Consider the following 50,931-nt stretch of genomic DNA (forward strand, 5'->3'; position numbering starts at 1 on the left):
GCTACCTGATGTCCGGGATCTGTTGAGGCTGCTACACCTTAGATTGCGAAGAGCCTGTAAAGCGGCAACGCTCGCAACTGGACTGCGGCGAGGCGGTGCGGAACCATCAGGTTCCGCACCGCCTCGCCATTTAACGCCGCGCGGGCCTACCAGGCCTTGCGGGGCACGTCGACCCCGGCCTCGCTCTGCACCTCGAGGACCTTGTCCAGGCTCGGGCGGCCTTCGCGCACCGGCCCCTGATCGGCCAGCTCGACCACGACGCGGCCGCCCGGAACCAGGTCCACCTGCTCCCCGCGCACCCAGATCGGGCGCGAGTGCGCGCCCTCAAGGGTGAAGGCGATGCTGGTTCGTTCCAGGCGCACCGCAATGCGCATGCCATGCCAGGCCAGGCTGAAGCTGATCGAGCGCCAGGCTTCGGGCAGGCGCGGATCAAAGCAGAGCCGGTCATCGTCATCACGCAAGCCGGCAAAGCCATAGATCAGCCCGGACCAGACGCCACCGGTGGAAGCCACGTGCACGCCGTCCCCGGTATTGCCATGCAGATTCTGGAGATCCACATTCAGCGCGTGCTCGAAGTACTCCCAGGACAGCTCTCGGTACCCGACCTCGGCAGCCAAAATGGACTGCACGGTCGCCGACAGTGTGGAGTCGCCGGTGGTCAGCGGGTCATAGTAGTTGAAATCGGCAAGCTTCTGCTCGGCGCTGAAGTCGCTGGAGCGCAGCCACAGGGCGAGCACCGCATCGGCCTGCTTGATGACCTGGAAGCGATAGATCACCAGCGGGTGGTAATGCAGCAGCAAGGGGCGCTTGTCCGGGCCGGTATTGGCCAGGTCCCACACCTCGCGGTTCAGGAAGTGCTCATCCTGCGGGTGGATTCCCACGGATTCCGAATACGGAATATGCATGCAGTCAGCGGCCTTGAGCCACAGGGCGATTTCGCCGTCGCTCAAATCCAGCTTGCTGGCCAGCTTGGCGTACTCCTCGGGCCGCTGCTGCGCGAGCTCGAGCAGCAGCTGGGCGCTGCGGCGCAAATTAAAGCGGGCCATGACATTGGTGTACAAGTTGTCATTGACCACCGCGGTGTACTCGTCCGGGCCGGTGACCCCGTGGATGTGGAAGCGCTCATTGCCTTCTTGGCCGCGCCAGAAGCCCAGCGACGCCCACATGCGGGCGGTTCCCGCCAGGATTTCGGCGCCGCCAGCAAGCAGGAACTCGTCGTCCTCCATCACGCTCAGATAGCGGTTGAGCGAATATACGACGTCGGCGTTGATGTGATACTGCGCGGTGCCCGCAGGATAGTAGGCACTGGCTTCCTCGCCGTTGATGGTGCGCCACGGGAAGAGCAGCCCGGCCTCGTTCATGATGCTGGCCCGCCGCGTGGCCGCCGGGATCATCGCAACCCTGGCGCGCAGCGTATTGCGCGCCCACTGCTGGTTGGTATAGGTCAAGAACGGCATCACATAGATTTCGGTATCCCAGAAGTAGTGTCCCGAATAGCCATTGCCGCTCACACCCTTGGCGCTGATGCCAAGGCCATCGGCCCGGCCCGCGGCCTGGGCCAGCTGGAACAGGTTCCAGCGGATCTTGCGCTGCAGTCCGGCATCGTCGCAGTCCACCACGACATCGCTGCGCTTCCAGAAGTCGGCCATGAAGTCCCGCTGGGCGCGGAAGTGCCCGTCCATGCCCTGTTCGGCCAGATGATCCAGCGCGCGATCCGAGCGCTGCAGCATTTCCTGGGCCGGGTGGCGACGCGAGCAGTTGTAGACCGCGTACTTCGACACGCGGATGCCCTGCCCGGCTTCCAGCCGGGTGCTGATGATCTCATCGGCACGCTCATCGGCGGTCTTGCGGTCAATGCGCAGCGGCTGATCGGCTCCGCCGGTGGTGCTCACCTGGTGCTCCACCATTGCGGCCACGGACATGCCGGACCCGGGAACCTCATATGAGATGCCCAAGCGGGATCCGCTCACCGTGTGCCCGGCGGGCCGCAAGGGATTTTCGCTGGCTTCCTCGCTCTTGCGCGGATCGGCGACGCCCCCAGCAGAGGCGTCGGTCTCCTCGGGCGAGGCCACGGTGCGCTGCGAGCGGTAGCCCACCACCGATGATTGCACGAGCACCCTGGCCGGAGCGTCCAGCAGCCGAACGTGGACATCCTGCAAGGCCAAGTGGCGGTCGGTGAAGGAGATCATGGTGCGGGCCATGACGGCCACACGGTGCCCTTCGGCGGTGCGCCACAGGGTTCGCGCGCACAGGGTCCCGTCGCGGAAGTCCAGGCGCAGTTCATCGCGCAGCATCTCGGTGCGGCCAACTTCCAGGGCTTCATCGTTGATGAAAACGCGCAGCGTCCTGAAATCCGGGGCGCTGATCATGGTCTGGCCGGTTTCGGCCAGGCCGAAGGCGCTTTCCGCGTGCCGTATCTGCCAGGCCTCGTGCAGGCCATTGATGAACGTTCCACCGCTTTGATCGCCTAGCCCCAACTGCGCCGCCCGGGCGCCAAGGAAGCCGTTGCCCAGGGAGAAAACGGTATCCTGGGCGCCATCGGCGTCCCGGTGCTCGTCACGCAACAGGGACCAGGAATCGTCCTCCCAGCTCTGCGCGGATTCATCGGAAACCAGTTCGGAAAGATCCTCAATGACAAAATGTGCGCCGGCTTCCAGCAGTTCGGCGGCATTCCCTTCCCGTGCCACACCGACCACGCCAAAGCCCCCGGCCCGTGCGGCGGCCACGCCGCTGGTGGCATCTTCGAAAACCACGCACTCTTCGGGACGCCAGCCCAAGTCGGCGGCGGCAGCCAAAAAGGTATCCGGGGCAGGCTTGCCGGCCAGTTTTCGGGCGGCGGCTTCCTGGCCGCCCATCACCAGCGGGAAGTGCTCTTCCAGGCCTGCGGCCGAAAGCACCATGCGCGCGTTGCGCGAGGACGACACCACCGCGACGTCGAGCCCGGCATCAAGAACCTGGCGCAGGTAGGCCAGGGAACCCGCGTAGGGCTCGATCCCATCGCGCAGCAGCACCTCGGTGAATTTGTCGTTTTTCATATTGCCCAGTGCACAGATGGTGTCCTGGCCTGCGGGATCCTGGACGTTTCCCCATGGCAATTCGAGACCGCGCGAGGCGAGCATGGCTTGCACCGCGTCATAGCGCGGACGCCCGTCGAGCAGGTTGAAATAGTCCTGCTCGGTGTAACTGGCCACGCCCGGGATTTGCTCGAAATAGGAAGTGAAAAGTTCTTGCCAGGCTCTGCGATGCAGCAGCGCCGTTGGTGTAATCACACCATCCAGATCAAAGAGGACGGCTTTGTAATCACGATGTCGGTACTCAGGTCGATAAGCGTTCACGATCGAAATCCTTCGAAAGGGGAGCAAATTACTAGCCGTAGTCCATACGGTAGCAACTGAACGCGTTTGCATCGACATACTACGATAAGAACGTGGCACAGTGGATAGATTTGTTCAACAGCGATAACTGGCGTGAGTCGACCGCCGAATGGATCGATGCGGCCTGCGAGGCCTACGGCATCCAGCGCACCTCGGGTCCTGACTTCTGGCCTGCCCAATTGCACCAGATCCAGGCATCGGTGCAAACCGACGCAGCGGACCTGATCTTCAGCGCCAACGCCCCGGGGCTGGCTGCTGAAGCTGCCACCACCGTGGTGGCCGGACAGCTTTTGCCTGATCGCGTGGTGATGCCGCTGGCGGTGGATCGCCGCGCTGGCTACATGCTGAGCCCGGACTTCGGGCATACCATGGCGGATCTCGGGGATTCCGTGGAAAACTGGGAGCTGGCACTGGCCTCGCTCGGGTCCTTGCAAGTGGCGCTGATGGGTAGTGAAGACCAGTTCTTTGATGCCGGCGTCACCGTCGTTGACCCCCAGTTCCTGCCCGAACAGTTCGAGCAGGCGTTGATGATGCACGTTTCCCTGCCAGCAGAACACCCATTGCACATCGACGGGGCGCAGGCAGATCATCTGGCCGCGCATATCGACGAGCTGACCCAGGCCAGCGCTGCCCTGCACCAGGGCGCAGTCCCGCTGAGCCTGGAACACGGAAATTTTGATCTTTCCCAGGTTGTTGTACCGGCAGAAGCTGGCATCCACGGGCGTATCCTGAATCTTTCCTCAGCTCACTGGGCGCACCCCTTCTCATCGCTGAATACCGCCTTGGCGGCCATGACCGAAGCGTGGAACTGCGAGACCAGCGACGAGCGGGTCATGCAGGTGCTTTTCGCCTATCTGGATCAATTTGCCGCGTACGGCTCGCCGGATGAACTCTACGACCTGATCAATCCAGCCTGCCTGGTGGCTCCGCTGTCCCAGCACGAGACGTGGCTGCGCTTGCTCTTGGATGCCGACGATGAGCATTTGCGCGAGAACGCTCCCAGCGTATTGAGCACGCTGGACCTTCAATAGCTTTAACGACGCATGGGCCCCGAGGGGGCCCATGCGTTCTTGCTACTGGGATACTGCGGCTTCGATTTCCTTGAACGCATTCTGCGCGGCATCGCCCACGCTCTGGCGGTCAAAGAAGACTTCCATTTCGTAGCGATACAGGATGTCCTGCACGGCACTGAATCCCATTGGAGGAATTGGTTCTGTTCCTTGCAGCTCCGGCTCCAAGCTGGTCACGAACTGCGCAGAAGCGGTTTCGATGGAATCCAGATCCGCAACTACCTTTTTGCGGACATCGAGGTTTGCCGGCAATCCCCGGTCCATCTTGTTCAGTTCACCGGCTTCTTGCGAATTGACCATGAAGTCAATGAACTTCTTGACCTCGTCCGGGTGCTTGGTTCGGCCGTAGCCGGACATCATCATCGAGGATTTGTACCATAGGCCGTTGTCTTCGGCTTTGCCGGTATTGCTTGGCAAACGCAATGGAACAAGATCGGAGCCAACCGCTGCCGACAAGCCGCCCAGCTGGTTGCTCCACCACATGCCAAAGGCTGCAGTTCCGGTGCCTGTCATCGAGCGGTCCGGCCCGGCATTCTGGTTTTCTGCCAGCACCGAAGCCTTCGGGTACGAGCCGCCGCTGAGCAGGTCCCGGTGGTGCTGGAAGTAGCCAGTGAGATCTTCGGCAGTGAATCCAAGAGCTCCATCGCTTCCGGTCAGGTGCTTCCCGTCCTGGCGCAACCACGTCTGAAGTCCCGCAGGTTCGTTAGGAGCCTCGGCACCGTATTTTCCATCGAGCTTTTCGCTGACGGTTTCGGTCATCTTCCGGTAGTCATCCCAGGTCCAGGTCTTGTCATCCGGCACCTCGAGTCCGGCTTCTTTCAGGATTTTGGGGTTGGCAGTCAGGGTGAAGGAGTTGATGCCCGTGGTGATGCCGACGAGGCCGTCATCGGTCGTACCATTCTGGATGGACACTTCTTCAAATTTGGACACGTCCACGCCGGTCAGGTCGAGCAATGCACCGCGGTCCGCATATTCACGAAGATACTTGTCGTCCATCTGGATGATGTCCGGAGCGTCGTTGGAGGCAACCTGGGTAGCCAGCTTGTCCCAGTAGCCGCTCCAATCCGAGTATTCGCCCTGGACGTCAATATCGGGATTCTCGGCCTCGAAGGCTTCGATGATCTTATTGGTGGCTTGGGCTCGTGAATCAGAACCCCACCAGGAGAATCGAAGCACCGTCTTGCCGTCGGCACTCTCGGAGCCGCCACTGCCACCGCACCCGGTCAACGCCAGAGCAGCAACCGCGGCCACCGCTACGGACTTGCTCAGACGTGCACCGAACTTCCGTCGACTTTTTCTTGAGTTGTCCTGCTGGTCCATGGGGTCTCCTCCTTGAGTGGGCCGGTAAGTGCGAGGTTTCAACAATTGACCGTCATTTTCAGTCTTTTGGAAAGCGCTTCCCAAACAATCTATGTGTGACCCCAGTCACGAGTCAAGAGGGTAAGGCAAATCCATCAATTACTTTTGAACATGGCATGATGCACGTTCGGTATCACCGATTCTCCGTGCGCAATTCCGAGGATTCGCGCAATACGGGAGTTCCCGTGACCACCGTTTTGCGCGCGTCCCCATGGCTTAGCACCATCTCACCAGCCCATCGGCCGATTTCTTCCAGCGGCAGGCGGGCAGTGCTAATTGCGGGAGTGACGTCCTCAAGGGTCGGGATATCGTCAAACCCCACTACGGCAATGTCTTCGGGCACGCGCAGCCCGCTCTCCCGGATCGCGCGAATTGCGCCCAGGGCCATGACGTCAGAAACACAAAAAACGCACACTTGCTGGCCTGATTCCTCGGGCGCGCGCTCCCTGAGGTAGTCGCTCATGGCCATATAGGCGCCCTCGCGGGAAAACGCCCCATGGACAACCTCCATGGCAGCCAATCCAGTTCGCTTGAGCTTCGCAAGGAACCCTTGGGCGCGATGGCGGGAGGTCAGCAGGTTTTCGTCGCCAGCAAGAACAACAAACCTGCGGTGACCTGCTCTGATCAGCTCCTCTGCGAGATTTTCAGCGGTGGCCTGGTTGTCCACCTGGATACCACCGGTGCTCGCCAGGGGCTGGCCTATGACAACAACCTGGCCACCGTTCTCCTGGTAGTTCCCAATAAGCCGAAGCAGGCCCTCGTCTTCGGAATGGCCGCGGGATCCGGAAAGGATGATGGCATCAGTCCGCTGCGACATGAATGCCTTGACTGCCTCGATTTCCCTCTCGGGTTCAGAATCGGTACTGGCCAAGAGCAGCTGGGTGCCGCTATCCCCCAAGCCGCGCTGGACACCACGAGCAATCGTCGAGAAGTACGGATCCGCGATATCGCGGACCACCAGGCCAACGAGCTTTGTTGAAGCGCGGGCAAGCGCTTGCGCTTGGGCGTTGGGAAAGTAGCCCAGTTTTTCCGCCGCGGCGCGGACCTTATCCGAGATTTCGGCAGCGGGCTTACGAGCAGAACCGTTGAGCACACGTGAAGCTGTCGCCAATGAAACTCCGGCTTCATTAGCGACATCAGTTAGTCGAATAGCCATCTGAAATCCTTTTCGTCCACTACAAGCTGGGACAAGCTTATCTTTCAATTCCCGTGATGGTTGACACTCTAATTCTGCATCACTATCGTGGAAAGCGCATTCCCAAATTTATTTCCCTCTCTCACTTCAGCCGAGGAGTATCTCGTGACAACTACCAAAGTTCTCCGAATTGCCATGAACGGCATTACCGGCCGCATGGGCTACCGCCAGCACTTGCTGCGTTCGATCCTGCCCATCCGCGACCAGGGCGGCATTACGCTCGCCGACGGAACCAAGCTCACCGTGGAGCCAATTCTCGTTGGCCGCAATGAAGACAAGCTGCGCGAACTCGCGCAGGAACACCAGGTGGAGCACTACAGCACGGACCTCGACTCGCTCATCGAAGACCCAAGCATCGACATCATCTTCGATGCCTCGATGACCTCGCTCAGGTACAACACCCTGTCCAAGGCCATCGCTGCAGGCAAACACATCTTCACTGAAAAACCCACCGCAGAAACTCTTAGCGATGCCATCGACCTGGCCCGGCAGGCCAAGGCCAAGGGAATTACCGCCGGCGTAGTCCACGACAAGCTCTACCTCCCAGGCCTGGTCAAGCTGCGACGCCTGGTCGATGAAGGCTTCTTCGGGCGAATCCTCTCCCTGCGCGGCGAGTTCGGCTACTGGGTCTTCGAAGGCGATATCCAGGAAGCCCAGCGCCCATCGTGGAACTACCGCCTGGCTGACGGGGGCTCCATGACCACCGACATGTACTGCCACTGGAACTATGTGCTGGAAGGAATCATCGGCCAAGTCAAGACCGTGACATCCACAACCGCCACCCACATCCCTACCCGCTGGGATGAGCAGGGCGAGCCCTACCCGGCCACCGCAGACGATGCAGCCTACGGAATTTTTGAACTCGAAACCCCCGGCGGCGATCCGGTCATCGCACAAATCAACTCCTCCTGGGCGGTCCGCGTATACCGTGACGAGCTGGTTGAATTCCAGATTGACGGGACCCACGGTTCGGCTGTGGCAGGCCTGAACAAGTGCGTTGCCCAGCAACGCGCCCACACGCCCAAGCCGGTATGGAACCCTGACCTTCCGGTCACCGAGTCCTTCCGCGACCAGTGGCTGGAAGTTCCAGCCAATGCAGATCTGGACAACGGCTTCAAGCTGCAGTGGGAAGACTTCCTCGCGGACGTCGCTGCCGGACGGGAACACAAATTCGGCCTGCTCTCGGCAGCCCGCGGCGTGCAATTGGCCACCCTGGGCCTGCAGTCCGCTGCCGAACGCCGGACCCTTGACATTCCGGAGATCACGCTATGAGCGAGAACAACTACCCGGCGCTAGCCCTCATCGACGAGCACGGACAGTCCTTCACCTACAAGATGCAAGGCCCCGGGGACTTCCAGCGCCCGAGCTCTCCCTTTTCTTCGCGCAAGGTCTACGCGGCAGCCCACGTGATACCCCAAATGGGAGCCGACAACACTCCGGGGTCGCCAGCGGTGATCGACTGGGAGACTACCCTGGCCTACCGCCACGAGCTCTGGTCCTACGGGCTCGGCGTCGCGGACGCGATGGATACCGCGCAGCGCGGCATGGGGCTGGACTATGCCGCCACCTGTGAACTCATTGATCGATCAGCCCAAGAAGCCGCGGCGGTCATCGCGGAGAACCGCTATCCCGCCCTCACCGGGCTGACGGTCCGCGACATTCTCGCCTGCGGGGTGGGAACCGATCAGCTCGCCGTCGAGTCAGTTGAGCCAGGCCAGTTGCAGGAAGTCACCGGCGCCTACCTGGAAATGCTGCGCCTCGTAGAGGGTTCCGGAGCTAAATCCATCTTGATGTGCTCGCGGGCCTTGGCCAAGGCCGCCCGCAATCCCGAGGATTATGTCCAGGTTTACGGCACCTTATTGGAAGCGGCGCAGGAACCAGTGATCCTGCACTGGCTGGGCGAAATGTTCGACCCGCAACTTACCGGCTACTGGGGAACTTCCGACCTTGGAGAGGCAACCGCGGTATTCCAGTCCATCTTGGAGAAGTATTCGGACAAGATCGACGGCGTGAAGGTTTCCTTGCTCGATGCAGAGCATGAAAAACAACTGCGCGCTGCCCTTCCTTCCGGGATCAGGCTCTATACCGGAGACGACTTCAACTATCCAGAACTCATCGATGGCGATGGCGAGCTTCATTCAGATGCCTTGCTCGGAATATTTGCTGCCATCTATCCGGCGGCTTCGGCTGCATTACAAGCATTTGATGCTGCAGATTCCGCGCGGGGACGCGCCATCCTGGACTCGACCCGGGAACTGGGGCTGCATATTTTCAGCGCCCCCACCATCTACTACAAGACTGGAATTGCCTTCCTCTCCTGGCTCAACGGCCATCAGAGCGGCTTCCAGATGGTAGGCGGATTGCACGCCGGGCGTTCACTGCCCCACCTGGTCCGCACCTTCGTGCTGGCCGATACCGCAGGCCTGCTGCTGAAACCAGAAATGGCTGCCGAACGCATGGAACAGCTGCTTGCTGTATACGGCGTCAAGGAATCAACTCGATCACTGTCAGGAGTGTCATGAGCTTCGAACTATCGCTGAACACCGGCACCACCCCCAACCTCAATCTGCAGCAGGCGGTCGAAGCCGCAGCCCAAGCCGGGTTGACCCATATCGGCCCTTGGCGCCATTTGCTGGAGGAAGCCGGCGGTGCTCAACGTGCCGCAGCCATCATCAAGGAAGGAGGGCTGCAGGCCAGCACCCTCTGCCGCGGCGGATTCCTCACGGCAACTTCCGAGCAGGCACAACAAGAAGCCTTCGAATCCAATCGGAAAGCCATCGAAGAAGCGGCCACCATCGGAGCACCCAACCTGATCATGGTGGTAGGCGGCTTGCCTTCGGCCGCGCACATTCTCGGAGGCACAGGAGATCCCGGCGACAAGGACATCGTCGCCGCCCGTGATCGAGTCGCCCGAGCCCTGGATCAGCTGGTTCCCCTGGCGATGGACCACGGAGTCTGCCTGGTCCTTGAAGCACTGCACCCGATGTATGCCGTTGACCGAGCCGTGCTATCGACCTTGGGCCAGGCATTGGATTTGGCCACTGCACATCCGGCCGAAGCCGTAGGTGTTGTAGTTGATACCTTCCACGTCTTCTGGGATCCACAGCTGCAGCAGCAGATCCAGCGGGCAGGCCATGAGCGCCGTCTGGTCAGCTATCAAATCTGCGACTTCAACCTGCCCATTGCCGGCAATGCCCTGCAATCGCGCGGAATGATGGGCGATGGCCATGTTGATTTCTCATCCATCTCCCGCTGGGTGGCCAAGGCCGGCTATCGCGGGCCAGTGGAAGTTGAAATTTTTAATGACGAGATCAATTCCCAAGACGCGGGCCTGACGCTTGCTACGATGTCTGACCGTTATAAGTCGCTAGTTTTACCGCATCTTGAACAAGCTGCAGGCATCCAGCCGGCAAGCGCCATAAACTGATCTGACTTCGACGATTTCAAGAAGGACACCATGAACCAGCAAACCACCGCGACAGCTGCCAAGGACGAAAGTTCCGCTTCGCCGCCAACAGCGCCAGCGGTGGTGCTGGTTGGCCTTAATGGTTTCGGACGCCAGCATCTGGCGAATATCGAACGTTTAGCCGGCGAAGAAAAGATTCGCTTCCTGGCTGGAATCGACCCCAAGGATCCGGGCAGCCAGGTTCGCGGGGAAAACACGCGAATCTTCAACACCTTCGAAGCGTTTCTTGAGTCGGGGCTGAAGCCAGACATCATCATTATTTCGACTCCAATAAGCACCCATGCGGATTTGGCCATGAAGGCCTTGGCAACCGGAGCCGACCTGTATCTGGAAAAGCCGCCGACGGCCACATTGGGGCAGTACGAGACGCTGCTCGATGCCGCGCAAGCAGCCGGAGTCAATGTCCAGGTAGGGTTCCAGGCTTTGGGTTCTTTGGCTCTCCAGGCGGTGTCGGAGCTCTTTGGCGCCGGGGCAGAAAATTCTCCCATTGGCGCCCTGCGGGCGGTGGGCGCCAGCGGAAATTGGCTGCGCACCACGGGCTATTACAATCGTTCGCCCTGGGCCGGGCACCGCCAACTCAACGGAGTTGAAATCGCAGACGGCGTGGTCACGAACCCGCTGGCCCATGCCGTGGCCAGCGCACTCCGGATTGCCGGGGCACAGCGCTCTGGCGACGTGGTCTCAGTAACCACGGATTTGTACCATGCCCACCAAATCCAAGCGGACGATACGTCAGTGGTGAAGGTGCAAACGAACACCGGCATTCCGCTCACCGCCGCTTTGACTGTTTGCGCGAAGGAACAGCAGGACCCCTGGATCACCATCTATGGAACCGAAGGCTCAGCCATCCTGTACTACACCCGCGATGAGCTGGTCATTCGCCCCAATCCTGACTTCGGCCGCCCCGAGACATCCCAGACTTTCAGCCGCGTGAACCTGCTGGAAAATCTTGTGGATGTCCGCCGTGGAACCGCGCCCCAGCTGCTCAGCTCGCTGGAATCTGCCGGAGCCTTCATGCGGGTTCTCGAGGAAATTCGCACCGGTTCCGAACCAGCTGTAATCCAGGAAGAACAGGTGATCCCGGCCGGTGAAGGCGAGGAATTCCACCCTGTCATCCCGAATATCGAGCAATTCATCGATCGTTCCGTGGCCGCGCAGTCTGACTTCTCCTCACTCGGCGCCCCATGGGCGGCCGAACCGGAGTCCAGCGGAAAATTCACACTGGAGAATCCATCCACCAAGCAGAACCAAACCGTTGCGAGGCTCCGCACCGGCAAGGATATTTCCGTCACCAACTCGCCGCGGCCATTCCTCGATGAGCTCAAGACGATGGGTGGAGTGCACATCAGCGATCAGCAGCCACTGGACCACACCTGGCATCTGGGGGTCGGAGTGGCGCTGCAAGACGTCAATGGAAATAACTTCTGGGGCGGACGAACCTATACGCGTGCCGACTCACGATACGTGTGGCGCCAAGACCATGGGCACATCCGTACTGTCGCGAATTCGTTTGCCCCCAGCGGAAGTTCACTCAGCTCCCAGCTGGAGTGGGTAAGCCATCAGCAACACGTCTTGCTGGACGAACAACGCATAGTAGATTTCCGTGCTTTCAACCACCAATCCACTGGGGCAACCGGTTGGATCATGGATTTCACCTTCAGCCTGTCTGCACGCGAGGAATCAGTTTCCATCGGCTCACCAGGATCTAATGGACGGCTCAATGGCGGATATGGCGGTTTTTTCTGGAGACTGCCCAAGGCCAATAACCCGGATATCTTCACCGAGACGGCATCAGGAGAGGAACAGGTCCACGGCTCGCGCAGTCCTTGGCTAGCGTTCGCCGCGGAATTTTCCTCGGATGCTGTCGGCCTGGCTCAACGCGGTACAGGACACGGCGCGGCCACGCTCATCTTCTGCAGCGACGACGGCGACCCGTGGTTTGTCCGCAGCTCTGGCTATCCAGGTGTGGGAAGCTCGTTGGCATGGGATGCTCCACTCATATTGGAGCCCGGAGCTTCGATGGCTCGCCACCTGCGCGTTCTGGTGGCTGATGGCCGCTGGAGCGGGCCAGCAGCCTCGTCGATTGCCCAGGAATTCGGTTCAGATAGTCAGGAAGACGGAACATGCCCACAGCGGTAACAAGCGAGTACACGAAAAAGCATACTCAGCTCATGGCAATCATCCGGGCGCGGGGCGCGCAAGCAGTGTTGCTCTCCACCCCCGCCTCGCTCGCGTGGCTCCTCGACGGCGCGCGCACGCATGTTTCACTTGCTGCGCCTCCCGTCGCCCGGGTTCTGGTACACGCTGAAGGCTGCGAGCTAGCTACGTCAATCAGCGAAGCGCAGCGGCTGCAGGACGAAGAACTCAATGACCAGAGTCCGGTGAATCTCCACGTCACCAAATGGTACGAATCGCTGGATGAGGTCAGTGCCTGGTTCCCCGAAGCCGCAGACTGGGAGATTCTCGCAGAGTCCGAGATCGACCCGGAGCTCCGTGCCATGCGCACGGCATTAACTGCGGCAGAAGTGGACCGCTACCGCCAGCTGTGCCAGGACACGGCTTCGGTGATGACCGAGGTTTTGTCCGCCACATCCAGCGATGACACCGAATTTGAGGTCGCGGCCAAGCTTGCCGCTGGTGCCATGGCGCTGGGCGGAGAAGTGCTGGTGGCTCTGGTTAGCGGGTCCACCCGTGGTGAATATCGGCATCCGCTACCGACGAAGGCACCGCTGGGCCGCAGGGCCATGGCGGTGTTATGCGTAAGGCGGCACGGGCTGATTGCCAATCTCACGCGCTGGGTTCGCTTCGAGCCGCCCACCGAGCAAGAAATTGCCGGGGAAAATGACATTCTTGGCGTCGAGGCAGACATCATTTCCGGCATCGCGGAAGACAGGGCCCTCGGTGAGCTGCTGCCCATCATCCAGCAAGCCTATCCAGCGCACGGCTTTGACGAGCTGGAGTGGACGCGACACCATCAGGGCGGAATTGCCGGCTTCAACGGCCGGGATCCACGCCTGGCTCCCGGAGCTACAGACCGGTTCCAGGCAAACCAGGCCTTCGCTTTCAACCCGAGCGCACAACGCAATGGGCAGACTTTTAAAGTCGAAGACACCATGCTGTTGACTGAATCCGGTGCCATCGAAGTTCTTAGCGTGGACCCTCATTGGCCAACGACTGTGGTCAACGGATTGCCCAGGCCCCAAGTGCTGCAACGATAAGCAGGCATGGAAAAACTGGTGGGTGAGGGGAATCGGATTCCCCTCACCCACCAGTTTTCTCTGTGCATAGGCTCTAGACCTTGGCTTTGAGCTCGGATCTCCAGCTTCTCTTCGGTTCCCAACCGATCACTTCGCGTGCTTTATCAATACTGAAGGCGGGGCTATCTCCGGTCAGGCCTGTTGTCAGCGACGCGAGCTCCGGGTAGATCTCAGGAATGATCTCCGAGAGTGGTCGAGTAGCCATGGCATCCTTGGCTCCCACGAAGAACACTGCACCATTGTCCACGCGGTCAAATCGCTCGAGCAGCAACAGCAGGAAGTCCGCAACGTCGCGGGCATCTACATAATTGAATAACGCCGGGGCTGATAGCTTCGGATCCTGCAAACGCTCAGCCACCGTGTGACCCTGCTGGGTCGGTGCTCCATCCCATTCTTCTTCTGCAATCACAAAGCAGGGACGGAAAGAAGCAAATTTGACCGGGCTCTGCGGCCCCATCTTGGCGGCGAACATGGCCGCGATCTGTTCAGCGACATACTTGGACAATCCATAGGCGTGCCACGGCCGCGGTGTTTCGTTTTCGTCCAGCGGGAGCTTTTCCGGAACCCAGCCACCGGGTGATCCGTAGCCCATGATCGATGGGCTGGAGGCCAGGACCACACGCGTCGCGCCCGACTCCACAGCGGCCGAGGTGACATTGTGCGCGATGGTCGCGTTGGTCTGGAGCAGGACTTCTTCCGGAGCCATAAATGGTACGGCCATGGCCGCTAGGGAGACGACGGCCTGAGGAGAAATTTCCTTGAATGCTGTGTGCGTGGCTTCGGCATTCATCAGGTCAATGCTGCGGTAGTCAACTCCGGCCACTGGTTCTTCGGGTAGCCCGCGGTCCAGTGAAACCACAGCGTGTCCTGCAGCCGCAAAACCTTCGACTACCGCCCGTCCCAACCGGCCAGAACCTCCGGTAATAATAACTTTCTCACTCATGAATTCAATTACACCTGAACCTGTTCAACTGACGACAAATTAACACCAAGCCCGGCGTGTGCTACATCCACTAGCTCGCCGGTTTCCAAAGATTTGTTCCCGCAGATTCCCACGGCGATAGCACGCACTCCGTCCAAGAATCCGGCCTGCCGCGAATAGCCATCAACTTGGCGCCCTTCGAAAAGTTCTTGAAGCAGCAGCTTGTCACCACCACCATGCGATCCTTCCGAATTGATAATCGGAATTTCTTGCGCTTCCTGCCAGTGTCGCTGCACCACAAGGCGCTCTCCTTTGGAGCGCACTTTGCTGCTCTGGCCATCGTCGCTATAGGAGGGGTCGACGGGACTCCCACCTGACGCCGGCAGGACTGCTGCCCGTTCAACAACATCCAGTTCAAGCCGGCCTTCGGTTCCGTTAATAGCCACTCGGTATCCTTCCCAAGGGCTGTGCGCATTGAGCGAATAGGAGAGAATTGGCCCCTTCTCGTACTGAACGGTCAGGCTCAGATTGTCCTCAATGGATATTTGCCCATTAAAAACGCCTTGATCTCTCCGGTAGCCATCAAAATGCTCATTGGCCAAATACAGTTTTTCCAACCGCTCATCGCTGCGCAGATCAAGGTCAAAAGGCTCTTGGTCGCTCCGATCATGGGTACCGCGTTCGTGCGTTTCAAAGCCCCTGGCCGCAGCATTTTTTGGCCCGTAGAATTTCAGCCCGCCAGCGGCGAAGACGCTGTGCGGCGAGTCCTCGAGCCACCAGTTAACGAGGTCGAAGTGATGACTTGATTTATGGATCAGCAGCCCGCCGGAATTCTCTTTGAGGCGGTGCCAGCGGCGGAAGTAGTCCGCGCCGTGAACGGTATCGAGCATCCAGCTGAAGTCGATGGATGTCACCCGGCCAATTAATCCGTCATCTATGGCTTTTTTCAAGGCCGTGTTTCTCGGTGAATACCGATAGTTAAAGGCCACAATCACTTCGCGGCCAGTGTCGGCCACGGCCTGTGCGATGCGGGCGGTGCTCTCAGCATCGATGGTCAACGGCTTTTCCACGATGACGTCGGCTCCGGCATACATGGAGGTGCAAATCAGTGACGCATGGGTATAGTCGGGCGTCGTGATGATGACCCGGTCGATGGAGTTCTCCTGGATGAAGGACTCCAGGTCTTCGGGGTCGAAGGAGCCTAGGCGTTCTCCAAAGGTCTGCTCGACAACATCTTGGTAGTACTCGATGCGGCCCGGGTTCGTGTCCGCCAAGGCGACCAATTCAGCGACGCCGTTGTGATCTCCGAGCATGGAAGTGATGTACATTTCGCATCTGTTCCCGGCACCGATCAGCACGTAGCGCGTGCGCGTTGTTGTTCCCATGTGTTTTCTCCTTAGCTATGGACCGCAATGATTGCGTAAGTATCAAACATGCGAATGGCCCAGATTCTGAAGCTCCGGGCCAGTCGCACATGCTTATTTGATGCCAGTCGTGGCGATTCCCTTGACCAAATACTTCTGGCCGAAGAGGAAGGCGAGGAAGACCGGGATGAGGGTAACAATCGACATGGCGAACAATGCGCCCCAGTTCGATTCACCCGTGGAGTCGATGAACGCGTTGAGCGCCACCTGCACGGTGTAATTGCTCGGATTGGTCAGGTAAATCAGCGAGGTGAAGAAGTCACTCCAAGTCCAGATGAAGGTGAAGATCGCTGTCGTGGCCAATGCCGGAACCATGAGCGGCAAGATCACCTGCAGGAAGATCCGGGGGTGCCCGGCACCATCGATGCGGGCAGCTTCGTCCATGTCCTTGGGAATGCCGCGGATGAACTGGATCATGAGGAAAATGAAGAACCCGTCGGTTGCCAACAACTTCGGGACAATGATTGGCCAGAAGGTATTGACCCACCCGATCTGCGAGAACATCACGTACTGGGGCACGATGATTACGTGGATCGGAAGCATGATCGTCATGAGCATGAGCACGAACATGATTTTCTTGAACTTGAACTCAAGCCGGGCGAATGCGTACGCCGCCATGGAACACGAGACCAGATTGCCGATAATGCAACCAAGGACCAGAATGGCCGAGTTCAACAGGTACTTGCTGAATGGCTCGGACAGGGCATCCCATCCGTTGGGGTAGTTGTTCCAATCCACCTGCGAAATGACAAGGCCCGCTTCACGGAAAATCAGATCATTGGGCCGGAAGGAGCTGGCGACCATCCACAGAAGCGGATAGATCATCACGCCCGCTGCCACGATCAGCAACGCGTGTTTCACGATGGAACGAAACGGCGTCCGCACCTTTGGCCGGTGGCCCTTGACTCTGCGTCCCCTGGCGTCGGTTCCACCAGCCGGCAGTTTACCTTCCAGCATCTTCTCTTCGTCGAGAACATGGCCCTGCCCTGCTTGGCCAAGATCTTCAGACTGCGGTAGTGAAGTTTGATTAGTCATCGTAGAACACCCAATACTTTGAAACGAAGAAGTTCACGGCAGTGAAAGCACCGACTATGAGGACCAGAAGCCAAGCCATGGCCGAGGCGTATCCCATATCGAATTGCTTGAAGCCTTGCTGATACAGATACAGAGTGAAGAACATCGTGGAGTCAGCCGGTCCACCCGAGCCATTGGAAACGATGAAGGCCTGGGTGAAGTTCTGGAATGCTCCGATAATCTGCAAAACGAGGTTGAAGAAGATAATCGGGCTAATCATCGGAAGCGTAATGCTGCGGAACTGACGCCATTTGGTTGCACCATCAATAGATGCGGCTTCGTAGTACATGGCGGGCACTTGGCGCAGGCCGGCCAAGAAGATCACCATCGGCGACCCGAAGGTCCACACGTTGAGCAAGATCAGGCTTCCAAGGGAAGTATTCGGATCTGAAATCCAGCCAATGCCCTGAATGCCTACAAGATCGAGCATCTGGTTGACCAGACCGGTGGTTCCAAAGATCTGCTTCCACAGCACTGCGATGGCCACGGACGAACCGAGCATTGAAGGCAGATAAAAAACTGATCGGTAGAACGACAGTCCGCGCATGCCCCGGTCCAGCAGGATGGCCACGCCGAGTGCAACGGCCAGCTGCAGCGGGACGCCGACCAGGACGTAAATGAAGGTCACTCGCAGCGAATTGTGCAGCCGCTGGTCTTCGAGCATTCGCTGGATGTTGTCAAAGCCGGTGAATTCCGGTGATTGCAACAGGTTGTAATCAGTGAAGGCGAGGTACAGCGACATCGCCATCGGCCCCAGGGTGACCAGGAAAAGCCCTATCGTCCACGGTATGAGGAAGATATGAGCGGCTTTATTGTCTTTTGCAGGAGCCTTTCGGCCCTTGGCCTTGCTCAGGTTTTGCAATTCGGCAATGGCACTCACTGGCCATCACCTCCTTTCATCAGAACGCTAAGGTGCCCCTTATGAATCGGGACCGACATGACTGACTCCTTGCTTCAAAAATGCTTCGCCAACATGCTTTGGAATGCGCTTTCCAATCTCTATTCCACAACGCTAAACTAAAGAGCAACGTGAGGTCAACCACATTGGCGAGATGACTGGCCACAGGGGCATTGTCATCTTTAATGCCGATTGGCAATCCAAGTGGGTACTCTTGGAAAGCACCCGAGATTCAAATAAGGATTCATAAATTGTCACAAGTCAGAGCTGGATTTAAAGATACGATTGAGTCCATAGAACTCTATCTAGTTTCGCTGCCATTTGACGCGGCGCGTCGCGAAACCGAAGATTCCAATGCGGAATCAATCGATACTTTCAATGCATCATCGAGGACCTTCACCCAGATGGAATCCTTGATCGTAAAAATAACCACGGCCCAGGGACTTGTTGGCTGGGGGGAAGGGTTCGGGCACAAGGCCAATCCAGCCACGTGGGCAGCGCTTGAGCATATCGTCGCTCCTTTCTTCTTAGGTCGAACCACCGAGTTGGACCAATGCCTGCCCGCTGCGGAATACGCCTTTCATGCATTCGGACGCACCGGGCCAATCCACTACGCACTATCCGCTATTGATATCGCCCTATGGGATATCGCGTCGAAGCAAGCCGGCAAGTCCCTCCGCGAATTCATTGATGCCGATGCCCGCCATGAGATCAACGCCTACGCATCGCTGGTTCATTATGCGGAGGACCCGGCAGAAGTTTCCTTCCATCTCTCGCGCGCCATGTCCCGGGGGTTCAAGGCGTTCAAGTTGCACGAATCGTTGAAACCAGCCATTCAGGCAGCGCGGCAAACCGTCGGGGATTACCCGTTGATGGTCGACGTGAACTGCAAATGGCAATTGCCGGAAGCCCGTTCGGCTTTTGAACAGCTTTCTGACATGAATCTTCTATGGATCGAAGAGCCCGTATTTCCTCCAGATGATTCGCAGTCCCTGCGCGTGCTGAATTCCGAATTCAGCAATGTTTCAGGCGGGGAGAACCACTCGGGAGTCCACGGTCTGATCAATGACATGGAACGCGGAGCAATCGAGTTCGCACAACCGAGCATTGGCAAAATCGGCGGCGTCAGCGCAATGCTGCAAGTGCGAGAGGCCGGCAAGAGACTTGACGCCCACGTCATTCCCCATTGTTTCTATTACGGTCCAGCTCTTCTGGCCAGTGCCCAGATCATTGCCCTGGATCCTGCGGTGCGCCTGCAAGACGGCCAAGCACGTCCAGAGCTGGAAGTCCCCTTCTTGAACTGGGAAAAGCAACTGCACCCTTGGCATGCACCGCATCAAGGCCTTCTTAACGCCGACGGCACCTTGCCCCTGCCAACGGCTCCAGGAATCGGCTTCGAGCCTGATACCGAAGTAATGAGCCAGCACACGATCAAGTACTGCTCCCTCGGCACGACCGAATAGGCCCTCGAACAGAACTAGCTGGGCAAGCTTTCCCGAGAAAGCTTGCCCAGCACGATCAGTTACCTGCTGAAGTCGTCGCTGCTGGCTCCCGCAGCCAGCTCCCGATCCCTGGTTTCTTCGGTAATGGCCTTCATCCGCCGGTCGGTAAGCGGGTACAAGAAGTACAGCACTGCCGCGGCAACAAGCAACGCCAGGCATGGGTATAGGGTCTGCAAGACTTTCATTCCAGACAGCGCAGCTTCGCTCTGAGCGGCATTCGGGACATACCCGATAGCGCTTAATCCGAATCCAGCCAAACCACCCGCAACCGACTGGGCAATCTTTCTCGAGAAGTTGAACATCGAATAGGTGATGCCTTCTCGACGGGCCCCATTCTTCCAATGCCCAAAATCAATGACGTCGCAAACCATGGCCCAGGTGATCCCGTTAGGCAACGCAACTCCGATGAACGACAAGCTGAAAAGGATCGTGAACAGAATCGGGGTGGTTGGCAAGATGAAATTCAATGCATCTGCGACGATCGCCAGGCCGAATCCAAGCAAGGCAGTGTTCTTCTTCCCAATGAACCTAGTCAATACGGGAATCAAGAGAATGCCTATAATCGATGAGCCGATGCTGATGACGTTGACGAAGGGAAGCAAAGTGACATCGCCAAGGTAGTACTGCGTGAAGTACACGATCATCGATGTCTTCACGTTGTAAGCGGAAATCGAGAATATGGTCATCAGAATAATCGTCAGCAACGGCCGATTTCCAACGATGGCACCGGCAAATCCCTTGAGCGTGAGCTTTTCAGCGGATCGCACCACGGGAACATTTTCATTCGTGCCGCGGAACGTGGCGAAGAAGCAAAGAACACCGGTGACAGCCATAGCCCCGGCGGCGAAGGCGTAGCCAACTCGTTCGGAGTCAAAGGCCAGCACAATTGGCATGAAAGCCACACCTGTAATCAGCAGCGCCGACACCGATCCCGCCTGGCGGAACGAGGCTAGCTTGGCTCGTTCGACAGGTTCCTGCGTCATGACCGAAGCCAGGGATCCATAGGGGATATTCGTGAAGGAATACAGCACGCCCCACGCCATGTAGGACGCGTAGGCGTAAACGAGGTTGATGCCCTCGGACATGCCTGGCGTCAAGAACGTGAAGATGGTCAGGACCGCCAGGGCAATGGAGGAATAGAACATCACTCCCCTGAATCGTCCAGAACGCCCGACTTTGCGCCGGCCATCGATGGCCGTGCCAGCCAACGGGTCCATGAACGCATCAAAAAGCTTGGTGACGACGAAGACCGTTGCCGCCGCTGCCGCGGGCAGTCCAGCGACATCGGTGTAGAACTTCAGAAGATAGGCCTGGCCCAGGTCAAACATGAAACCGTTGCCGAGGTCTCCCATTCCATAGGAGATCTTCTCCTTGAGCGAGAGCCGTCCCTCTTTGAGGTCGGCTCCCCGTTGAGTCGCGGTGAGGTAGCCTGCCATTCAAGTAATCCTTTTTCTACGCGCAATGCGGGTTCTGTCAAAAACGCCTGCCTGAATTAGCGACGTTGCTGATTTCATATCGGCAAGCGTCACCCTGCGGGAGGTGAAATCGGTGCCTGAATGCGTAGAACCACCCATGCAGGGCAATTTTGCATTCATGATGAAAACGTTCACATTAATGTAACCCGCATTACAGCGTGAGACCAAGCCCACACCGAATAAACAAGGGAGAAAACGTAATCTTCGCTAAACAGCTAGACTTTCAACCAAAGGGTTGGGAGGACACATCGATGTCAAAATCAATGACCATTAGGGACGTTGCCAAGGCTGCCGGAGTATCGCCGGCAACGGTGTCCCGGACTTTTGTGCACCCGGAAAAGGTCGAATCGGTCACCCGCGACAGGATCTTGGCACTCGCCAAGGAGATGAATTATCGGCCTAATGCGGCCGCGCGTTCGCTGATCACAGGGCTCACTGGAAATATCGGCATCGTAGTACCCGACCTGACGAACCCGTTCTTCCCGACAATCGTGAGATCGGTTCAGCGCAAGGCAGAGCAGCTTGGCTATTCCGCCCTGCTCGTGGATACAGGCGAAGACGTGCAGCATGAACCTGAACTGACGGAAAATCTGGCCCGCCAGGTTGATGGCCTCGTCCTATGCTCGCCACGGATGTCCGATGGAAAGCTCATTGAAATCTCCAGTCGATACCCCCTGGTGATGATCAACCGCGAAATCCCCGAAGTTCCGGCAGTTACCATCGACAACCGCAGTGGAATTGCCCAGGAGGTCGCGCACCTCAAGGCGCTGGGGCACCACCGCATTGGCTACGTTGCAGGCCCGGAAACCAGCTATTCCTGCCTGATTCGACAGCAGGCCGCTTCCGAGCTATTGGCTGAAGCTGGGCTGGAAGAAGTATCTATCGGCAGGTTTGAACCCACTTTTGATGGGGGACGCAGTGCTGCCCAGCAGGTCCTCTTGTCCTCTGTTACCGCCGTCATGGTCTACAACGATGTCATGGCTTTAGGGCTCATCAACCAGCTGACCCAGTTCGGGGTCAACGTGCCGGAGAATTTGACGGTTGTCGGCTACGACGACATCGAGTTTTCTTCGATGTCTTCTCCCGCGCTTTCCACCGTGCACGTTCCGCGCAATGATTCCGGGGTCTTGGCCATGGACTACCTGGATGCCCTGCTGCGCCATGGAGCTAACGCACCACAAGTGCCTGCGCGGCTGCCAACCCAGTTCATCTTCCGCGAGACTTCGCGGCGCCTGGGCTCGCCGCTCGTCGCGCAGTAGATCGAACCCAGCCGCTCAATTTTCGCGAAACGCATGAAACCGTTTTCATCCGCTGCGTCAGGATCCAAGCACCTTCATTAGCAGCTGCGCGTCATCGCTCATGATGGCATCGACATTCTGGTCAACGAGCAGCTTCATGGTTGGCTCATCGTTAATCACCCAAACGTGCACCTGCGCACCAGCGCGCTGCACGGCTTTGGTGAAGCGACGCGTAGCCACGGGCAGCCAAGCCTGCTTAAACGGCACCTGCACCGCCCAGAAGCCTTTAACCAGCCTCTGGGGAACCCAGCCGAAAAGGTGGGCGCAGAGCCAAATCAGGATGATTTCACGTTGCCCCGGCGAGCGCCGGATGGGGGCCGAGAGCAGGTGGGACACCGCGTGGCTGCGCGCGCTGGAGAATGAGGCCAGAGCGATTTGCTGATGTGCTCCGCGCCGTTCAATCAACTCGGCCAGCGGGCCAATGACTTGCTCGTCTTTGACATCGAGGTTCACGATCCGCGCTTGCGGAACAGCATCCAGCAGTTCATCCAGCGTGCACAGCGGTTCTCCCCCGGCGGTGATCTGCGCGAGCTCTTCATCGGTGCGCTCGCCAAATTTGCCGGTGGCATCGGTAATCCGATCCAGCGTCTCATCGTGGAACAGGTAGACGGTGCCATCGGCCGAGGCATGCACATCGGATTCCAAATGGGTCACTCCCAGTTCCACTGCGCGCTGGAAGGCAAGGAGCGTATTCTCTTCATCGGACCGGCGCACCCCGCGGTGCGTGAATGCGTAGGTCATTTCAATAAGTCCTCGATGACTTGGGCGACACCGTCTTCAGCCAATGGCGGTGCGCAATAGCGGGCGGTTGCCAGCGTCGTGGGATGCCCCGAGGCCATGGCGTAGCCGTGGCCGGCAAATTCGAGCATTTGGATGTCGTTGGGCATATCCCCGAAAGCCATGACTTCAGACGGGTCGATGTCCAGGCGCTGGCAGTATTCGTTCAGGGTTCTGGCCTTGTGGATGTCCACGTGGGCCATCTCCAGCAGGGACACGTCAAAGGCGGAGTGGGTGATGGAAACCAGGTGGCTGAGCTGGGGCCTCACTGCGGCATAGAAGTCGTCAATGGGCAGGTGCTGGGAGCGGGCAAGGAATTTAACGATGCCTTCTTGGTCAATGGCATCCGAAGACAGGTCCAGCACGTCCTGCACACCAAAATTATGATGGCGATCGGCAAAGCCCTCACCAAGATGCAGGCCCTTGGTGGTTTCAGCGGCAAAGGCCGCCTCGGGTTCGATCTGCGAAATAATCGCGGCCGCTTCCCGGGCCTTGGCTGCGCTCAGCGTCCGGGACCAGATCACCTCGTCATGTTCCAGGTCGTAGAGCACCGCGCCGTTGGAACAGATCACGGTCCCCAGACCGCCAAATGATTCGATGATCGGTGTCAGCCAGCGAAAGGGCCTGCCGGTCACGAAAACGATCTGGATCCCGGCCTTCCGGGCATCCAAGAAGGCCTGCCGGGTGCGTGGAGAAATCTTGCCGTCGGGGGCGACGATGGTCCCGTCCAGGTCTGAGGCGATCAGCTTGATCACCCTAGAGCTCCTCGCGCCGCGGCGGGTTGGCGCCGGCCCGCTGAACGGTCACGGCAGCCGCTTTGGCCGCAAATTCAAGGGCTTGGGAAAGTTCGCTGATCTGCAGCTGGCCAAGCTTTTTGCGGTGGGCAGCACCAATCATGCCGTGCTCGGCAAGCCAGCACAGCAGGGCCGCGGTAAAGGTGTCACCGGCGCCCACCGTGTCGGTGACTTCTACGGAGGGCGCAATGAACTCGGCATCCCCGGCGCGCACCACGCCCCAGGAACCACGCGATCCGGCGGTGGAGACGACAATGGCCGGCCCCATATCCAGCCAGGCACGGGCCGACTCCTGGACCGAGCGCATCGGGTACATCCACTTCAGGTCGATGCCCGAAACCCGTACGACATCGGCCTGGCCGACGAAGCGTTCCACCTCGGCCACGGTCTGGGCATGATTGGTCACCAGGGACGGGCGCAGGTTCGGGTCATAGCTGATGGTTGCGTGGGTGCGGGCTGCAGACAGCAGCGGCAGCAGCTCCTCGGGACTGAACAAGGTGGCGATAGAGCCGGTATGCACCAGCTCGACATCCTGCGGCAGTTCCGGTCCGATGGTCGGCATCTGCCAGTAGGCGTTGAAGGCGAAGGCCGCGCCGCCGGCGGGATCAAGGATGCCGTGGGCGATGACCGTCGCCTCTTCGTCGGCCCCGCCGAGGTATTTGACGTTGTTGCTCTTGAGGTATTCCTCGATTTTCCGGCCCTTGTCATCGGCGCCCCACCGTGAGATCAAGGTTCCGGGGTAGCCCAGGCGGGCCAGTGATACCGCGACGTTCAGCGGGCTGCCGCCAACAAATTCCTGGGCCGGGGCGATGCCCGAGGCCAGGACGTCAACGAGGGCTTCACCGATCACGGTCGGGTTCATGCTGCTCCTTATTAATAGTGCAGGGGTGACAGGGCGCGCACGCAGGCGGCCCATTGGCTGCTGCGCGGGTCAATCCAAGTGTAATGATCGCCCTGGAACATCGCGAAGCGGTAGTCCTGTCCGAGTGCCGCCGCCTTCTGGACTGCGCGCCGGGCAATTCTCGAAGGAACGTCGGCATCGTCCCGACCATGAAAGATTACGACACGGGCGGGCATCGGCCATAATTCCACCGGGTTGTAGGTGGCCAGCGGTGCGCCATCCAGCAGCAGGTCCACCGCCGAGTCGCTGAGCGCCAGCTTGCGAGCATAGTCCAGATCCAGCAACCCGGCCTGGCTGATGACCTGGGTGACGCGCGAATCATTGGCAGCCAGCACGCAGGCCAGCTGGGCCCCGGCCGAGTGGCCGATCAGCGTAATCGGCCCTTCCTCCTTGACCAGCCCCAAGGCCAGGCGGGCATCGGCGAGCATCGCCGCCGCGCGGCCGGGCCCCCGCCGGTATTCCAGGTTGTAGGCCGGTATCCCCCGGGCGGCCAGGTCCTGGGCCAGCGGAACTCCCAGTTCCGCCGTGTATTTCTCGCGCCAGTACCCGCCATGGATGATCATCACCGCACCGGCAGCCGTGCTCTGCCCGGGGTCGAAAAACTGCAGGTGCTGGTCAGGGTGCGCCCCGTAGTGCATCACTAGTTGCCAGGGAAGTTCGGTGATCGCTTTTCAACGAAGGCGGCCCGGCCCTCCAACGAATCATTGGTGGTGAAGGCCCGCTGGAAGGAGTCCGCTTCAACCAGCAGGGCATCGTGGGTGTTCAGTGCATCCATCGCCACCAGCGCGGATTTGGCGTTGGCCACCGCGGTGGGCGAAACAGCGGCGATCTCTTCAATGGCGGCCACGGCCTGGTCGATCAGTTCGCCGGCCGGCACCACCCGGTTGGCCAGGCCGATGCGCAGTGCTTCGGCGGACTTGATCCGGCGCCCGGTGAAGATCAGCTCGCGGGCCATGGCATTGCCGACCCGGCGCGGAAGACGCACGGATCCGCCAAAGCCGGGCACCAGGCCCAGGTTGACTTCCGGCTGGCCAAAGCTGGCGTTCTCCGAGGCGTAGATGAAGTCGCACGCCAGAGCGATTTCGCAGCCGCCGCCGAGGGCAAAGCCGTTGACTGCGGCGATCACCGGAACCTGCAGGGATTCCAGGCGCTCGGTCACCGAATGCATTTGGCGCCCGTAGGCCAGGGCCTGTTGTGCGTCCATGGCGTTCATCTGCACGATATTCGCCCCGGCTACAAAGGACTTCTCCCCGGCACCGGTGATGATCACGCCGCGGTACTCGAATCCGGTGGTTTCGAACCAGTCGACAAAGGCTTCCAGGTCGTTGACGACCTCCTGGGCCAAGGCATTGAGCGACTTCGGCTGGTTGATGGTCAGGATCAAGGCTGGGCCACGTGAGGACAGTGCGAGCGTATCGAATTGCTTCATGGCTTCACTCTACCCATGCCCGCGGGCCGGTTCTAGCGTTTCTTTCGCCCCTTGGATCCGCCGGGTTTGCCTGGTTTGCCGCCGTTGCTGCGCGCCTGCTTCTTGGCCAGCTCCTTTTGCCGCTTGGCGGCCGCTAGGGATTTGGCCTTGGCTTCGAACTTCGCCTTGTCGTTGACGCGCTTGGCCTTCTGCTCGTGGTTGCGCACCGAAGCCTGGCGGGAGGAGTTGGCGCTGCGCCCGCGCACGATCCCGATGAATTCCTCGAGCAGCGCAGTGTCTTCCATGGCTGCAGGCCACGCGATGCCCACCTGCGTTGGAGTGCCGCCCTCTACAAAGCGGGAAATGACATCCTTGCGGGCAAAAAGGCGGGCAATGCTCTGTGGCACGCGCAGGACCTGGGCGCCGGAGGCCACCACTTCCATGGCAACGCCGATGCCGCCCACCTCTTCGGGATAGTCGGCGAGGTCCAGCTGCGCGAAGCCCGCGACCACCTCGGCGGGGATGGATTCGTCGTAGTATTCGGCCTCGTGGTCCTTGGCCGCGCAGACCACCTCGAGTTCCTCGTAGAGCGGGATCACGTGGCGGGTTTGGTCCTTGGGTGATTCCCCGCGGTAGCGCACGAACACGGCGTCGGCCCGATCCTCGGCCAGCAGATCAAGAATCTCGCCGTCATCTTGGCGCCAAGCTTGCAGCTCGACCTTCGGATAGCGCTCCTTGAAGCGATCCATCCATTTGCCGGGGGTGACGCCGGTGGCGTAGGCGATTCGAAGAGTTTGCACGGGTTAAGCCTACGCTGTGCGGGGTTAAATGCTGCAGGCGGGCACCGATGAACGGTACCCGCCGTGTCAGCGCAAGCGCTTTGGCTTACTTGTCGGTCTTCACAACCAGTACGTCGCATGGTGCCGAGTGGGCTACCGAGGAAGCTACGGAACCGAGCACGCGGCCCAGGCCCTTCATGCCAACGTTACCGACGACAATCATCGAGGCCTTGCGGTCCTCGGCGTCGGAGATCAGCACGTCGCCTGGCTTTCCGTGGCCTGCAGCGGCGGTGATCTTCACGCCTGGGACGCTGTTCTTCACGTCATTGGCAACACGCTGGGCCAGCTTGCGAGCCTGCTCTGCGTCGTCCAGGATCCAGGTGTCGGAACCGATGGAAACGACTTCGGTGTTGTCCGAGGCGTGAGCGGTGACGACCACCAATTCAGCGTCGATCTTCAGTGCCAGTTCCGCGGCACGGCGAGCTGCGCGCTGTGCGGTTTCCGAACCGTCGACACCTACGATGATGGTTTCTGACATATTGCTCTCCTTATTTAGTAAGTGATGCTATTAAGTGATGTATAACACTTTATGGCCTTGAGGCCACTTTATCCTGTAAAAAGCCGACGGCGCGTTCCCAAGCGATAACTGCCTGCTCAGGGTCGTAATTTCCGGCGGTATTTTCGTCATTGTGGAAGGCATGCTTGGCGTCGTAGAAGTAGTACTTCACGTTGGCGCCGGATTGCTTGCGGATTTGCTCCTCCTGGGCGCGGGCCTGCTCAGGCGGGTACATTTCATCAAAGTTGGCGTAGTGGCCCTGGATATCGGCACGGATTCCGGAGAAATCATTGGGCACGCCTTGGCCGACACCGTAGAACGGAACGGCCGCCGCGATTTTTTCGCCCTGCTGCGCGGCAAGCTGCAAGACGAATCCGCCACCCATGCAGAATCCGATCACGCCGAGCTTCTCGCTGGTGACATGCTCGTTGGCCAGCAGGTAATCCACGGCTCCAGCCAGGAGCTGGGCACCCTTCGCTTCGGGAAGATCGGCCATCATCTGCCCTGCTTCTTCACCGTCGTGGGTGATGGATCCGCCGTAAAGATCCGGCGCGAGGGCTAAAAAGCCGAGAGCCGCGAGGCGGTCGGCGATATCCCGGATGTGGTCGGTCAGGCCCCACCATTCCTGGATCACGATGACCCCGGGGCCTTTTCCGGAGTCAGGCACCGCCAGGTAGCCGTGTGCTTGCGCACCCGAGGATGGGAACGTCACGTTCTGGTGCGGGGTTTTTCCTGCCATTACGCCTCCTGATCTTCGTGTGATCCCAGTTTATGCAGGTCTGGGCCTAATTGGCATTGATGTGCCCCACATTAGCCAGAAGTTGTTCTACTTCCCGGGTGTGACTTCGCCGATGCGCTGCAGCGCGTCGGTCACAAGACCCCAGAACCCGTCGTGGTCCAGGTCCACGGCCACCGAGGTGTTGCACTGTTCACCGGCTGGAGCGCGGAAGTCGGTGACCGTCATTCCCAGGGTCAGATCCCCGCGGAGTTCCACGTTGACTGGCGCCTTCACGGTGCGCACGATCTGCGGGTCGATCACGTAGGCCACCGCGCAGGGATCGTGGACCGGCGGGGCGTCAAAGCCCTGGTGGTCGCGGTAGGCCCGGGCGAAGAAGTCCATCAGCTCGCGCACGAATTTCGCCGGGCCGGTACCGATCTTCTCGATGCTCTGCACGACCTCGGCGGTGGCCAGCGCCTGGTGGGTCAGATCCAGTCCAACCATGACCACCGGCCAGTCTTCGTTGAAGACGATATGCGCGGCTTCCGGATCCACCTTGATATTGAATTCGGCCACGGCGCTCCAATTGCCGGTGTGGTAGCCGCCGCCCATCAGCACCACTTCGCGCACGCGGGAGACGATCCGCGGTTCCTTGCGCACGGCGAGCGCAATGTTGGTCAGCGCCCCGGTGGGAACCAGGGTGATCTCTCCTGGTTCGTGGCTCATGACCAGATCGATGATGACGTCCACCGCGTGGCGGGAGTCCAGTTCAATGGTGGATTCCGGTTGCTCCGGTCCGTCCATGCCGGAGTCGCCATGGACCGCGGCGGCGGTTTCCACCTCGCGCACCAGCGGCCGGGCACAGCCGGCGGCAAAAGGGATCCCGCTAATGCCGGCGATGGTTCCCACGGCGAGCGCGTTGGCGGTGACCTTCTCCAGGGTTTGGTTTCCTGCGACGGTGGTGACGGCCAGCAAGTCAATGGCGGGGCTTCCATGGGCCAGGATCATGGCAACCGCATCATCATGCCCTGGATCGCAGTCCAGAATGATCTTGCGGGGCGTTGGACTGTCCTGGGCCATGGTGCCCTCCTTGTTTTCCGCCGGCGGGCGGCCGGTCATTGATCACGATGCGAAGTACTTCATCCTAGGCAATTCTTTCCTGTTCTCCGAGTTGCGTCAAGCGCTTAACTTGTGAGTTGGCCCGGCGGATGTGCGACTACGATGGAGCCATGACGATTGCTGAGAAGACCGGAAATCACCGCGAACCACGCCGGGTCACCGCAGCCATGGTGGCAGCGCATGCAGGTGTGTCCACGGCAACGGTCTCCCTGGTCGCCAACGGAAAATCCTCCGGACGAGTCTCCGCCAAGAATGAGCAGCGCGTGCGCGAGGCCATCCGCGAACTCGGCTACGTTGTCGACAGCATTGGCAGTTCACTGGCCAAGGGCGTCAGCTCCCTGGTTGTCTTGGTGGCCCCGGATATTTCCAACCCGTTCTTCGCCAAGGTCATTGCCGGTGTTCGCTCCGTGCTGGCCAGCGACTACCAGCTGATGCTCTCGGTCACCGATGCCGGCGTCTCCCCCAGCGCCAGCGAAACCCGCAAGATACTGGGCCTGCGTCCGGCCGGTTTGCTGGTGCACGCGCCGAGCCAGGAATTCCTTGAGGAAATTGGCGGGAACCTGCCCATGGTAGTCCTTGATGCCCCCGGCATCAGCGCGAAATTCCCGGCCGTCAATATGGATGTGGCCCAAGGAGCCCGCGATGTGGTGGCGCATTTTGCTGCGCAGGGGCACACCCGGGCCGCGTACTTGGATGCAATCACCGGAACGGAGACGCTCGCGGTGCGCCGGGAAGCATTCCTCCAGGCAGCTGGCGACTTCGGCATCGAGGTCCTGCCCAGCTCGGTCGCCAGCTCCATGATCGATGTCACCGCCGCATCCGCCGCTTTCAGCGAGCACTGGCCATCATGGAAAAAAGCTGGGGTCACCGCGCTGGGTTGCGCCACCGACAACCACGCCTTCGGCGTGCTCCACGCTGCCCGCACGCTTCAGATTCGCATCCCGCAGCAGCTGGCCGTGGCAGGCTTTGACGACCTGCCCTACTCGGCCACGTCCAACCCCGCCATTACCTCGGTGCAGCTCAACGCCCAGGAAGGCGGGCGCTTGGCGGCCCTGAAGCTGCGCTCCCTGCTCGAGGGCAAGAGCCCGGAACCGCTGCAGAGCATGCTGCCCAGTTCCCTGGTCGTACGCGGTTCCACTGTGATCGATGGGGATCACTAGCCCCCGACCGCTGCTGGGCCGAATTACTCGACGAGCTTCCCGCTCTTGGCCAGTTCCGGGTTGGTGCACGAGGACAGGTCAAAACAGCAAGGACGGCGCTTGCCATCGCGCAGCTTGGAGATGCTGACCTCAACGCGACGCTGTCGAGTATCGGGATTCTTGGTGGAGCCCACCCAGCGAACCCATTCCCACCGAGCCATCGGGGTCAATCCAACCCAAGTCGCATCCAGGTCGCTGGCCTCCTCCAGGGCTTCGGCGAGGTCGGAGGGCACCGTGGTTTCGGGCCAGCTGGAACTTGGCCGGACTGTTAACTGGAATTGCTGCCCCGGTTCGCCCTCGAGTGCTGGCGCTTGATCCGCTTCGAGATCCAGCCAGTGTCCGCGACGCCCATCGGGATCAATCACTACGGTGCTCCCGGCAAAGTCCCCGAGAAGATCGACAGCCACTTGGCCCCTGCTCGAGAGCAGGTCGCTGGATTCTTGTTCAAGGCGAAGGATCCGATGCCCGTTGACCAGATCAAGAGTTCCGCGAATGTCGAATGGTTCTTTGGACGCTGCCACGATGCACTACCTTTCAATTCGTCATTGGAAGTCTAGTCCAGCCGCCGAATTCTGGCACGGGCACAGGACGCACGGCATAAGCGGGGATCCGAAGCTTGCCTTGCCGGCAACCGGTGGCGGCACAGGCCAAGCCGCAAACGATCCCCAAGCCTTGAAAAGGCCATCGAAGCCTTGGCTGCAAGAGCTCAAAAGGTTGCCGAGCCCTTGGCCGAGAGCGGAATCACCCAGGCAACTTTTCGAGGTCGCAGCGCCCGCGTTCGAACGCGGGGCGATTCACGATGGATTACTCGGTGGAACCTCGATGGAAGGCGGCCGTCACGAAGTTTGCGGCTCGCCGTCGGAAATTGTTATCAGAACGATGCCGAACGGCTTAGGGCAATGAAAAAAATAACCTCTGATCTGAACTTTCGTTCATTTCAGAGGTTATTTTCATTTTGTGCGCGAGGGGGGACTTGAACCCCCACGACCTTGCGATCACTGGCACCTGAAGCCAGCGCGTCTACCAATTCCGCCACTCGCGCATATCTAGTTTTTGTTGCTTCGTGCTTTTGCAACAAGAAATAGCTTACACACACATTTTCAGTTCACCTAATCGATACCCGCTTATGTGGCCAGAGACACAGGCTTTACCACCTGACCTCTGTATCGTTGAGACCTCTCAGCGTGGACCATCCAAGGATTTTTCGGCATTTCCACAGCTGAAAACAGTAAGATCGAATATGAAGTTCTGTGTTCACTGCTTTTCAGCATGAATGCGGGACACTAAGACAAACGATGGACCCTTAAGGAAGGAGCACGAATAATGGGCTTTCTCGACAATGTCGAACGCGGCTTAGAGAAGGTCGTCACAAGCTTCTTTCGTGGAACCAGCACCGCAGACCTCAAGCCAGTTGAACTGACTACCGCTCTGCGCAATGAAATGGACCGCGGGATTCTGCCGATCAGCGAAGGGCGCAGCCTTGCTCCGAACGACTTTGTCGTCTCGTTGAGCACCAAGGACTTCGAAACCGCTAAAAGCTGGGGACGAGCTGTCGTCAATGAAATGGCCAAGGTCACCGCGGAACACGCCACCAGCCAGGACTACTCGGTTCAGGGCGATGTCATGATCCACTTTGTCTCCAAGCAGGACTTCAAGCCTGGCGAAATGGAAATCAACAGCTCCGTCAAGGAGACCAGTTCCCACGTTGTTGCTTCGGCACCGGTGAAGACGCCCATGGCCAAGCCCGTTGAACAGGCGTCACCGCGCACCGTCGCGCAGCCACGCCCCAACGTGAGGCCAATCAACGAGATCCCCAAAGCGCCAACCCAGAAGCAGGCCATCCTCGAGGTCGCGGGACAGCGTTTCGCACTGAATCACCACTCGGTTGTTTTGGGCCGTTCGGCGAGCACCGATATCCCGGTAGATGACTCAGGCGTTTCACGACAGCACATCCGCGTTGAGACGCGCGGCAAGACGAACTTTGTGGTCTCCGATTTGGGTTCAACCAACGGAACCTACGTAGACGGCAAGAAGATTTCTGCCGAAACCCCTATTTTTGACGGATCGGTCATCACCATCGGACAGACAAAAATAGTCTTTCGGCTTATCACCTCGACTAACGGAGGCCGCGTATGAACGACCTGGTTCTAACCCTGTTTCGACTGGGCTTCCTGGTACTCATCTGGCTGCTCGTCTTGAGCGTTGTCGGATCGATGCGCCGTGATTTGGCTGTCGGATCACGAGCCCGCACCGGCAAGCCCAGCGCACGGGAACTGAAAAAGAACCCAGAGCTGGCAGAACCAGAAGCTCCGGCGCGCAAGGCTGCAACTTCCCTGGCTATTGTCGAAGGCCCCTTGGCCGGCAACAGCATCCCGCTGAGCGGTCAGCCGATCATGTTCGGCCGCGCGCAGGACGCCACTGTGGTGCTGGATGACGACTACGCCTCCGGACGCCACGCTCGGCTCTTCCCACAGGGATCACGCTGGTTCATCGAGGATTTGGGCTCCACCAACGGAACCTTTGTCGGAGACAGCCAGCTCACTCGCGCGCAACCAGTTGAGCCAGGCCAGCGGATCCGCATCGGGAAGACAGTCCTGGAATTGAAGTCCTAGCCTATGGCCCTCAAACTCAAATTTGCCGCGAAGTCTGACGTTGGACGGATTCGCAAGAAAAACGACGATTCCGCCTACGCCGGTGAATACCTGGCCGTGCTCGCAGATGGCATGGGTGGACATGTCGGTGGTGACGTTGCTTCCGCGTCCACCGTCTTGGATCTGGTGCATCTGGATCATGCAGACATCGCCGATCCGCAAAACGCCCTGCCCGATGAAATCCAGGCCGCAAATCTGGTTTTGAACGAACTCGTGGGTGCCAATCCGAAGCTTTCGGGCATGGGCACCACCGTGACATCCCTGCTGCTTTCCGGCAGGACCTTGCACATGGCCCACATCGGCGACTCGCGGGCCTACCGGCTCAAGCACGGCAACTTTGAACAGATCAGCCGCGACCACACGTTCGTGCAGCGCCTGGTTGATGAAGGACGAATCAAGCCGGCAGAAGCCGAAGTCCATCCGCATAAGAACGTGCTGCTGCGCGTACTCGGTGACTCGGATGCCTCGCCCGAACTCGATGTCCAGCAAATTGACGCCGAGCCCGGCGAACGCTGGATGCTGTGTTCCGATGGCCTCACCGACGCTGTTCCGCTGCCCATCATTGAGCAGATCATCCGCAATACCGCGGACATGGATGAAGCCGTGAATGACCTGGTAGCCATCACCTTGAAAAATGGCGCGCCGGATAATGTCACGGTCGTGATGTTCGAAGTCGTCGAGGATACCGCTGACGAGTTCAGCGAGCCTTCCGTGCAGGAACCGGCCCCGGACACCGCCCAGCTGGCCATTGCCGCTGAGGGCGATGTCGAAGCCAGCGCCTCGCTGCTTCGCCACGAGATTTCACAGCGTCCACACCTGCTGGTCGGAGCGGCGCAACTCGCCACGCAGACTGGCCAGATTCCGGTGGTCACCCAGCACACCGGCGAACGCCGCGCAGCTGCCCTGCTCACCCACCGTTCACCGGCTGCTGGCCAGATACTTGATCCGCTGGAGAGCCCCACCGCTCACCGCCGCTGGATGATGCCGATCCTGCTCACCCTGGCAGCCTTCCTCGTGGTGGCCCTGGCCGTCTGGGGCTACATGTGGACGCAAACCCAATACTTTGTTGGCACCGTGGATAACAAGGTCGCCATCTACAAGGGTGTTCCGCAGGAGCTTGGACCGATTTCGCTTTCCGAGGTCGATACCGTGAGCAAGGTTCCGCTGGAATCGCTGCCGGATTACTCGCGCCAGCGAGTGGAAGCGACGATTTCGGCGGATAACCGCGAGCATGCCCAAATGATCATCCAGGAACTGCTGGTCACCGCGAAGCAGAATTGTCCGGTAACTGTTCCCGGATCAAAAGATTCACCAAGTAGCAAACAAACCCAGCTGCCAGCCTACTGTCAGGAGATCATGCAATGACCGAAGTGCAAACCGCTCCGGTACCACGGCGCAATCTCGAGCTGCTGCTGCTTGTCTTGGCCCTCTGCGTCGGCAGTGCGGCGTTCTTCCTGGTGGGTAGCACCACCGAGGATGTCGACAACACCGACTTCTATATCCAGATGAGCATCATGGCGGTGCTCGCCCTGTCCGTTCACGTGCTGCTGCGCATCTTCGCTAAATATGCCGATCCGGTAATACTTCCGATCACGGTAGCCTTGAATTGCCTCGGGCTATCCATGATTCACCGTATTGACCTGGCCAAAGGTACGTCCCAATCGGCTAGGCAACTACTTTGGACGGCTATCGCCATCGTCATCGCCGCGGCAGTCCTCTGGGTCATCAAAGACCACAGGATCCTGCGCCGATTCACTTATATAGCTCTCCTGTTATCCATCGTTCTGCTCTTGCTGCCGCTGATTCCAGGCTTGGGCGTCACCATCAACGGTGCCCGCATTTGGATCCGCATGGGGATGTTCTCGTTGCAGCCTGGCGAGCTCGCGAAGATCTCGCTGTCGGTTTTTTTCGCCGGATACCTCTCCTCGAACCGTGACCTGATCCTGCTGGCCGGGCGTAAATTCGGACCGCTGCAGCTGCCTCGCCTGCGGGATATGGCGCCAATGGTCATCGCTTGGCTGCTGTCCATCGGTGTTCTGGTGGTTCAGCGCGACCTGGGATCAGCGATCTTGTTCTTCGGCCTGTTCATCGTGATGGTGTACGTGGCTACCGCCCGCATCTCCTGGGTATTGATCGGCATGCTCATGGTTGTCGCCGGTGGCATTGTCGCTGGCTTGACCATGAGCCACGTGACCCGGCGCCTTGATGTCTGGCTCAACGCCTTCGACCCGACCATCTACCAGGCCACCGGCGGAAGCATGCAGATCGTCGAAGGCCTGTTCGGCATGGCCGATGGCGGACTATTCGGCACCGGTCTGGGCGCCGGCTCCCCCTACCGGGTGCCGCTAGCCAATTCGGACATGATCATCGCCTCCTTCGGCGAAGAAATCGGCCTGATCGGCGTAACCGCAATTATCCTGCTGTACATGTTGCTGGTTTCCCGCGGCCTGCGTGCAGCCCTCGGTTCCCGCGACACCTTCGGCAAGCTGCTGGCCGCCGGCCTGTCCTTCACCCTGGGACTGCAGTGTGTAGTCATCATCGGTGGCGTCACCCGACTGATTCCACTGACCGGCCTGGCCACGCCATTCATGGCGGCCGGCGGATCTTCACTGCTGGCCAACTGGATCATCATCGCCCTCCTGCTCTTGATTTCGCACAATTCACGCCGGCCGAAGTCCGGCGTCTCAGGACCTACCGATGAAATTGCAACACCCAGCAAAGCCCCAACGACCAGCACCAAGGTGGTGAAGAGCAAGTGAATCAGGCCATTAAGCGAGTATGGGTTGCACTGACCCTGCTCTTTGTCATCTGCCTTGGCGGTTTGAGCTACATCCAGTTCTTCGACGCCGACCAGCTCACGGACAACGCGCTGAACAAGCGCCAGCTGTACCGCGAATTCGATTTGCCTCGCGGCGCCATCCTGGTTGACGGCAAGCCGATCGCCGAGTCGGTGCCTACCGACGATGGGCAATTCGAATACCAGCGCGTGTACAACGACGCCGAGGCCTACGCCCACCTGACCGGCTACTACTCGCTGGCCAACGGCACCACCCAGCTGGAGTCTTCGCTCAACGATTGGCTGACCGGAACCAGCTCGGATCTGCTCTATGACCGCTTGCTGGCGATGTTCACCGGCAAGAAGTCCGAAGGCGCCTCGGTAGAGCTGACCATCGATGGCGCGCTGCAGAAGACCGCCTTCAATGCCATCCCCGATGGCGTGAAGGCAACCATTATCGTCACCGATCCGAAGACCGGCGACATCCTGGCAATGGCTTCCAAGCCGAGCTACGACACCAACGACTTGGCGGTTCATTCGACGTCCAAGGCGGCGCAGAACCTCAAGAAGGTCAGCGATATTGACGGCCTGAGCCCGTATCGGAACCCGGCCATCAACAACCTGAGCTTCCCTGGCTCTTCCTTCAAGATCCTCAGCACCGTCGCCGCCCTGGAATCCGGCAAGTACGACCTGGACACCGTGATCAACAATCCGACCTCGGTGAACTACCCGAACTCCAGCACACCGATGAATAACTTTGGCGAAGGCATCTGCGCCCGTGAACCACGTGCTCGCCTTGCCTTCATCTTTGCCCAGAGCTGCAACACTCCATTCATGGAGATCAGCCAGACCGTGGGCAAGGAAGAGTTCGCTGATGTGGCCGAGCGCTTCGGCTATGGCCAGCAGCTGAGCATCCCGCAGAACGTGGTGCCAAGCAAGTTCCCGACAGCCGAAGCCGATGCCGCTGAATTGGCCCGTATGGCTATTGGCCAGGGCAATAACCAGGTCACCCCGTTGCAGATGAATATGGCTGCCATGGCCATCGCCAACAAGGGCGTGATCATGAAGCCGAACATGATCGACAAGGTCATCGCCCCGGATCTTCGGGTGATCGAAGAGCCGAAGCCAGAGAAGTTCTCCACGGCCACCAGCCCGGAGATCGCCGAGCAGCTCGCCGGCCTGATGGAAGGCCCGGTGAAGAACGGCACGGCCATGAATGCCGCTGTTCCGGGTGTGGACTTCCGTGCGAAAACCGGTACGGCTCAGCTCGGCGGCGAATCAAACCATGTGAACTCGTGGATGACCGGCTTTGCCCCGGCAGATGACCCACAGGTGGCCATTACGGTCACCTTGCAAGACGTAGATTACAACACTGGTCACAACACGACCGGTGCACTGATGAAGACGATGTTAAAGGCGGTGTTCAACAAGTGAGGCCAGTAACCGGCACCACCTTGGGCGGTCGTTACAAGCTGACCGACCGCATTGCGATCGGTGGCATGGGCGAAGTTTGGAAAGCTCGCGACCAGGTCCTTGGGCGCCTCGTGGCGATCAAGATCCTCAAGGAGGAATACACCGACAACGAGAGCTTCTTGACGCGATTCCGCGTTGAGGCCCGCCACACCGCCCTGCTCAACCACCCGGGCATCGCTGGCGTCTTCGACTACGGCGAAGAGCAAGGCTCTGCCTACCTGGTCATGGAACTAGTTCCCGGCCCGCCGCTGTCCACCATCATCGAGCGTGAACGCAAGCTCGAAGTCGACCGCACCCTCTCGCTGATCGCCCAGACCGCTCGAGCGCTGGCTGCAGCCCACGAGCATGGCCTGGTCCACCGCGACGTGAAGCCGGGCAATATCCTGGTCATGCCGTCGGGGGTTGTGAAGATTACCGACTTCGGCATCGCCCGCCTGGCCGACCAGGTGCCTTTGACCGCCACAGGACAGGTGATGGGCACCGCCCAATACCTGGCTCCTGAGCAGGCGACCGGGCAGAACGCGACCGGCAGCTCCGATATCTACGCCCTGGGCGTCATCGGCTACGAATGCCTGGCCGGGCGACGTCCGTTCACCGGTGAATCGCAGATCGCCATCGCCCTGGCACAGGTCAACGACGCTCCCCCCGCCCTGCCGGACACCATCCCGGCTCCGGTGCGCCAGCTGATCATGTCGATGCTGGCCAAGAACCCTGCGGATCGACCAAAGGACGCCACCGCACTGGCCAAGGCCGCCGACGCCCTGCGCGCCGGAGATACCAACACCGCCACCCTGGCGGTTCCGGGCATGCTCGCCACCGGCATATCCGAGGACGCGACGCAGGCGCTGAACCTGGATGACGACGCCACCCGCGCCATGACCCGCCAGGATTCTGCCCCCACGATGACCAATGCCATGCCGACCGTTGTCGAACCTGCGGCTGCCGCCAGCGGTTTCTCCGCGGCCAGCAATCAGGGCGCCACCGGCTTTGACGACGAGGATGCCGACGCCCAGGATCCTGCACCGCAGGAATCCAAGCGGAGCCCCTGGCTGATCCCATTGATCGTGATTATCGCCTTGGCTGCAGTCATTGCGCTGCTGGCCTGGTTGATTCCTGCCATGAGCAGCAACAACGACGATCGGCCAACTGCGACGGTGACCGAAAGCAGCTCCGAATCTGCGGAGTCCACCGAACCGACCGAGGAGACGACCGAGCCCTCCGAGGAGACCACCGCGGCGTCCGAAACTTCGCAGTCCCCCTCGGAAAGCGCAAGCGAGAGCCCTGAGTATGTCCAGGTCTCCTCCTCGCTGATCGGCCAGGATATCGACACGGTCACCCAGCAGCTTGAGAGCCAGGGCCTGAAGGTTGATGCGGTGCCGCAGGTAACCGATCAGGCCGATCCGCGCGAAGTGATCTCGCTGAACCCGACGGGCAACGTCGAAGTCGGCGAAACCGTCACCGTCACCTACGCCATGGCTCCGGAAACTGTCGAGGTTCCCAAGGTCACCGGCATGAGCTTCGAAGCTGCCCAGAAGCGGATCCAGGATGCCGGCCTGGCTGCCGCAAAGGGCGAGGAACGCAGCGATTCCTCGGTTGCCGGCACCGTCCTGTCCCAAGACGTATCGGCAGGCAGCGAAGTAGAGCCTGGCACCACCGTCACCCTGGACCTCTCCACCGGCCCGGAAGACAAGCCTGAAGAGTCCGCAACCCCAACGGCAACACCTACCGCCTCGCCGACCGCCACGGAATCGGACCAGAGCACAGCACCATGAGCGAAGTTGAAGAGTTGCCCCCTGGCTTGCCGCGGATGATCAGCGACCGATATGAGATTGAATCGCTCATCGGCCGCGGTGGCATGGCCGATGTCTACCTGGCACTGGACCATGTGCTTTCGCGCAAGGTCGCAGTCAAGGTGCTGCGCCCGGACACGGCCAGCAATCCCATGGTGGTCAACCGCTTCCGGCGCGAGGCGAAGGCAGTCGCGGCGCTAAGCCATCCGAATATCGTTGCCGTGTACGACACCGGCGAGCTTCCAGCTGCCGAACAGCAGCACGAGCGCCTGCCCTTCATGGTCATGGAGTATGTCACCGGGAAAACCCTCAAGCAGGTCATTTCACAGGACGCCATTGACGCCGAATTTGCCGTAAAAGTCACCCGCGGCGTGTGCGAGGCACTGGATCATTCGCACGCGAATAATGTGGTGCACCGCGATGTAAAGCCTGCGAATGTCATGGTCAGCGACGCCGGGCATGTGAAGCTGATGGACTTCGGCATCGCCAGGGCGCTGGACAACTCCGCCACGATGACGCAGACCGCCGCCGTGGTGGGCACCGCGCAGTACTTCTCCCCCGAGCAAGCCCGTGGCGAGCAGGTGGATTTCCGTTCCGATATCTACTCGGCCGGATGCCTGTTTTACGAGCTGATGACCGGCAGGCCGCCGTTCACCGGGGATTCTCCGGTCTCCGTGGCCTACCAGCACGTCGGCGAGATCCCACCGGCCCCGAGCGAGGTCGCGCAGGACGTGGATCCGATCTACGACCCGATAGTGGCCAAGGTGCTCTCCAAGGAACGCGACGACCGCTTCCAGTCCGCTGGCGCCTTCGCAGCGGCCTTGGAGAACGCCCTGAACGGGATCGAATTCCATGAGGACCAGTCCACGCCGGCAACCTACACCTTGCCAATCTATGGAAATCACGACTCCACCGAATCTGGTTTTGCTGCCCAGGCGGCACCCATGACCACAGAGCATCCGGTCTTCACGACCCACGATGAACCGGTGGAAACCACACGCCATCGGACCAACCGCGGCCTGATTGTCCTGCTGTCGCTGGTCGCCCTGCTTGCTGTGGCGATTGCCAGCTTCCTGGTGATTCGCTCAATCCAGGCCGATGCCGAAAAGCGTGCACCGGTAGCCATTCCCGATGTCAAGAACATGTCCGAGGACGACGCCAGCAGCCTGCTGCGCGATGCGACCTTCAACGTGCGCGTTGAGCGCGAGTTCAATGAAGACGTGGATGAGGACAAGGCCACGCGCACCGATCCTTCCTCTGGCACCCAATTGGCCAAGGAATCCACAGTGACTTTGTACATCTCGGAGGGTTCGGAACAGCGGACTATTCCCAAGGACCTCGCCAATCAGTCCGAGACGGCCGCTCGAGATGCCTTGCGCCAAGCAGGACTCGAAGTCGGTGAGGTCACCCGCGAGAATTCGGCAACCATTCCAACCGACTGGGTCATTGGCACCAGCCCTGAGCTTGGCGCCAAGGTCAAAGCAGGTTCCGAGGTTGACCTGATCCTCTCGACCGGAAAGGTGCAAGTTCCCGATGTCTCTGGAATGAGCCGGGACGAAGCCCAGAAGGCGCTTGAAGCAGAAGATGTTGGACTCAAGGCCCAGTTCGTCGAGGTCGAAACCAATGACTATGAAGAGGGAACGCTGTTCACGCAGTCGCCGGAGGCTTCCGAGGAAGCTGCTCCAGGGGACCTGGTAAAGATCTCCGTGGCAATTCCCGTACCGGAGCCAACTCCGTCTGAGACCCCGACTCCCAGCCCGTCCGAGAGCGAAAATTCGGATGATTCAGAAAGCGAATCACCGAGCGGGACTGCTTCGCCATCGCCGAGCGAGACGCAGCAAGGGAAATTGCCCCCACCGGCCAAACCCGGTGAGGGCAATTAATCAGCGGTCGCTTATTCGCCGCTAAAAAGCGGGCTCAGGGTGGCTGCCTTCGCGGCGGCCCCCTGCAAGCCCAGGAATTCCAACCAGTTGCCCAGCATCTGATACCCCTGCTCGGTCAAGACCGACTCCGGGTGGTACTGCAAGCCCCACAGCGGAGCTTCCCGGTGGGCCAGGGCCATGATGACTCCCCCAGCCGTCTGGGCGATGATTTCCAGCTCTTCCGGGATGCTCTCGCGCACTGCGGCCAAGGAATGGTACCGGGTCGCGGTGAACGGATTGGCAACGTTGTTGAACACCGGGTGATTCTCGTGATTAACCAGCGAGGTCTTGCCATGCATCAGTTCTTCGGCATGGGTCACCGTTCCGCCATAGGCCTCGGCCAACGCCTGGTGCCCAAGGCAGACGCCCAGCATCGGCTTGCTCTGCTGTCCACACCACTTGATCAGATCAATGCTGACACCGGCGCCGGCGGGATCCCCGGGGCCAGGTGAAATCAATACACCGTCGTATTCGGAAGCCAGCTCGATGGCTTCCTGGACGGTCAAGTCATCGTTGCGATGAACAGTGGTCTCGGCGCCCAATTCCTGGAGATAGCCCACGAGGGTATAGACAAAGCTGTCGTAATTGTCGATCACTAAAATCTTGGTGCTGCTCACGAGGTACTCTGGCCAATCGTTGAATCGGTAAAGGGGCTGATGTACTGGTTCAGCCAAGGGAAAACGTACACCATCAGTAATAGCACGATGGCGGCAATGAGAATCAATGCTTCAAAAATGCGAAGCCACAGGGGGCCGGGAAGGTTTCTGAAAATCCAGGCGTACATTTATTCCTCCTAGCTCGTTGCGTCGATAACCATGTCGCGGATTTCCTTGGGCGGGCCGGCATCCAAAGGCCGCCAATCCGTCAGCTCGGAGTATGCGATCATCCGCTGCTGGGTTGTGTACTTCGGGTGGCAGGTGGTCATGGTCAGGATCGATTTAGTTGGCTGTACTCCCCATTGATGCGGGGTCGGCAGGAGTACATCGCCGTTGGAAGGAGCGACGATCTCAGTGGCATACCAGGTGTAGGTGTAATACCCTTCGGCCGTTTGCAGATAGATCTTGTCGCCCTTTTGGAGCTTGTCGATGTCCCAGAAAACCTGTCCGTGGGTTTGGCGGTGGGCGGCAACCGCAAAGTTGCCCAGCTCTCCTGGCTGCTGGGTTGACGGGTAATGCCCAATGCCCAGATTGTCGATCACCCGATCCTCAACGCCGTCGGTCACGGGGTGATGCGATCCATGGCTGCCAAAACGCGGGAAGTACATGATCCCGAAGGTCTCCCCCGGCGCAATTTTTGTCACAGGTGCTGGACCGTAGTCTTTTTCATCGTCCGCCGGCTCTTCAGAATCAGGGATCACGACATCGCCGAGTTCCTGCACCAGCCCCTGGGTTGCCTGCTGCTGCGCTTGGGCGGAGTCGATATTGGTCCACCACAGTTCCCACGCTACGTAGAGCATCAAGATGATGCCCAAGGTAATGAACAGCTCGCCAAGGAATCCAACAACAACGTTTCCCGCAGACCGAGGCCGGCGTTCCATGCGTCGGCCTTGCACTGTGGCGGATCTGTTCACAGCTCTCAAGCTCCTTAGGGCATTCGTATATAACGATCTGTCACTGCACGCGTGCTGATGCGGGCCAAAACCCGGAGTTCTCACGGGTTGCGGCTAGTATGGAAGCTACGTAGGAATGCAGCAAGCAGTTCTCAGCATTCTTGTACCCAAGCCTACCGGGAAGACGTTAATGTCTCCCACATTTACTACATTAAGCAGATGAAGCCGAGGGAGCATTCGAGTGCCGGAGTCAAAACCACGACGCAAGAACACAACGCAGGCCCGAGCCGAGCGCCAAAGCGCCCACGCTATCGATAAGCCAATGCCGGGCTGGTACAAGCCGGTCATGTTTGGCCTCATGCTCATAGGCCTGCTCTGGATCATCGTCTACTACATTTCCCAGACCCTATTTCCAATCCCCAACATTGGCGGCTGGAACATCGTAATCGGCTTCGGCATCGCGATGGTCGGATTCTTCATGACAACAGGCTGGAAATAGCACGTTCGCCGGCCCCTTCGGGGCCGGCGAATTTTATTTAAGGGATTTTTCCCTAGTGGCTAACGGCCTTGAGGCCAATAACGCAGCCAACAAGCCCCAGGATGAAGACCGCCTTCAGAAGCGAGAAAGCTTCTTGGCCCGTGGCCAAGGAGTAGATCACTGCGAGCGAGGCTCCGATTCCCACCCATATCGCATAGGCGGTACCCACCGGAATTTCCTTCATCGCGTAGGCCAGACCGGCCATGGATATGATCAGCCCAGCAACGAAGATGATGGTGGGAACGACCTTTGAGAGACCCTCGCTCATCCCCAAGGCGACAGCCCATACGGCCTCAAAAACGCCAGAAATTATAAGTACGGCCCAGTACATGCCAGATTTCCCCTCTGGCCGTCTTGTCGCGCTCCGGGTACGGCTCCCTCGTCCGGGTTCAGGCATTCATGGCCTGCAACAAGCTCAGGCTATCAAATGCAGGCCGCTATGACGGGCCGCAGTGACCAAGATGCCATCGATCTTGTTGAGCAAGTCGGAGTCAACGGCCCAACGCTGTAAATACAGGGGAACATCCGCGAACCATTGCTCGTGTAGTACCTGGACCCCGGCAGCCTGCGGCAACTGCAATTCCGGAATCATCCCCCATCCCATGCCCGCTTCGATGGCGCTGACATATTTTAGAGAATCCGGAATATGGTGCACCGCGGCCGTTGGACGGCTTCCTGCACCAGCGGCCCGCTCGAGCATGGCATATTGCAGCGGGTCCTCGCGGTCAAAAACCACCATTGGGGTTTTCACTAGTTGCTCGGGTGCTCTTTGGGACAGATACCGGTCGATGATGCGCGGTGAAGCTGCTGCCCGATAGCGCATAGCGCCGAGTTTTTTGCTGACACATCCTTGCAGGGCTTCGGCCGTTGCTGTGACTACTGCGCTGACTCGACCGGTGCGCAGAAGTTCCAGTCCCCTGTTTTCATCGGCGCGAAGAATCTCTATCGATAAATCGTCAATCTCGGCAAGCTCTTCGAAGATCGGGCCAAACCATGTGGAAAGCGAGTCGGAATTAACTCCGAGGGCTATGGACAGAGGTTTGCCTGCCGACAGTTCGCGGGCAAATTCTGCGCTGAGCAGCGACATTTGCCGCGCGTAGCGCAGCACCTTATATCCCTGTTCGGTCGGAACGACTGGGCGGCTCCTGACGACAAGGATTGCGCCAACTCGATTTTCAAGGGCCTTGATCCGCTGGCTGACAGCAGAAGGAGTAATCCCCAAATCTATGGATGCGTCCTCAAAGCTTCCAGCATCAACGATGGCCAGAAGGGTCTCGAGATGTTCAACGTCGATATTCACATTAGGAACTCTAATCTAGATTCATAAAGTTAAGTTCGACTAAGGTCATTGATTCCCATACGGTTTTCCCATGACCGCAACTTCTTTTTTCTTCGGACTCACCACCGGCTTATCGCTGATTGTGGCAATCGGTGCGCAAAATGCCTTCGTGCTTCGCCAGGGCATCCGGAAAGAACATGTCTTCATCACTGCCCTTATTTGCTCCCTGTCGGACGCTGCCCTGATATTCGCTGGTGTTAACGGCATGGGCGTCCTGGTTGAACGCGTTCCCTGGCTGCTGGTCGTCGCTAGATTTGGCGGTTTCATATTTCTTGCGAGCTACGCCCTGTTCGCCTTCCGCAGAGCGGTTAAGCCCGATTCCCTCAAAATCTCCGGCCGCGCACAGGCAACAACCGTGCTGTCGGCCATCGGAACCACGCTGGCACTCACCTGGCTCAACCCACACGTGTATATCGATACGGTCCTGCTGCTCGGTTCCGTTGCCGTTGCACAAGGCGCCGGCTCTGGCTGGTTTGCTTTTGGAGCTATCGCTGCAAGCTTCCTCTGGTTTTTTGCGCTGGGCTACGCGGCTCGGTTCCTCGCCCCGGTTTTCGCCAGGCCCAAGGCATGGCAGGTTCTTGATTTCATCATCGGCATATTGATGATGGTCTTTGCAGCCCTGTTAATTTGGCCAGTTTTCACCACATAATCCACAAGTGCGGGGTGTTATCCACACGGGTTGTGCACAAGTTTTACAAACAGTTGTTCACAAACTTATCCACAGGTGGGGATATCAATTGGCAGGTTGAGGATATTTTCGTGAAACATCAGGTCAATTGTTGTTTGGAGCTATCAAATGACAAGCGTGTAAGTTATTAACATTGTGGATTCCAGCTGTGGATAAGGGTCATTATCCGCCTGCCGTCAACACTCCCGTCGCTATCGGTTAAACTTTCGAATCCGTAGTTATTAACAAGCTACCGGTTCGTATATGCGCTATCTACAGGGGTTGTTTAAAAGTTATCCACAACTGGGGACAAGGTTGTGAGTATTGGGCAACATTGCTGGAATACCCTTGATTTCCCGGGCTGTCAGGCCTGTTAATACCTCCATGAGCCAGCAAGTTACACAGATGTAAGTTATTAACAGTGTGGATAATCTGTGTGGATAACGACAAGAGCCGTTTTCGAACGATTAACCTGTGAACTTTACTGCCTGTGCAGCGACATACACGGCAGCTAAAAGCAGTATTGAAAGACCGGACAGAAGCAGCAGCTGTGTTCTGGCTCGTTGTGGATTACTTCTCGGTATCAATACGATGCAGCACGCGGCAAGAATACCCGTGATCGCTCCGCCCAAGTGTCCCTGCCAGGAGATTCCGGAAACAACAAAGCCCAGGACAATGTTCAGCACCAGAATGATGCCCATTTGCCGCAGCGCCTGCTTATTCGAGCGGTAGACGACAAAGGTAGCGAGGAACAATCCGGCCAAAGCCCCAGAAGCACCCAAGGTGGCGCTCAACGGCGCACTGAGCAACAAGATGCCAAGAGATCCACCGAGAGCACTAACCAAGTACAGCCATGTAAATCGCAGCCTGCCCAGCTTGGGCTCGAGCAAGGTACCGAAGATATAGATGCCGTACATGTTCATGCCAAGATGCAGGAATGATCCCATGGAGTGCGCGAAGGCGCTCGTGATCAATCTCCACGGCTCATAGGCAGCTATGGCTGGTGCCAGGACCAGTGAATTGGTGAATCCCGGAATGACCCACTGCAGAATATAGACGAAGACGTTCAGCCCAATCACCGCGTAGGTGATGACCGGGGCGCCAGCGCGAAGCCGGCCGCCAAATTCGGTTTTCTGCTGGGGGAGGCTTCTATTGGCTTGGGCAACGCATTCAACGCACTGCACTCCCACTGGAGCGGAAACCTGGCATTCAGGACAGATTGGACGCTCACATCGGTTGCAAGACACATAGGACACCGTGTGGGGGTGTCGATAACACGTCGGTGTTGCTTGGCCCTGGGGATTAACCTGCCCGTAGGACATCGTTACCTGCCTTGTGTAGTGGGATCGTGCTTAAAGCTCAAGGCCCCGACAACACCATTGGGTGGATCGTCGGGGCCTCGCGGTATTGCGTCGGTGAATTACAGGGTCTCGATATCGACCGAGTTGATGACGACGTCTTCCAGTGGCTTGTCACGGCCATCGGTTGCTACAGCGTTCAGTGCGTCAACTACCTTGCGGGAGTCTGCATCGACAACTTCACCGAAGATGGTGTGCTTGCCCTGCAGCCAGGTGGTTGGAACGGTGGTGATGAAGAACTGCGAACCATTGGTTCCGCGGCCCATGCGGATGCCCGCGTTGGCCATGGCCAGCTTGTATGGCTCGTTGAAGTTCAGTTCTGGGTGGATCTCATCATCGAACTGGTAGCCCGGACCGCCGAAGCCCTGGCCCAGTGGGTCGCCACCCTGAATCATGAAGTCAGAGATGATGCGGTGGAAGATGGTTCCGCTGTACAGCGGGGTGTTGGTCTTTTGGTCACCGGACTCTGGGTGTACCCACTCCTGCTCACCGGTCGACAGGCCGACGAAGTTCTTTACGGTCTTAGGCGCATGGTTGCCGAAGAGATCGACAACGATATCGCCCAAAGTAGTGTGAATCGTGGCTTTATGAGTTGCGTTTGCGGTCATGCCTACATTCTTCCATGATCAAGGCGTGAGCCGCTAAATGCTGACGTACGCGTTGAGTGAAAATTTAGAACAATCTCTGATGGCTGCCTGGCTAACACTGGCCTGTGGCGCTGTAACTGCATAGGCTTGAGCTGTCGGATAGCGAGATCCTGTTTCAGTCTGGAGCAATGCATGAGCAAGAAGAGCAAAGTAGGAAAAGTACTAGCCGTAGGCTTGATTGCCGGAATCGTCGCGCTGCTGGTGGCTGTTTGGAAGGCCTCAAAACCCATTGAGGATCCATGGGAAAACGAACCTGCGCCGGCGCAGCCTCAGCAGCCTGTCGAGTCTCGCGAAGCAAGCGTAGAAGAAATCCGCGAGATCATTGAAGATGACAAATAAAATCTAGTTACTCACGAGTTTTCGGTTGGGCTTGTCCTCGTATCACTAGGGCAAGCCCAACGAGTATCACCAGAAGACCGGCATAGGTAGCCATGGAAACCACCTGTCCAAGGAACAGCGCCGCCAACAAGGCGGCCCCTGGGATCTCCAAGAGGATCAGTGTTGAAACCGTCAGCGGTCCAAGCACGTTAAGCAGATGATTCATTGCCGTATGCCCAAAGATCTGTGCGCATAAGGTCAGCAAGATGATGCCCAGCCAACCGTGGGCATCGAATCCCCAGATCGGCATGCCCGTGGCAAAACAAAGAAGCAGCAGAGCAAGAGCGGTAATCGCGTAGCAGCTCGAGGCATAGGTTGCTGTCGCCATCGTCCGCCGAGCTACTGATCCGGCCAGGGTGTAAACCGCCGCCAGCACACCGCCGGCCAGGGCCAGCACGTCGCCGAGCAGCGCCTCTGAGCTCAGGCCCATATCGAATCCGGTAATAAGAATGGCGCCGCCAAGCGAGACGGCCATGCCAATGAAAACCTTGGTGCGGTACTGGACGCCGCGCATCACCTGGAACACTGCAATCCAAACACCTTGGATACATACCAATGCGGTGCCGGCAGCGACGCTGGTAAGTCTCATCGAGTACATGAAACACACAAAGTGCAACGCCAAGGCAAGACCTGCAATGCCCGTGAATACCCATTCGCGTTTGGTCATAGCCAGATAAACGCGCGAGTTTTTTCGAAGCGCCGGAACACTGAGCACTGCCGCTGCCGCGCCATTGCGCCAGAAAGCCATGGACAGCACCGGAACACCAGGGAACGCGGCAATAATTGGCCCGGAAGCCGAGATTCCAATGATCCCGACCAGGGCAAGTAGTAACGTCACTAATTTAGATTACCGGTGCTTTGCACCAAGACAGTCCACCGGCCCCTGGAGGAAGTTTCAAGGACGCGATTCTTGCACGAATCAAGATATTCCAAAATTGAAATATATCTGATTCTTCCCCTGAATTTCGGGCTTTTTAGATCTTCTTCCGGCGCCAATAAGCAGCGATCATCGCTCCGGACAAGTTATGCCACACGGAGAATACTGCAGCTGGCAATGCCGCCTCCGGCGTGAAATATTGCTTGGCCAAACCGCCGGCCAATCCGGAATTCTGCATGCCAACTTCAATAGCCATCGTGCGCCGTGCGTCCTCTGGCACGCGCATCAGCACACCAATTCCATATCCGAGCATCAGGCCCAACCCGTTGTGCAGAATGACTGCAAGCAAAACCAGCAATCCGGCAGTCAGAATGGCCTGCGCGCTGCCGGCAACAATAATCGTCACTACGAAGGTAATGGCGATGACTGAGATCCACGGCAGGATCCCGGTCACCTTGAGCACAAGCCGGTTTAACAGCATGCGTAGCACCAAGCCCAGGACCACGGGAATCAGAACAATCTGAACAACACTGACGGCCATGGAACCGGCATCAACGGGCATGTACTGGCCCGCCAGCCACAACGCCAACAGGGGAGTGAGCGCCGGTGCAATCAAGGTGGAAACCGAGGTCATCGCCACCGACAGGGCAACATTGCCTCGAGCCAGATAGGAGACTACATTTGACGCGGTTCCGCCCGGTGCGCAACCCACCAGAATCAGGCCGGCAGCGAGCGCGGGATCCAGATGCAGCACCTTGGCGACGAGCCATCCCATGGACGGCATCACGACAAACTGGGCCACCACGCCGCCGAGTACCGGCAACGGGTTCTTAACCACTAGCGCAAAGTCTGGCAGGGTCAGCGTCAAGCCCATGCAGAACATGATCACCATCAACAGGGGACTGATCCATCCGGCAAAGCCGACAAATGTCTGGGGCAGCAGCATGCCGCACAGCCCGCCGAGCAGGATCAGCGCTGGAAAGAGCAGCACCGCAATGCGCGAGTCTTTGTCAATCTTTGCGGTGTCAGCTGCGTCGCGGACCACGCCCGAATTATCATTCAACACCTACGGTATCTTGCCACTAATTGCGGTTTACCAAAAATAGGAAGACAGATGTTAATGCACTGACCCAGTCATATTAACTTTCTTGTCATTGTCGGTCCCCATGCTGAAACTGTGAAGGTTGCAATCGTTGCTGAATCGTTCCTTCCCCACTTCAATGGGGTTACCAATTCTATTCTCAAGACGCTGGACCACTTGGCGCTCACCGGGCACGAGGCAGTGGTCATCACGCCTGCAGGTTCCTTGGCCAGCGAGCTGGCAGGTCACGGTGTGCCTCGGCAGTACAAGGGCTTCGCCATCCATACGGTGCCCTCCATGCCCCTGGCCAGCTACCCGGAAGTCCGGGTGGCAACCACCAGTGTTAACCGCTTGCGAAAGATCCTGGCGCGTGAACGCGTGGACGTGGTCCATCTGGCCAGCCCTTTTATTCTGGGGTGGCAGGGATTGCGTGCAGCCCAGGAACTGAATTTGCCCACCGTGGCGCTCTACCAAACCGAAGTTCCCAGCTATGCCGAGCGCTACAAGATGCCCTGGCTGACCCAGCGCCTCTGGGACCATGTCCGCGCCATCCATAGCGCTGCGGACCTGTCGCTGGTTCCCAGCACTTTTTCGTACCGCCAGCTGCAGGATCTGGGCATTGATCGCTTGAGGATCTCAGGCAGGGGAGTGGATACGGCCCAATTCACCCCGCGACGTCGAAATGAGCAATTCAGGCAGGCAGTGGCCCCCAATGGCGAGGTAGTCATCGGCTATGCAGGGCGCCTCGCTGCAGAGAAGCAGGTCGCCGATCTGAAGGCCTTGGCGGACCTGAAGAACACCAGGCTCGTCATCGTAGGTTCTGGGCCGCTGGAGGGTGAGCTGCGGGCTTTGCTGCCCACCGCGCACTTCACTGGATTCCTCTCCGGCGAACGCCTGGCTGAAGTCATGGCCTCCATGGATGTTTTTGTCCATCCAGGCGCCTCGGAGACCTTCTGCCAGACGATCCAGGAGGCCATGGCCTGCGGAGTTCCCGTGGTCGCTGTGGGCCGTGGCGGGCCGCTGGACCTGGTTGATTCCTCGCGCACCGGCTGGCTGTACCAGCCGGGAAATCTCAATGAGCTGCGCAGCCGGGTCAGCGACTTGGTCTACGACGATGCCAAACGCCTTGCTTTTGCCAGTGCCGCCTTGAGCAGCGTGCAGGACCGTTCATGGTTCAGCATTGGCGAGCAGCTGCTGGATCACTACCAGCACGTGCGGATGGCTCGAATCAGCCGCTAATTGGCGCAGATGAACCGGAAATGGAGAAGGGACGGAAAGCAGAAGCTTTCCGTCCCTTTTCTGTGGAGCCTAGGAGAATCG

At 59.0% G+C, this 50,931-nt stretch carries 47 protein-coding genes, 2 tRNA genes and 1 riboswitch (1 of these 50 only partly in view); of the genes, 20 read left to right on the plus strand and 29 right to left on the minus strand.

What is annotated here, in order from left to right:
• Positions 1-146: 146 nt before the first annotated feature.
• Positions 147-3,335, minus strand: a complete 3,189-nt coding sequence (locus H6F58_RS14415; protein ID WP_195182030.1) for a beta-phosphoglucomutase family hydrolase — start codon at positions 3,333-3,335, stop codon at positions 147-149.
• Between the two features lie 92 nt (positions 3,336-3,427).
• Between H6F58_RS14415 and H6F58_RS14420 the strand changes: the two genes are divergently transcribed.
• On the plus strand, positions 3,428-4,405 hold the full coding sequence (locus H6F58_RS14420) for a hypothetical protein (RefSeq protein WP_146277248.1): 978 nt from the start codon (positions 3,428-3,430) through the stop codon (positions 4,403-4,405).
• Between the two features lie 42 nt (positions 4,406-4,447).
• Here H6F58_RS14420 and H6F58_RS14425 read toward each other — a convergent pair whose 3' ends face one another.
• Positions 4,448-5,764: an ABC transporter substrate-binding protein gene (locus H6F58_RS14425; protein ID WP_146277246.1), complete on the minus strand. Its 1,317-nt coding sequence runs from the start codon at positions 5,762-5,764 to the stop codon at positions 4,448-4,450.
• A gap of 172 nt (positions 5,765-5,936) precedes the next feature.
• A complete protein-coding gene (locus H6F58_RS14430) occupies positions 5,937-6,959 on the minus strand; it encodes a LacI family DNA-binding transcriptional regulator (RefSeq protein WP_195182031.1) in 1,023 nt (340 codons plus the stop codon).
• A 174-nt stretch (positions 6,960-7,133) separates the two neighbouring features.
• Here H6F58_RS14430 and H6F58_RS14435 point away from each other — a divergent pair, with 174 nt between their 5' ends.
• The 5 genes from H6F58_RS14435 to H6F58_RS14455 are packed head-to-tail and all read left to right on the plus strand — an operon-like array spanning position 7,134 to position 13,682.
• Positions 7,134-8,270: a Gfo/Idh/MocA family oxidoreductase gene (locus H6F58_RS14435; protein WP_195182088.1), complete on the plus strand. Its 1,137-nt coding sequence runs from the start codon at positions 7,134-7,136 to the stop codon at positions 8,268-8,270.
• Positions 8,267-9,520 carry a dihydrodipicolinate synthase family protein gene (locus tag H6F58_RS14440; RefSeq protein WP_195182032.1) on the plus strand — a complete coding sequence of 418 codons (1,254 nt, stop codon included), beginning with the start codon at positions 8,267-8,269 and terminating at the stop codon, positions 9,518-9,520. Before H6F58_RS14435 ends, H6F58_RS14440 begins: the two co-directional genes overlap by 4 nt.
• Positions 9,517-10,425 (plus strand): sugar phosphate isomerase/epimerase family protein, encoded by a 909-nt coding sequence (locus tag H6F58_RS14445; protein WP_195182033.1) that lies wholly within the window; start codon positions 9,517-9,519, stop codon positions 10,423-10,425. The genes H6F58_RS14440 and H6F58_RS14445 overlap by 4 nt, the downstream gene beginning before the upstream one ends.
• A gap of 30 nt (positions 10,426-10,455) precedes the next feature.
• Complete coding sequence (locus H6F58_RS14450) at positions 10,456-12,603, plus strand: DUF6807 family protein (RefSeq protein ID WP_195182034.1); 2,148 nt, start codon at positions 10,456-10,458, stop codon at positions 12,601-12,603.
• A gap of 32 nt (positions 12,604-12,635) precedes the next feature.
• On the plus strand, positions 12,636-13,682 hold the full coding sequence (locus tag H6F58_RS14455; protein ID WP_244652617.1) for a M24 family metallopeptidase: 1,047 nt from the start codon (positions 12,636-12,638) through the stop codon (positions 13,680-13,682).
• A 73-nt stretch (positions 13,683-13,755) separates the two neighbouring features.
• Here H6F58_RS14455 and H6F58_RS14460 read toward each other — a convergent pair whose 3' ends face one another.
• From H6F58_RS14460 to H6F58_RS14475, 4 genes are all read right to left on the minus strand, one after another.
• The gene (locus H6F58_RS14460) at positions 13,756-14,664 is read right to left on the minus strand and encodes an NAD(P)-dependent oxidoreductase (protein WP_195182036.1); all 909 of its coding nucleotides are present in this window, start codon (positions 14,662-14,664) and stop codon (positions 13,756-13,758) included.
• A gap of 8 nt (positions 14,665-14,672) precedes the next feature.
• Positions 14,673-16,028: a Gfo/Idh/MocA family oxidoreductase gene (locus H6F58_RS14465; RefSeq protein WP_146277236.1), complete on the minus strand. Its 1,356-nt coding sequence runs from the start codon at positions 16,026-16,028 to the stop codon at positions 14,673-14,675.
• A gap of 93 nt (positions 16,029-16,121) precedes the next feature.
• Positions 16,122-17,102 (minus strand): carbohydrate ABC transporter permease, encoded by a 981-nt coding sequence (locus tag H6F58_RS14470; RefSeq protein WP_244652618.1) that lies wholly within the window; start codon positions 17,100-17,102, stop codon positions 16,122-16,124.
• On the minus strand, positions 17,095-18,021 hold the full coding sequence (locus tag H6F58_RS14475; protein WP_146277234.1) for a sugar ABC transporter permease: 927 nt from the start codon (positions 18,019-18,021) through the stop codon (positions 17,095-17,097). Before H6F58_RS14475 ends, H6F58_RS14470 begins: the two co-directional genes overlap by 8 nt.
• 203 nt (positions 18,022-18,224) lie before the next feature.
• Between H6F58_RS14475 and H6F58_RS14480 the strand changes: the two genes are divergently transcribed.
• The gene (locus H6F58_RS14480) at positions 18,225-19,502 is read left to right on the plus strand and encodes a mandelate racemase/muconate lactonizing enzyme family protein (protein WP_280521056.1); all 1,278 of its coding nucleotides are present in this window, start codon (positions 18,225-18,227) and stop codon (positions 19,500-19,502) included.
• A 59-nt stretch (positions 19,503-19,561) separates the two neighbouring features.
• Here the strand turns inward: H6F58_RS14480 and H6F58_RS14485 are convergent, their stop codons facing one another.
• On the minus strand, positions 19,562-20,977 hold the full coding sequence (locus H6F58_RS14485) for a glycoside-pentoside-hexuronide (GPH):cation symporter (protein WP_146277230.1): 1,416 nt from the start codon (positions 20,975-20,977) through the stop codon (positions 19,562-19,564).
• Positions 20,978-21,267: 290 nt separating this feature from the next.
• Here H6F58_RS14485 and H6F58_RS14490 point away from each other — a divergent pair, with 290 nt between their 5' ends.
• Positions 21,268-22,275, plus strand: a complete 1,008-nt coding sequence (locus H6F58_RS14490) for a LacI family DNA-binding transcriptional regulator (RefSeq protein WP_146277228.1) — start codon at positions 21,268-21,270, stop codon at positions 22,273-22,275.
• Positions 22,276-22,332: 57 nt separating this feature from the next.
• Here the strand turns inward: H6F58_RS14490 and H6F58_RS14495 are convergent, their stop codons facing one another.
• The 9 genes from H6F58_RS14495 to H6F58_RS14535 form a co-directional block, all read right to left on the minus strand.
• On the minus strand, positions 22,333-23,055 hold the full coding sequence (locus H6F58_RS14495; RefSeq protein ID WP_195182038.1) for a glycerophosphodiester phosphodiesterase family protein: 723 nt from the start codon (positions 23,053-23,055) through the stop codon (positions 22,333-22,335).
• Positions 23,052-23,846 (minus strand): HAD family hydrolase, encoded by a 795-nt coding sequence (locus H6F58_RS14500; protein WP_195182039.1) that lies wholly within the window; start codon positions 23,844-23,846, stop codon positions 23,052-23,054. The genes H6F58_RS14495 and H6F58_RS14500 overlap by 4 nt, the downstream gene beginning before the upstream one ends.
• Position 23,847: 1 nt before the next feature.
• Positions 23,848-24,747: a PfkB family carbohydrate kinase gene (locus H6F58_RS14505; RefSeq protein ID WP_195182040.1), complete on the minus strand. Its 900-nt coding sequence runs from the start codon at positions 24,745-24,747 to the stop codon at positions 23,848-23,850.
• A gap of 11 nt (positions 24,748-24,758) precedes the next feature.
• A complete protein-coding gene (locus tag H6F58_RS14510; protein ID WP_348536403.1) occupies positions 24,759-25,424 on the minus strand; it encodes an alpha/beta fold hydrolase in 666 nt (221 codons plus the stop codon).
• Positions 25,425-25,426: 2 nt separating this feature from the next.
• Positions 25,427-26,215 (minus strand): enoyl-CoA hydratase-related protein, encoded by a 789-nt coding sequence (locus H6F58_RS14515; RefSeq protein ID WP_195182042.1) that lies wholly within the window; start codon positions 26,213-26,215, stop codon positions 25,427-25,429.
• A 32-nt stretch (positions 26,216-26,247) separates the two neighbouring features.
• Positions 26,248-26,994 (minus strand): LysR family transcriptional regulator substrate-binding protein, encoded by a 747-nt coding sequence (locus H6F58_RS14520; protein ID WP_195182043.1) that lies wholly within the window; start codon positions 26,992-26,994, stop codon positions 26,248-26,250.
• An 85-nt stretch (positions 26,995-27,079) separates the two neighbouring features.
• Complete coding sequence (locus tag H6F58_RS14525) at positions 27,080-27,511, minus strand: universal stress protein (protein ID WP_146277221.1); 432 nt, start codon at positions 27,509-27,511, stop codon at positions 27,080-27,082.
• A gap of 49 nt (positions 27,512-27,560) precedes the next feature.
• A complete protein-coding gene (locus tag H6F58_RS14530) occupies positions 27,561-28,268 on the minus strand; it encodes a dienelactone hydrolase family protein (protein ID WP_195182044.1) in 708 nt (235 codons plus the stop codon).
• Positions 28,269-28,355: 87 nt separating this feature from the next.
• Entirely contained in the window at positions 28,356-29,327 is a 972-nt protein-coding gene (locus H6F58_RS14535; protein WP_060703232.1) for a nucleoside hydrolase, read from the minus strand.
• 149 nt (positions 29,328-29,476) lie between these two features.
• Here H6F58_RS14535 and H6F58_RS14540 point away from each other — a divergent pair, with 149 nt between their 5' ends.
• Positions 29,477-30,526 (plus strand): LacI family DNA-binding transcriptional regulator, encoded by a 1,050-nt coding sequence (locus tag H6F58_RS14540; RefSeq protein WP_146277217.1) that lies wholly within the window; start codon positions 29,477-29,479, stop codon positions 30,524-30,526.
• Positions 30,527-30,549: 23 nt separating this feature from the next.
• Here H6F58_RS14540 and H6F58_RS14545 read toward each other — a convergent pair whose 3' ends face one another.
• Both H6F58_RS14545 and H6F58_RS14550 read right to left on the minus strand, forming a co-directional pair.
• Complete coding sequence (locus H6F58_RS14545) at positions 30,550-31,086, minus strand: YdeI/OmpD-associated family protein (RefSeq protein WP_146277215.1); 537 nt, start codon at positions 31,084-31,086, stop codon at positions 30,550-30,552.
• Positions 31,087-31,523: 437 nt separating this feature from the next.
• Positions 31,524-31,607 (minus strand) — tRNA-Leu (locus H6F58_RS14550).
• A 281-nt stretch (positions 31,608-31,888) separates the two neighbouring features.
• Here H6F58_RS14550 and H6F58_RS14555 point away from each other — a divergent pair.
• From H6F58_RS14555 to pknB, 7 genes are read left to right on the plus strand one after another with little or no spacing between them, the layout of a single operon-like run.
• Entirely contained in the window at positions 31,889-32,701 is an 813-nt protein-coding gene (locus tag H6F58_RS14555; RefSeq protein WP_195182045.1) for a DUF3662 and FHA domain-containing protein, read from the plus strand.
• A complete protein-coding gene (locus H6F58_RS14560) occupies positions 32,698-33,177 on the plus strand; it encodes an FHA domain-containing protein (RefSeq protein ID WP_060700157.1) in 480 nt (159 codons plus the stop codon). The genes H6F58_RS14555 and H6F58_RS14560 overlap by 4 nt, the downstream gene beginning before the upstream one ends.
• Before the next feature lie 3 nt (positions 33,178-33,180).
• A complete protein-coding gene (locus H6F58_RS14565) occupies positions 33,181-34,581 on the plus strand; it encodes a PP2C family serine/threonine-protein phosphatase (RefSeq protein WP_060700156.1) in 1,401 nt (466 codons plus the stop codon).
• Positions 34,578-35,975, plus strand: a complete 1,398-nt coding sequence (locus H6F58_RS14570; protein WP_060700155.1) for an FtsW/RodA/SpoVE family cell cycle protein — start codon at positions 34,578-34,580, stop codon at positions 35,973-35,975. Before H6F58_RS14565 ends, H6F58_RS14570 begins: the two co-directional genes overlap by 4 nt.
• Positions 35,972-37,426 (plus strand): penicillin-binding transpeptidase domain-containing protein, encoded by a 1,455-nt coding sequence (locus tag H6F58_RS14575; protein ID WP_146277210.1) that lies wholly within the window; start codon positions 35,972-35,974, stop codon positions 37,424-37,426. Before H6F58_RS14570 ends, H6F58_RS14575 begins: the two co-directional genes overlap by 4 nt.
• Positions 37,423-39,237, plus strand: a complete 1,815-nt coding sequence (locus H6F58_RS14580; protein ID WP_146277207.1) for a protein kinase — start codon at positions 37,423-37,425, stop codon at positions 39,235-39,237. Before H6F58_RS14575 ends, H6F58_RS14580 begins: the two co-directional genes overlap by 4 nt.
• Positions 39,234-41,138: a Stk1 family PASTA domain-containing Ser/Thr kinase gene (gene pknB, locus H6F58_RS14585; protein ID WP_146277206.1), complete on the plus strand. Its 1,905-nt coding sequence runs from the start codon at positions 39,234-39,236 to the stop codon at positions 41,136-41,138. Before H6F58_RS14580 ends, pknB begins: the two co-directional genes overlap by 4 nt.
• A gap of 11 nt (positions 41,139-41,149) precedes the next feature.
• Here the strand turns inward: pknB and H6F58_RS14590 are convergent, their stop codons facing one another.
• From H6F58_RS14590 to H6F58_RS14600, 3 genes are read right to left on the minus strand one after another with little or no spacing between them, the layout of a single operon-like run.
• Positions 41,150-41,794: a gamma-glutamyl-gamma-aminobutyrate hydrolase family protein gene (locus H6F58_RS14590; RefSeq protein WP_171919212.1), complete on the minus strand. Its 645-nt coding sequence runs from the start codon at positions 41,792-41,794 to the stop codon at positions 41,150-41,152.
• Positions 41,791-41,961: a hypothetical protein gene (locus H6F58_RS14595; protein WP_022874476.1), complete on the minus strand. Its 171-nt coding sequence runs from the start codon at positions 41,959-41,961 to the stop codon at positions 41,791-41,793. The genes H6F58_RS14590 and H6F58_RS14595 overlap by 4 nt, the downstream gene beginning before the upstream one ends.
• 9 nt (positions 41,962-41,970) lie before the next feature.
• Positions 41,971-42,747, minus strand: a complete 777-nt coding sequence (locus tag H6F58_RS14600; protein ID WP_171919213.1) for a class E sortase — start codon at positions 42,745-42,747, stop codon at positions 41,971-41,973.
• A gap of 220 nt (positions 42,748-42,967) precedes the next feature.
• On the opposite strand from H6F58_RS14600, the gene H6F58_RS14605 reads away from it, so the two are divergent.
• Positions 42,968-43,225, plus strand: a complete 258-nt coding sequence (locus tag H6F58_RS14605) for a cell division protein CrgA (protein WP_060700149.1) — start codon at positions 42,968-42,970, stop codon at positions 43,223-43,225.
• Positions 43,226-43,277: 52 nt separating this feature from the next.
• Here the strand turns inward: H6F58_RS14605 and H6F58_RS14610 are convergent, their stop codons facing one another.
• Positions 43,278-43,595: an SMR family transporter gene (locus H6F58_RS14610; RefSeq protein WP_195182046.1), complete on the minus strand. Its 318-nt coding sequence runs from the start codon at positions 43,593-43,595 to the stop codon at positions 43,278-43,280.
• A gap of 13 nt (positions 43,596-43,608) precedes the next feature.
• Positions 43,609-43,676, minus strand: a riboswitch (guanidine-III (ykkC-III) riboswitch).
• Between the two features lie 3 nt (positions 43,677-43,679).
• Positions 43,680-44,564 carry an ArgP/LysG family DNA-binding transcriptional regulator gene (locus tag H6F58_RS14615; RefSeq protein WP_186467992.1) on the minus strand — a complete coding sequence of 295 codons (885 nt, stop codon included), beginning with the start codon at positions 44,562-44,564 and terminating at the stop codon, positions 43,680-43,682.
• Positions 44,565-44,634: 70 nt separating this feature from the next.
• On the opposite strand from H6F58_RS14615, the gene H6F58_RS14620 reads away from it, so the two are divergent.
• Positions 44,635-45,252 (plus strand): LysE/ArgO family amino acid transporter, encoded by a 618-nt coding sequence (locus H6F58_RS14620; RefSeq protein WP_146277196.1) that lies wholly within the window; start codon positions 44,635-44,637, stop codon positions 45,250-45,252.
• A gap of 485 nt (positions 45,253-45,737) precedes the next feature.
• On the opposite strand, the gene H6F58_RS14625 is transcribed toward H6F58_RS14620, so the two are convergent.
• A complete protein-coding gene (locus H6F58_RS14625) occupies positions 45,738-46,460 on the minus strand; it encodes a rhomboid family intramembrane serine protease (protein WP_257745715.1) in 723 nt (240 codons plus the stop codon).
• 230 nt (positions 46,461-46,690) lie between these two features.
• On the minus strand, positions 46,691-47,236 hold the full coding sequence (locus H6F58_RS14630) for a peptidylprolyl isomerase (RefSeq protein WP_146277192.1): 546 nt from the start codon (positions 47,234-47,236) through the stop codon (positions 46,691-46,693).
• 171 nt (positions 47,237-47,407) lie between these two features.
• Between H6F58_RS14630 and H6F58_RS14635 the strand changes: the two genes are divergently transcribed.
• A complete protein-coding gene (locus H6F58_RS14635; RefSeq protein ID WP_060700143.1) occupies positions 47,408-47,614 on the plus strand; it encodes a hypothetical protein in 207 nt (68 codons plus the stop codon).
• 7 nt (positions 47,615-47,621) lie between these two features.
• On the opposite strand, the gene H6F58_RS14640 is transcribed toward H6F58_RS14635, so the two are convergent.
• Positions 47,622-48,491, minus strand: coding sequence for a DMT family transporter (locus H6F58_RS14640; protein WP_060700142.1), 870 nt, complete (start codon positions 48,489-48,491; stop codon positions 47,622-47,624).
• Between the two features lie 136 nt (positions 48,492-48,627).
• Positions 48,628-49,593: a bile acid:sodium symporter family protein gene (locus H6F58_RS14645; protein WP_206693735.1), complete on the minus strand. Its 966-nt coding sequence runs from the start codon at positions 49,591-49,593 to the stop codon at positions 48,628-48,630.
• 114 nt (positions 49,594-49,707) lie between these two features.
• Between H6F58_RS14645 and H6F58_RS18430 the strand changes: the two genes are divergently transcribed.
• Positions 49,708-50,850, plus strand: coding sequence for a glycosyltransferase family 1 protein (locus tag H6F58_RS18430; RefSeq protein WP_060700140.1), 1,143 nt, complete (start codon positions 49,708-49,710; stop codon positions 50,848-50,850).
• Between the two features lie 63 nt (positions 50,851-50,913).
• Here the strand turns inward: H6F58_RS18430 and H6F58_RS14655 are convergent.
• A tRNA-Ala gene (locus tag H6F58_RS14655) sits at positions 50,914-50,931 on the minus strand (it continues 155 nt past the right edge of the window).

It is taken from the genome of Glutamicibacter sp. FBE19, assembly GCF_015524875.1.
Taxonomy (GTDB): Bacteria; Actinomycetota; Actinomycetes; order Actinomycetales; family Micrococcaceae; genus Glutamicibacter; species Glutamicibacter halophytocola.

Excerpts from the sequence above, each read along its gene's own strand:
- H6F58_RS14465 (WP_146277236.1), bottom strand. The coding sequence starts at position 16,028 with ATGGGAACAACAACGCGCACGCGCTACGTGCTGATCGGTGCCGGGAAC.
- H6F58_RS14490 (WP_146277228.1), top strand. The coding sequence starts at position 21,268 with ATGTCAAAATCAATGACCATTAGGGACGTTGCCAAGGCTGCCGGAGTA.
- H6F58_RS14595 (WP_022874476.1), bottom strand. The coding sequence starts at position 41,961 with ATGTACGCCTGGATTTTCAGAAACCTTCCCGGCCCCCTGTGGCTTCGC.
- H6F58_RS14565 (WP_060700156.1), top strand. The coding sequence starts at position 33,181 with ATGGCCCTCAAACTCAAATTTGCCGCGAAGTCTGACGTTGGACGGATT.
- H6F58_RS14620 (WP_146277196.1), top strand. The coding sequence starts at position 44,635 with ATGACCGCAACTTCTTTTTTCTTCGGACTCACCACCGGCTTATCGCTG.
- H6F58_RS14460 (WP_195182036.1), bottom strand. The coding sequence starts at position 14,664 with ATGAGTGAGAAAGTTATTATTACCGGAGGTTCTGGCCGGTTGGGACGG.
- H6F58_RS14505 (WP_195182040.1), bottom strand. The coding sequence starts at position 24,747 with ATGAACCCGACCGTGATCGGTGAAGCCCTCGTTGACGTCCTGGCCTCG.
- H6F58_RS14515 (WP_195182042.1), bottom strand. The coding sequence starts at position 26,215 with ATGAAGCAATTCGATACGCTCGCACTGTCCTCACGTGGCCCAGCCTTG.
- H6F58_RS14535 (WP_060703232.1), bottom strand. The coding sequence starts at position 29,327 with ATGGCCCAGGACAGTCCAACGCCCCGCAAGATCATTCTGGACTGCGAT.
- H6F58_RS14540 (WP_146277217.1), top strand. The coding sequence starts at position 29,477 with ATGACGATTGCTGAGAAGACCGGAAATCACCGCGAACCACGCCGGGTC.
- H6F58_RS14445 (WP_195182033.1), top strand. The coding sequence starts at position 9,517 with ATGAGCTTCGAACTATCGCTGAACACCGGCACCACCCCCAACCTCAAT.
- H6F58_RS14570 (WP_060700155.1), top strand. The coding sequence starts at position 34,578 with ATGACCGAAGTGCAAACCGCTCCGGTACCACGGCGCAATCTCGAGCTG.
- H6F58_RS14485 (WP_146277230.1), bottom strand. The coding sequence starts at position 20,977 with ATGGCAGGCTACCTCACCGCGACTCAACGGGGAGCCGACCTCAAAGAG.
- H6F58_RS14440 (WP_195182032.1), top strand. The coding sequence starts at position 8,267 with ATGAGCGAGAACAACTACCCGGCGCTAGCCCTCATCGACGAGCACGGA.
- H6F58_RS14525 (WP_146277221.1), bottom strand. The coding sequence starts at position 27,511 with ATGTCAGAAACCATCATCGTAGGTGTCGACGGTTCGGAAACCGCACAG.
- H6F58_RS14495 (WP_195182038.1), bottom strand. The coding sequence starts at position 23,055 with ATGACCTACGCATTCACGCACCGCGGGGTGCGCCGGTCCGATGAAGAG.
- pknB (WP_146277206.1), top strand. The coding sequence starts at position 39,234 with ATGAGCGAAGTTGAAGAGTTGCCCCCTGGCTTGCCGCGGATGATCAGC.
- H6F58_RS14455 (WP_244652617.1), top strand. The coding sequence starts at position 12,636 with ATGGCAATCATCCGGGCGCGGGGCGCGCAAGCAGTGTTGCTCTCCACC.
- H6F58_RS14450 (WP_195182034.1), top strand. The coding sequence starts at position 10,456 with ATGAACCAGCAAACCACCGCGACAGCTGCCAAGGACGAAAGTTCCGCT.
- H6F58_RS14530 (WP_195182044.1), bottom strand. The coding sequence starts at position 28,268 with ATGGCAGGAAAAACCCCGCACCAGAACGTGACGTTCCCATCCTCGGGT.
- H6F58_RS14480 (WP_280521056.1), top strand. The coding sequence starts at position 18,225 with ATGCCGATTGGCAATCCAAGTGGGTACTCTTGGAAAGCACCCGAGATT.
- H6F58_RS14630 (WP_146277192.1), bottom strand. The coding sequence starts at position 47,236 with ATGACCGCAAACGCAACTCATAAAGCCACGATTCACACTACTTTGGGC.
- H6F58_RS14470 (WP_244652618.1), bottom strand. The coding sequence starts at position 17,102 with ATGACTAATCAAACTTCACTACCGCAGTCTGAAGATCTTGGCCAAGCA.
- H6F58_RS14635 (WP_060700143.1), top strand. The coding sequence starts at position 47,408 with ATGAGCAAGAAGAGCAAAGTAGGAAAAGTACTAGCCGTAGGCTTGATT.
- H6F58_RS14430 (WP_195182031.1), bottom strand. The coding sequence starts at position 6,959 with ATGGCTATTCGACTAACTGATGTCGCTAATGAAGCCGGAGTTTCATTG.
- H6F58_RS14560 (WP_060700157.1), top strand. The coding sequence starts at position 32,698 with ATGAACGACCTGGTTCTAACCCTGTTTCGACTGGGCTTCCTGGTACTC.
- H6F58_RS14435 (WP_195182088.1), top strand. The coding sequence starts at position 7,134 with ATGAACGGCATTACCGGCCGCATGGGCTACCGCCAGCACTTGCTGCGT.
- H6F58_RS14555 (WP_195182045.1), top strand. The coding sequence starts at position 31,889 with ATGGGCTTTCTCGACAATGTCGAACGCGGCTTAGAGAAGGTCGTCACA.
- H6F58_RS14425 (WP_146277246.1), bottom strand. The coding sequence starts at position 5,764 with ATGGACCAGCAGGACAACTCAAGAAAAAGTCGACGGAAGTTCGGTGCA.
- H6F58_RS14510 (WP_348536403.1), bottom strand. The coding sequence starts at position 25,424 with ATGCACTACGGGGCGCACCCTGACCAGCACCTGCAGTTTTTCGACCCC.
- H6F58_RS14610 (WP_195182046.1), bottom strand. The coding sequence starts at position 43,595 with ATGTACTGGGCCGTACTTATAATTTCTGGCGTTTTTGAGGCCGTATGG.